At 67.9% G+C, this 54,769-nt stretch carries 55 protein-coding genes and 1 pseudogene (1 of these 56 cut by a window edge); 26 read left to right on the plus strand and 30 right to left on the minus strand.

The genetic code is table 11. The annotated features are described in order from the left end of the window. Window positions 1–452: 452 nt before the first annotated feature. From pgeF to lgt, 3 genes are read right to left on the minus strand one after another with little or no spacing between them, the layout of a single operon-like run. Window positions 453–1,220, minus strand: coding sequence for a peptidoglycan editing factor PgeF (gene pgeF, locus E4V01_RS12840; protein ID WP_060770293.1), 768 nt, complete (start codon window positions 1,218–1,220; stop codon window positions 453–455). Window positions 1,221–1,246: 26 nt separating this feature from the next. After that, window positions 1,247–2,350 (minus strand): class I SAM-dependent methyltransferase, encoded by a 1,104-nt coding sequence (locus E4V01_RS12845; protein ID WP_135298609.1) that lies wholly within the window; start codon window positions 2,348–2,350, stop codon window positions 1,247–1,249. Between the two features lie 2 nt (window positions 2,351–2,352). After that, window positions 2,353–3,243 carry a prolipoprotein diacylglyceryl transferase gene (gene lgt / locus E4V01_RS12850; protein WP_135298610.1) on the minus strand — a complete coding sequence of 297 codons (891 nt, stop codon included), beginning with the start codon at window positions 3,241–3,243 and terminating at the stop codon, window positions 2,353–2,355. A gap of 140 nt (window positions 3,244–3,383) precedes the next feature. Between lgt and E4V01_RS12855 the strand changes: the two genes are divergently transcribed. From E4V01_RS12855 to E4V01_RS12870, 4 genes are all read left to right on the plus strand, one after another. Beyond that, the gene (locus E4V01_RS12855; protein WP_060770296.1) at window positions 3,384–4,064 is read left to right on the plus strand and encodes an MgtC/SapB family protein; all 681 of its coding nucleotides are present in this window, start codon (window positions 3,384–3,386) and stop codon (window positions 4,062–4,064) included. Window positions 4,065–4,167: 103 nt separating this feature from the next. After that, window positions 4,168–5,799 (plus strand): alpha-D-glucose phosphate-specific phosphoglucomutase, encoded by a 1,632-nt coding sequence (locus tag E4V01_RS12860; RefSeq protein ID WP_060770297.1) that lies wholly within the window; start codon window positions 4,168–4,170, stop codon window positions 5,797–5,799. Next, the gene (locus E4V01_RS12865; RefSeq protein WP_135298611.1) at window positions 5,796–7,067 is read left to right on the plus strand and encodes a hypothetical protein; all 1,272 of its coding nucleotides are present in this window, start codon (window positions 5,796–5,798) and stop codon (window positions 7,065–7,067) included. The genes E4V01_RS12860 and E4V01_RS12865 overlap by 4 nt, the downstream gene beginning before the upstream one ends. Window positions 7,068–7,182: 115 nt before the next feature. After that, window positions 7,183–7,476: a hypothetical protein gene (locus tag E4V01_RS12870; RefSeq protein WP_135298612.1), complete on the plus strand. Its 294-nt coding sequence runs from the start codon at window positions 7,183–7,185 to the stop codon at window positions 7,474–7,476. Between the two features lie 43 nt (window positions 7,477–7,519). Here E4V01_RS12870 and E4V01_RS12875 read toward each other — a convergent pair whose 3' ends face one another. From E4V01_RS12875 to E4V01_RS12900, 6 genes are all read right to left on the minus strand, one after another. Then, a complete protein-coding gene (locus E4V01_RS12875; protein ID WP_135298613.1) occupies window positions 7,520–8,425 on the minus strand; it encodes a cell wall hydrolase in 906 nt (301 codons plus the stop codon). A gap of 106 nt (window positions 8,426–8,531) precedes the next feature. Continuing rightward, on the minus strand, window positions 8,532–8,789 hold the full coding sequence (locus E4V01_RS12880) for a hypothetical protein (protein ID WP_060770299.1): 258 nt from the start codon (window positions 8,787–8,789) through the stop codon (window positions 8,532–8,534). 188 nt (window positions 8,790–8,977) lie between these two features. Continuing rightward, window positions 8,978–11,644 carry a pyruvate, phosphate dikinase gene (gene ppdK, locus E4V01_RS12885; RefSeq protein ID WP_135298614.1) on the minus strand — a complete coding sequence of 889 codons (2,667 nt, stop codon included), beginning with the start codon at window positions 11,642–11,644 and terminating at the stop codon, window positions 8,978–8,980. Between the two features lie 189 nt (window positions 11,645–11,833). After that, complete coding sequence (locus E4V01_RS12890; RefSeq protein WP_083530849.1) at window positions 11,834–11,986, minus strand: DUF3096 domain-containing protein; 153 nt, start codon at window positions 11,984–11,986, stop codon at window positions 11,834–11,836. 144 nt (window positions 11,987–12,130) lie between these two features. Continuing rightward, window positions 12,131–12,781 (minus strand): hypothetical protein, encoded by a 651-nt coding sequence (locus tag E4V01_RS12895; protein WP_135298615.1) that lies wholly within the window; start codon window positions 12,779–12,781, stop codon window positions 12,131–12,133. Between the two features lie 79 nt (window positions 12,782–12,860). Further along, a complete protein-coding gene (locus E4V01_RS12900; protein ID WP_135298616.1) occupies window positions 12,861–13,541 on the minus strand; it encodes a L,D-transpeptidase in 681 nt (226 codons plus the stop codon). Window positions 13,542–13,727: 186 nt separating this feature from the next. On the opposite strand from E4V01_RS12900, the gene E4V01_RS12905 reads away from it, so the two are divergent. Together E4V01_RS12905 and E4V01_RS12910 are read left to right on the plus strand one after the other, a co-directional pair. Next, entirely contained in the window at window positions 13,728–14,171 is a 444-nt protein-coding gene (locus tag E4V01_RS12905; RefSeq protein ID WP_135298617.1) for a VOC family protein, read from the plus strand. Between the two features lie 71 nt (window positions 14,172–14,242). Further along, on the plus strand, window positions 14,243–14,515 hold the full coding sequence (locus E4V01_RS12910) for a hypothetical protein (protein ID WP_245517542.1): 273 nt from the start codon (window positions 14,243–14,245) through the stop codon (window positions 14,513–14,515). Between the two features lie 44 nt (window positions 14,516–14,559). On the opposite strand, the gene E4V01_RS12915 is transcribed toward E4V01_RS12910, so the two are convergent. Then, entirely contained in the window at window positions 14,560–15,009 is a 450-nt protein-coding gene (locus E4V01_RS12915) for a Crp/Fnr family transcriptional regulator (RefSeq protein ID WP_135298618.1), read from the minus strand. A gap of 596 nt (window positions 15,010–15,605) precedes the next feature. Here E4V01_RS12915 and E4V01_RS12925 point away from each other — a divergent pair. Beyond that, a complete protein-coding gene (locus E4V01_RS12925) occupies window positions 15,606–15,794 on the plus strand; it encodes a general stress protein (protein WP_012254235.1) in 189 nt (62 codons plus the stop codon). Window positions 15,795–15,917: 123 nt separating this feature from the next. Here the strand turns inward: E4V01_RS12925 and E4V01_RS12930 are convergent, their stop codons facing one another. Further along, complete coding sequence (locus E4V01_RS12930; protein ID WP_060770304.1) at window positions 15,918–16,391, minus strand: MarR family winged helix-turn-helix transcriptional regulator; 474 nt, start codon at window positions 16,389–16,391, stop codon at window positions 15,918–15,920. Between the two features lie 124 nt (window positions 16,392–16,515). Between E4V01_RS12930 and E4V01_RS12935 the strand changes: the two genes are divergently transcribed. Then, window positions 16,516–17,295, plus strand: coding sequence for a DUF1499 domain-containing protein (locus E4V01_RS12935; RefSeq protein ID WP_003599460.1), 780 nt, complete (start codon window positions 16,516–16,518; stop codon window positions 17,293–17,295). A gap of 19 nt (window positions 17,296–17,314) precedes the next feature. Here E4V01_RS12935 and E4V01_RS12940 read toward each other — a convergent pair whose 3' ends face one another. The 3 genes from E4V01_RS12940 to E4V01_RS26190 all read right to left on the minus strand — a co-directional run bounded on the left by E4V01_RS12940 (window position 17,315) and on the right by E4V01_RS26190 (window position 19,359). Then, on the minus strand, window positions 17,315–18,247 hold the full coding sequence (locus tag E4V01_RS12940; RefSeq protein WP_135298620.1) for an MBL fold metallo-hydrolase: 933 nt from the start codon (window positions 18,245–18,247) through the stop codon (window positions 17,315–17,317). 80 nt (window positions 18,248–18,327) lie between these two features. Then, a complete protein-coding gene (locus E4V01_RS26185) occupies window positions 18,328–19,002 on the minus strand; it encodes a DUF2865 domain-containing protein (RefSeq protein ID WP_256371254.1) in 675 nt (224 codons plus the stop codon). Between the two features lie 51 nt (window positions 19,003–19,053). Continuing rightward, entirely contained in the window at window positions 19,054–19,359 is a 306-nt protein-coding gene (locus E4V01_RS26190; RefSeq protein WP_245517544.1) for a hypothetical protein, read from the minus strand. 696 nt (window positions 19,360–20,055) lie between these two features. On the opposite strand from E4V01_RS26190, the gene E4V01_RS12950 reads away from it, so the two are divergent. After that, entirely contained in the window at window positions 20,056–20,232 is a 177-nt protein-coding gene (locus E4V01_RS12950; protein ID WP_003599466.1) for a DUF1328 domain-containing protein, read from the plus strand. A gap of 77 nt (window positions 20,233–20,309) precedes the next feature. Here the strand turns inward: E4V01_RS12950 and E4V01_RS12955 are convergent, their stop codons facing one another. Continuing rightward, window positions 20,310–20,531 carry a NepR family anti-sigma factor gene (locus E4V01_RS12955; RefSeq protein ID WP_060770308.1) on the minus strand — a complete coding sequence of 74 codons (222 nt, stop codon included), beginning with the start codon at window positions 20,529–20,531 and terminating at the stop codon, window positions 20,310–20,312. Between the two features lie 179 nt (window positions 20,532–20,710). Here E4V01_RS12955 and E4V01_RS12960 point away from each other — a divergent pair, with 179 nt between their 5' ends. Together E4V01_RS12960 and E4V01_RS12965 are read left to right on the plus strand one after the other, a co-directional pair. Continuing rightward, window positions 20,711–21,514: a response regulator gene (locus E4V01_RS12960; RefSeq protein ID WP_060770309.1), complete on the plus strand. Its 804-nt coding sequence runs from the start codon at window positions 20,711–20,713 to the stop codon at window positions 21,512–21,514. 464 nt (window positions 21,515–21,978) lie between these two features. After that, window positions 21,979–22,341 carry a hypothetical protein gene (locus tag E4V01_RS12965; RefSeq protein ID WP_135298621.1) on the plus strand — a complete coding sequence of 121 codons (363 nt, stop codon included), beginning with the start codon at window positions 21,979–21,981 and terminating at the stop codon, window positions 22,339–22,341. A gap of 56 nt (window positions 22,342–22,397) precedes the next feature. Here the strand turns inward: E4V01_RS12965 and E4V01_RS12970 are convergent, their stop codons facing one another. Next, window positions 22,398–22,937: a hypothetical protein gene (locus E4V01_RS12970; RefSeq protein WP_135298622.1), complete on the minus strand. Its 540-nt coding sequence runs from the start codon at window positions 22,935–22,937 to the stop codon at window positions 22,398–22,400. A gap of 122 nt (window positions 22,938–23,059) precedes the next feature. On the opposite strand from E4V01_RS12970, the gene E4V01_RS12975 reads away from it, so the two are divergent. The 3 genes from E4V01_RS12975 to E4V01_RS12985 all read left to right on the plus strand — a co-directional run bounded on the left by E4V01_RS12975 (window position 23,060) and on the right by E4V01_RS12985 (window position 25,951). Next, on the plus strand, window positions 23,060–24,451 hold the full coding sequence (locus E4V01_RS12975; RefSeq protein WP_135298623.1) for an aminotransferase: 1,392 nt from the start codon (window positions 23,060–23,062) through the stop codon (window positions 24,449–24,451). Window positions 24,452–24,783: 332 nt separating this feature from the next. Then, window positions 24,784–24,999, plus strand: a complete 216-nt coding sequence (locus tag E4V01_RS12980; RefSeq protein ID WP_060770313.1) for a hypothetical protein — start codon at window positions 24,784–24,786, stop codon at window positions 24,997–24,999. Between the two features lie 37 nt (window positions 25,000–25,036). Further along, window positions 25,037–25,951: a metallophosphoesterase gene (locus tag E4V01_RS12985; protein ID WP_135298624.1), complete on the plus strand. Its 915-nt coding sequence runs from the start codon at window positions 25,037–25,039 to the stop codon at window positions 25,949–25,951. A gap of 14 nt (window positions 25,952–25,965) precedes the next feature. Here the strand turns inward: E4V01_RS12985 and E4V01_RS12990 are convergent, their stop codons facing one another. From E4V01_RS12990 to E4V01_RS13015, 6 genes are all read right to left on the minus strand, one after another. Further along, window positions 25,966–26,184 (minus strand): hypothetical protein, encoded by a 219-nt coding sequence (locus E4V01_RS12990; protein WP_003599481.1) that lies wholly within the window; start codon window positions 26,182–26,184, stop codon window positions 25,966–25,968. Window positions 26,185–26,240: 56 nt separating this feature from the next. After that, window positions 26,241–26,678 carry a GNAT family N-acetyltransferase gene (locus tag E4V01_RS12995; RefSeq protein ID WP_135298625.1) on the minus strand — a complete coding sequence of 146 codons (438 nt, stop codon included), beginning with the start codon at window positions 26,676–26,678 and terminating at the stop codon, window positions 26,241–26,243. Further along, on the minus strand, window positions 26,675–27,601 hold the full coding sequence (locus E4V01_RS13000; protein ID WP_135298626.1) for a DNA-3-methyladenine glycosylase: 927 nt from the start codon (window positions 27,599–27,601) through the stop codon (window positions 26,675–26,677). Before E4V01_RS13000 ends, E4V01_RS12995 begins: the two co-directional genes overlap by 4 nt. A gap of 49 nt (window positions 27,602–27,650) precedes the next feature. Further along, window positions 27,651–27,938, minus strand: coding sequence for a hypothetical protein (locus tag E4V01_RS13005; RefSeq protein WP_060770317.1), 288 nt, complete (start codon window positions 27,936–27,938; stop codon window positions 27,651–27,653). Window positions 27,939–28,210: 272 nt separating this feature from the next. Next, on the minus strand, window positions 28,211–29,365 hold the full coding sequence (gene rnd / locus E4V01_RS13010; RefSeq protein WP_135298627.1) for a ribonuclease D: 1,155 nt from the start codon (window positions 29,363–29,365) through the stop codon (window positions 28,211–28,213). A gap of 95 nt (window positions 29,366–29,460) precedes the next feature. Continuing rightward, the gene (locus tag E4V01_RS13015; RefSeq protein WP_060770319.1) at window positions 29,461–29,850 is read right to left on the minus strand and encodes a hypothetical protein; all 390 of its coding nucleotides are present in this window, start codon (window positions 29,848–29,850) and stop codon (window positions 29,461–29,463) included. Window positions 29,851–30,019: 169 nt separating this feature from the next. Between E4V01_RS13015 and E4V01_RS13020 the strand changes: the two genes are divergently transcribed. Further along, window positions 30,020–31,276 (plus strand): D-alanyl-D-alanine carboxypeptidase family protein, encoded by a 1,257-nt coding sequence (locus E4V01_RS13020; RefSeq protein ID WP_060770320.1) that lies wholly within the window; start codon window positions 30,020–30,022, stop codon window positions 31,274–31,276. Window positions 31,277–31,317: 41 nt separating this feature from the next. Here the strand turns inward: E4V01_RS13020 and E4V01_RS13025 are convergent, their stop codons facing one another. Continuing rightward, on the minus strand, window positions 31,318–33,219 hold the full coding sequence (locus E4V01_RS13025; protein ID WP_135298628.1) for an AsmA family protein: 1,902 nt from the start codon (window positions 33,217–33,219) through the stop codon (window positions 31,318–31,320). Window positions 33,220–33,593: 374 nt separating this feature from the next. Here E4V01_RS13025 and E4V01_RS13030 point away from each other — a divergent pair, with 374 nt between their 5' ends. From E4V01_RS13030 to E4V01_RS13055, 6 genes are all read left to right on the plus strand, one after another. Beyond that, on the plus strand, window positions 33,594–34,331 hold the full coding sequence (locus E4V01_RS13030; RefSeq protein ID WP_060770322.1) for a CoA transferase subunit A: 738 nt from the start codon (window positions 33,594–33,596) through the stop codon (window positions 34,329–34,331). 107 nt (window positions 34,332–34,438) lie between these two features. Beyond that, complete coding sequence (locus tag E4V01_RS13035; RefSeq protein ID WP_060770323.1) at window positions 34,439–35,098, plus strand: 3-oxoacid CoA-transferase subunit B; 660 nt, start codon at window positions 34,439–34,441, stop codon at window positions 35,096–35,098. A gap of 173 nt (window positions 35,099–35,271) precedes the next feature. Next, the gene (locus tag E4V01_RS13040; protein WP_060770324.1) at window positions 35,272–35,679 is read left to right on the plus strand and encodes a hypothetical protein; all 408 of its coding nucleotides are present in this window, start codon (window positions 35,272–35,274) and stop codon (window positions 35,677–35,679) included. Window positions 35,680–35,858: 179 nt separating this feature from the next. After that, complete coding sequence (locus tag E4V01_RS13045; protein ID WP_135298629.1) at window positions 35,859–36,227, plus strand: hypothetical protein; 369 nt, start codon at window positions 35,859–35,861, stop codon at window positions 36,225–36,227. Window positions 36,228–36,266: 39 nt separating this feature from the next. Further along, a complete protein-coding gene (locus tag E4V01_RS13050) occupies window positions 36,267–37,649 on the plus strand; it encodes a PepSY domain-containing protein (protein ID WP_135298630.1) in 1,383 nt (460 codons plus the stop codon). A 60-nt stretch (window positions 37,650–37,709) separates the two neighbouring features. After that, window positions 37,710–40,040, plus strand: coding sequence for a TonB-dependent receptor domain-containing protein (locus tag E4V01_RS13055; RefSeq protein ID WP_135298631.1), 2,331 nt, complete (start codon window positions 37,710–37,712; stop codon window positions 40,038–40,040). An 81-nt stretch (window positions 40,041–40,121) separates the two neighbouring features. On the opposite strand, the gene E4V01_RS13060 is transcribed toward E4V01_RS13055, so the two are convergent. The 4 genes from E4V01_RS13060 to E4V01_RS13075 are packed head-to-tail and all read right to left on the minus strand — an operon-like array spanning window position 40,122 to window position 43,735. Then, window positions 40,122–41,078 carry a hypothetical protein gene (locus E4V01_RS13060; RefSeq protein ID WP_135298632.1) on the minus strand — a complete coding sequence of 319 codons (957 nt, stop codon included), beginning with the start codon at window positions 41,076–41,078 and terminating at the stop codon, window positions 40,122–40,124. Then, window positions 41,053–41,868: an ABC transporter ATP-binding protein gene (locus E4V01_RS13065; protein ID WP_135298633.1), complete on the minus strand. Its 816-nt coding sequence runs from the start codon at window positions 41,866–41,868 to the stop codon at window positions 41,053–41,055. The genes E4V01_RS13060 and E4V01_RS13065 overlap by 26 nt, the downstream gene beginning before the upstream one ends. After that, window positions 41,865–42,905: an iron ABC transporter permease gene (locus E4V01_RS13070; RefSeq protein ID WP_135298634.1), complete on the minus strand. Its 1,041-nt coding sequence runs from the start codon at window positions 42,903–42,905 to the stop codon at window positions 41,865–41,867. Before E4V01_RS13070 ends, E4V01_RS13065 begins: the two co-directional genes overlap by 4 nt. Beyond that, on the minus strand, window positions 42,902–43,735 hold the full coding sequence (locus E4V01_RS13075) for an ABC transporter substrate-binding protein (protein ID WP_135298635.1): 834 nt from the start codon (window positions 43,733–43,735) through the stop codon (window positions 42,902–42,904). Before E4V01_RS13075 ends, E4V01_RS13070 begins: the two co-directional genes overlap by 4 nt. Window positions 43,736–44,270: 535 nt before the next feature. On the opposite strand from E4V01_RS13075, the pseudogene E4V01_RS26195 reads away from it, so the two are divergent. Further along, window positions 44,271–44,585, plus strand: a pseudogene (locus E4V01_RS26195) (type II toxin-antitoxin system RelE/ParE family toxin). 894 nt (window positions 44,586–45,479) lie between these two features. Continuing rightward, on the plus strand, window positions 45,480–46,496 hold the full coding sequence (locus E4V01_RS13085) for a sensor histidine kinase (RefSeq protein WP_060771571.1): 1,017 nt from the start codon (window positions 45,480–45,482) through the stop codon (window positions 46,494–46,496). Window positions 46,497–47,108: 612 nt separating this feature from the next. Here E4V01_RS13085 and E4V01_RS13090 read toward each other — a convergent pair. After that, a complete protein-coding gene (locus tag E4V01_RS13090; RefSeq protein WP_245517545.1) occupies window positions 47,109–48,116 on the minus strand; it encodes a sensor histidine kinase in 1,008 nt (335 codons plus the stop codon). Between the two features lie 218 nt (window positions 48,117–48,334). Continuing rightward, entirely contained in the window at window positions 48,335–48,667 is a 333-nt protein-coding gene (locus E4V01_RS25695; protein WP_144440022.1) for a hypothetical protein, read from the minus strand. 555 nt (window positions 48,668–49,222) lie between these two features. Between E4V01_RS25695 and E4V01_RS13095 the strand changes: the two genes are divergently transcribed. Then, the gene (locus E4V01_RS13095; RefSeq protein ID WP_135298637.1) at window positions 49,223–49,954 is read left to right on the plus strand and encodes a PRC-barrel domain-containing protein; all 732 of its coding nucleotides are present in this window, start codon (window positions 49,223–49,225) and stop codon (window positions 49,952–49,954) included. Between the two features lie 188 nt (window positions 49,955–50,142). After that, window positions 50,143–52,779, plus strand: coding sequence for an EAL domain-containing protein (locus E4V01_RS25710; protein WP_135298638.1), 2,637 nt, complete (start codon window positions 50,143–50,145; stop codon window positions 52,777–52,779). 483 nt (window positions 52,780–53,262) lie between these two features. Here E4V01_RS25710 and E4V01_RS13105 read toward each other — a convergent pair whose 3' ends face one another. Further along, entirely contained in the window at window positions 53,263–54,195 is a 933-nt protein-coding gene (locus tag E4V01_RS13105) for a LysR family transcriptional regulator (protein WP_245517546.1), read from the minus strand. Window positions 54,196–54,272: 77 nt separating this feature from the next. Between E4V01_RS13105 and E4V01_RS13110 the strand changes: the two genes are divergently transcribed. After that, window positions 54,273–54,769, plus strand: partial view of an alpha/beta fold hydrolase gene (locus E4V01_RS13110; protein WP_245517548.1) — the 5' portion only. It continues 421 nt past the right edge of the window; 497 of the gene's 918 nt are visible here — the first part of the coding sequence; it begins with the start codon at window positions 54,273–54,275; its stop codon lies off the right edge, out of view.

A 54,769-nucleotide genomic window follows, 5' to 3' on the forward strand; every position in this document is an offset into this window, starting at 1 on the left:
AACCGGCGAAGGCGATGCCGGCGATGGCCGTGCCGGCGCGAAGGAAGGATTTCATTACTCTGGTCCTCTCTGACTGTACCGATGCTTCCGAAGAAGCGAGGCGGCACGGTGCCCCGTATCTATGCCAGCATCTCGAAAGATGCTGTTGCGGCTTGACCACGCCGACCGTCTCGAAGGCGGCCCCTTTGTGGCGGTGGTCTTCGTCCGCCGTCGTTCCAACCGGGAAACGCTGCCGAACGGCCAAGGTTCACATACGGCCGAGCTTTTTTTGGCTACGCTTCCAGACAGATTGTCGCAGGGATGCAACCACGGCGTTCCGCGACAGGGCGAGACTTACGATGGATGCAGTGCGGTATGCGAGTGCTTCAGCGCACAAAAGCTTGGCTACGGGCACCCTCCCGACCGGCGTTGCACGGATACAACGACTTTTGTGAGATCCCCGGGAAAAACCCTCACGGCGTCAACGCGATCGCCGAGATCAGGCGCCCGTAATCCGGCTCGTTCCGATGCGTGGTGCGACGGAAACTGTAGAACCGGTCGGGGTCGGCGTAGGTGCACAAGCCGAGCGAGGTCGCCTCGCCGATACCGGCTTGAGCCAACCGCCCGAGAATGAAACCCGGCAGATCGAACTGCGCGTGGCCCGGCCGCCCTTCCTCGAAGAAGGTCTCGCATTCGGGTACCTCGGCCCGGAAGCGTTCCATGAAGTCCAGGCCGACCTCGTAGGAGGCTTGCGCGATCGTCGGCCCGAGGACGGCGACGATGCTCCGGCGTTCGGCACCGAGCGCCTCCATGGCCGCAACCGTCGCCTCGACGACGCCGCCGAGCGCGCCCTTCCAGCCGGCATGGGCCGCGCCGACAACGCGATTCTCCGGATCGGCGAACAGGATCGGACCGCAATCGGCCGTGGCGATGCCGAGCGCGAGGCCGGGCACCCGCGTCACCATGGCGTCGGCCTTCGGACGCTCAGCCAGCGCGAAGGGCGCTTCGACGGTCACGACCTCGGCCGAATGCACTTGGTAGAGGCTGACGAGGTTCTCGCGCGGGAGCCCGAGCTGCGCACACATCCGCGCCCGGTTCTCGGCGATCCGTGCCGGATCGTCGTTCGAGCCGATTCCGCCGTTCAGCGAGGCATAGAGCCCTTCCGAAACGCCACCCTGCCGGGTGAAGAAGGCGTGCCGGACATAAGAGTGCGAGCTGAGCTCGGGCGCTTCGATGAACATGGTCTCGCAGGCTCTTTCAGGATGGCTCAGGCAGGAGAGTCGGGACGGGGCGGGAGCGCCGGAAGCGGTCCGAGCGCGGGGTGGCTGGCGCAGAGCACCTTGAACAGGGCGCCCATGCCGGGCGGGTCCGGCTCGGTCAGGCGGAGGGCGGCGGCGTCGATCGCCTGCGCCTGATCCGGCGTCGCGCGAGCCTTCAGCCGCTCGGCGCGCATCGCGAGGCCGAGCACCAGCAGGAAATCGCGCTGCGTCACGGGGCCGTGCAGGGCGGCGCCTTCCGCGGCCGCCGCGCGGGCCAGCGCGCCGAAATCGACATGCAGCGTCAGGTCGGCCTCGCCGGGCCGGGCGAGCGGGTCGGCGAAGCGGTGGCCGGCAACCGCCTGGAAGGTGTCGCCGAAGCCGGGCTGGTCATGCCCGTAATCGATCGCGAGGAGGGCGCCGCCCCGCACGACGAGACGGCGCCCGAGATCGCGCATCAAGGCGAGCCCCTGGCTCGGCAGGGTCAGCACCGCGCCCTCCGGCGCCTCCGCCGTGAGACGCGGATCGGGCCCCGGGTCGAGGCCATAGGCCAGGGTGTCGCCCTCCGGCGTAAGACCGACGCGGCGCTCGCACCAGCCAAGCTCCGTCCGGACGAACTGACGGGCGGGGAGGGCGTCGAAGAACTCGTTGGCGATGACGAGAAGCGGCGCGTCCGGCAGGCTCGCCACAGAGTCGTGGAAGGTCGGCGCGGCGTCGGCGAGCCGTTCCGCCTGGAGCCGGCGCAACACCGGGCTGGTCTCGACGAGGTGGAGATCGAAGTCGCTTCCGGCCGCGCGCAGGGCCCGCAACGCGTCGGCCATCAGCGTGCCGCGGCCGGGCCCGAGTTCGACGAGGCAGGGACGTGCGCCCGGAGCCGTCGCCGGCATCATCGCCAGCACCGCGGCGGCCCAGGCGCCGATCAGTTCGCCGAACATCTGGCTGATCTCCGGCGCGGTGACGAAATCGCCCCCCCGGCCGAAGGGATTGCGCGTGGCATAGTATCCGTGCAGCGGATGCCCGAGGCAGAGCGCCATGTAGCGGTCGAGGCCGAGCGGTCCGCTCGCGCGGATCTCCCGCGCCAGGATCGCCAGCAGCGGCGTCGCCTCGGGGCTCACGCTCAGATCTGTCCCGCTTCGGCCTGAATCTCCGGTCCCGTCTTCCGGGGCCGGGTCACCCCGCGGGCGGCGAGGACGATGTAGACGAGCCCGACCAGCGCCATCGGCACGCAGAGCAGCATCCCCATGGTCACGCCGCCGCCGAGCGCGTTGACGTCCTGCCCGAACAGGAAGCCGAGCTGCCGGTCCGGCTCGCGGAAGAACTCGCAGAAGGTCCGCGCCAGCGCGTAGCCGAGGACGAAGATGCCGCCGAGCAGTCCCGGCTTGCGGAAACCGAAGCGGCGCACGGCGAGCGCCATGACGACCAACAGCAGCAAGCCTTCCGTGGCGGCCTCGAAGAGCTGGCTCGGGTAGCGCGGCACGTCGCCCCCCGTGGGAAAGACGACGGCGTAGGGGAAGTCCGGCGCGGCGCGGCCCCACAATTCGCCGTTCACGAAATTGGCGATGCGCCCGAAGAAAAGCCCCACCGGCACCACCACCGCGGCGGTGTCGAGCATCGTGTACCCGTTGAGGCCGCGCGCGCGCGCGAACAGCAGCAGCGCCAGGATCGCCCCGAGGAACCCGCCGTGGAACGACATGCCGCCATTGCGGATCGCCAGGATCTCCATCGGGTGATCGAGATAGAGCGGCAGGTTGTAGAACAGCACGTAGCCGATCCGCCCGCCGAGCACGACGCCGAGCGCGACCCAGACGATCAGGTCGTCGATGTCGGCGAGCGTCGGGCGCCTGACCACGCCCCAGAGCGAATCCGCAGCGACCAGCCGGCGCGCATAGAACCAGCCGCCGACGAGCCCCGCGATGTAGGACAGGGCGTACCACTTGATCTCGACCGGTCCGATCGAGACCGCGACCGGATCGATGGCCGGGAAGGGGAGAGCGAGAAGCGGCGGCATCGACGGCCCACGAGCGGCTGACGGTTTTGGAACGCGCGCCGCATTGGACCCGCGCCGCAGGGGGCGTCAAGGCACGGCCCGCGTTGCACGCCGGGAGAACCGGACGCACTCTCGGCGGTCCACGCGAATCGGGAGGAGCGATGCTTGGCAACGCAGAGATGGTGGCGCGCCTCGTGCTCGCAGGAGCCATGGGCAGCGTGATCGGCTTCGAGCGGGAGCGGCTGCTCTGGGCGGCGGGCCTGCGCACGCACATGCTGGTCTGCGTCGGTGCCTGCCTCTTCATGATCGTCTCCGCCTTCGGCTTCTCCGACGTGCTCGGACAGAAGAACGTGACCCTCGACCCCTCGCGCATCGCCGCGCAGGTCGTCTCCGGCATCGGCTTTCTCGGCGCGGGCACGATCCTCTTGCGCGGCGAGGTGGTGAAGGGGCTCACCACCGCTGCGAGCCTCTGGGCGGTGGCGGCGATCGGCCTCGCGGTCGGCGGCGGCCTCTACGTGGCGGGCATCGCGGCGACGATCCTCGTCGTCGGCATCCTCGCAGGCGTGAAGCCGATCGAGGAGAGCTGGCGCGACCGGATGCGCACTCACACGCTCCAGCTCACGGTGAAGGCCGGCAGTCTCTCGATCGATACACTGCAGGACGCCACCGGCGAGCGCGCTTCTCGGGTGCGCCAGTTCGTGGTGCGCCCCGGCGCGGAGGAGGGGCTGGAGGAAGTGACGATCGCCTTCGTCCGGCTGTCGCAGACGAGCGTCGCGGCCATCGCCGAGCGCCTGCGGCAGAATCCGGCCGTGGTGACCGTCCGCCTCGGCTCCGACCGCTGATCGCCGCCTACGGCCATACCGAAATCGGCACCGCAACCCTATACGAACCGGCAAACCGCACTACGACGTGCGGAGTGTATCCTTCGCGAGAATCGAGCGAACCATGGCGTCGAAGCGGGTTCCCACCAGCCCCTACCCGGACCAGAAGCCCGGCACCTCGGGCCTACGCAAGAAGGTGCCCGTCTTCCGGCAGCCGCACTACGTCCAGAACTTCGTCCAGGCGATCATCGACTGCATCCCCGACCGGAAGGGCGCGACCCTGGTGATCGGCGGGGACGGGCGCTTCTTCAACGAGCAGGTGGTGCAGATCGCCCTCAAGATCGCCGCCGCCAACGGCTTCGGGCGGGTGCTGGTGGGGCAGAACGGCCTGCTCTCGACGCCGGCCGCCTCCTGCGTCATCCGCAAGCACGGCGCGGTCGGCGGCATCGTGCTGTCGGCGAGCCACAATCCGGGCGGACCGGAGGGCGATTTCGGTATCAAGTTCAACGGCAGCAACGGCGGTCCCGCGCCGGAAAGCGTCACCGCGGCGATCTTCGAGCGCACCAAGGCGATCGGCGATTACCGCATCTCGGACGCGCCCGATCTCGACCTCGGGCGGATCGGCACGAGCGCGATCGACGGGATGACGGTGGAGGTGATCGACCCGGTCGCCGACTACGCCGAGTTGATGCGCACGCTGTTCGACTTCGAGGCGCTCGGCAAGATGTTCGCCTCCGGCTTCCGGATGCGTTTCGACGCGCTCTCGGCGGTGACCGGCCCCTACGCCAAGGCGATCCTGGAAGGCGCCCTCGGCGCGGCGCCGGGCACGGTCGTCAACGGCGAGCCCAAGCCGGATTTCGGCGGACACCATCCCGATCCGAACCCGGTCCACGCCCACGAGCTGTTCGAGCTGATGCATGGGCCCGACGCACCGGATTTCGGGGCGGCGTCCGACGGTGACGGCGATCGCAACATGATCGTGGCGCCCGGCCTGTTCGTGACGCCGAGCGACAGCCTCGCCATCCTCGCCGCCCACGCCCACCGCGCACCGGGCTATGCCGCGGGGTTGGCGGGCGTCGCCCGCTCGATGCCGACGAGCCGCGCCGTCGATCGTGTCGCCGCCGCGCTCAAGATCGAGGCGTTCGAGACGCCGACCGGCTGGAAGTTCTTCGGCAACCTGCTGGATGCCGGCCGCATCACGCTCTGCGGCGAGGAGAGCGCCGGCACCGGCTCGAACCACGTGCGCGAGAAGGACGGGCTGTGGGCGGTGCTGCTCTGGCTCAACATCCTGGCCGCGACGGGTAAGCCGGCGCAGGAACTGGTGCGGGCGCACTGGGCCGAGTTCGGCCGCGACTACTACACTCGCCACGATTACGAGGAGATCGATTCCGGCGCCGCCAACCGGCTGATGGAAGGCCTGCGCGCCAAGATCGGATCGCTACCGGGCACCCGGATCGGCGGCCTCACCGTGAAGGCGGCGGACGATTTCCGCTACGTCGATCCGGTCGACGGCTCGGTGACGGAGGCGCAGGGCGTGCGCGTCACCTTCGCGGAGGATGCGCGCATCGTCTACCGCCTCTCGGGCACCGGCACGGCCGGGGCGACCCTGCGCGTCTATATCGAGCGCTACGAAGCCGCGACCGACCGGCTTGAGCTGCCGGTGGCCGAGATGCTCGGGCCCGTCGTCGCGGTAGCGCGGGAGCTGGCGGGCATCGAGGCGATCACCGGCCGCGCGGAGCCGAGCGTCGTGACGTGACGAGACGAGGCCGCGCTGGCGGGGCGGGGCTCGGCCTGGCCCTGCTGTTCGCGGCAGCTCTCCCCGCCCGCGGCGCCGAGGTGATCCTCGGGTCGTCTCGCTTCGAACTGCCGGCCGTGTTCGAGGGCTGGACCCGCCGGGAGGCCGGCGACGGTCTCGTGTTCGAGCGCGTCTTCGAGCCGACCACGCCGCGCGGGCGCAAGGGCGCGGCCCTCTTGATCGTCGCCAAGCCGAAGCCGGCCTCGGGCCGGTTCGACGAGACGTTCAGCGCCTTCGTTCGCAGCCTCAAGCAGATCCCGCACGGTGAGAAGCCGCTCACGGCGAAGGCCGGCGAAACCCTCGACGGGCACCGCATCCGCGTCGAGCAGCGTTGCTGTCGCACGACGGACGGCCTCCGCATGGCAGCCTGGCATATCGGGATCGCCACCAAGACGAGCGAGCATTTCCTGATGCTTCTCACCCTGCAGCTCGAACGCGAGCACCAGAACCCGATCCGCGAGGGGTTCGAGGCGCTGGTGGGCTCCTACCGCCCGGCCAGGGACGACCGCGGCCTCGTTCTGGCACCCGCCCGGGGTGATGGCGGCCTCGACGGGCTCTACACGCGCACCAAGACGCAGCTCCGCCCCAACGCCTTCGGCGGGATGGACTTCACCGCCGATCAGGACACGCTGCTGTTCGACAAGGGCGGCCTCTACACCACATCGCTTCCGCGCGACGGCGACATAGCGGCCCATTGCAGGGCCGAACCCGCCACCTGCGGCACCTACGCGCTAAAGGGCGGCTGGCTCTCGGCCAACCGCATCGAGCGGGTCGAGGTGGAGGACGGATTCGGCCGCGTCACGCGCTCCGCCGAAGCGTTCTCCCGCACCAAGGATGGGCTGACCATCGGTGGCGACACCTCTTTCGCAGTGCCGCCCTTCGCCGACGGGCACCGCTTCGACGGCACATGGAACCACACGTTCGGATCGAGCGGCGCGATGGGCTCGGTCGGCGGCACGCATACCCTCGCACTGACGCCCGACGGTCGCTTCACCCGCGAGGGCGGCGTCGGCTTCTCCTCGACCGGCGGTTCGATGGACGGCGGCACCGTGGTCGCCGGCCACAGCCGACGGCCAGTGCGCAGCGGCCGCTACACGGTCTCGGGTTACGGGCTGACTCTCACGGACGATGCTGGGACCAGCGAAACGCTCAGCCTGTTCGCGCCCGACCGGGGTTCGGACAAACTGCTGGTGATCGGCGGGGCGAATTACCTGAAGCAGGGCAAGTAAGCGGGGATTCCGAGCGGGAGCTTCGCCGGATCGAACTTGGCGAGTGGCTGTTGCAGAGTGCTCTCGGATGGCCGCAAGCCCTTGCGAGCATTCAAAATGCGACTGCCCTGTCCACATGAGCGAGCGGCGCAATCGTCAAAAAATGGCAGAAGCGCCACGGATGATCGAATATGATGGGTCGGAGATAGTCCTGACTCTACACAACGGCTTATCTTCAGTTCGCGTACTCATCGAGACCAAAAGCGCACTCGGGCTCTATCGATACTCAGTAGAGCGTTATTATGGTCCAGCAGATGAGGATGAAAGTCTATGGCCGGACGGGTTTTGGGCCCAAATTTCAGTATCCAGCCTCTTCCACTCGGCCGAAGATGCCGAGCGAGAAGCACAGGCCTTGCATTCGATCGACTGAAATTCTGTCTTGTGCTGTTCTTAGCGTGGACCCGACCTAGGCATCAGGTCTGGTTCGGCTTCAGCTGATAGAAAATATGCCGGCCGATCATGTCCTTGCGCTTGAGCCGGCGCGACCAGCCGGGGCGGACGTAATCGGCGTGATAGTGGGTCGCGCCGCCGACCTCGCTGACATAGGTGCGGCCGTCGATCACCGCGCTGGCGACGCGGGTCGCGCTGCGCCATGATTCCGCGTCGGTGATGCGCAGCGCCTTGCCCTCGCAAGCGAAGGAGAACTGGCAACCCATGAAGCGGTGGCGGTTCTGATAGACGACGCCGCAGACCGAGGACGGGTAGAGCCCGCTCTTGACGCGGTTCAGGATGACCTGCGCGACGGCGGCCTGCCCCTCCTCGGGCTCGCTGCGCGCCTCGAAGTAGACGGCTTCGGCGAGGCAGCGCTGCTCGCGGTCCATCGCATTCGGATCGATCAGGTCGGCATAGTGGGACTTGGCCTCCGGCGCCGTCATCTGCGGATCGAGGGTGGAGGGGCCGCGATCGAGACGGGCGGAGAAGCCGGGTAGGGCGAGGTTCGCCGCGGCGACCTCGATCGGGGTCGCGTCGGCGGGCGCAGGCGTGACCGAGGACAGGGCGACGGCGCGGGGGGTGGCGGGGGTGGCGCCATCGGAGTCGGCGAGCGCGGGGAAGCCGTCCTCGACAGGCTTGGACTCATGGGAGTCGCCGGGCGCCACGAGACCCGCATCGATGACGTCCGGGCTCCAGGCGGTGGACGCCACGAGCGCGCCGGTCGTCGTGACATCCCGCTCCGAGAGCTGAGCGGGTCGAAGCGTGGCATCGGTGCCCGCAGTGGCAGTGAAGGACACCAGCAAGCCGCTGGCCAGCATCCACGGCACCACGGCCGAGACGATCCAGCGGGGGCCGATCCCAAGGCCTCGAACGCGCCTCGTACGCAACGCCGACACTCCACACTCACGATCGGCCGGAGGCCTCAGCTTAGACGAAGCCGGGGCGACCGTTCCTCATGAGGAGAGTTTAATCGCGAACGTGGTTGCCGGACGGTTAAGGACTCGGACGGCCGTGACGCTGGGCCATGCCGTGGACGAGGAGCGCTGCGTAGCCGCTGGCATTCTGCGAGGCGACGATCATCCGGCCCGCCTCGCGGCCGTTTCGGTCGGCCTCGACGTAGACGAGCCCGGTGACCCCGACCGCTGTCGTCAATGTCGCGATGATCCAGAGATAGGCCGCCTGTATCGCCCGGTGACCGGGAGCGATCGCGCGATGATCGAGGAGGGCGGAGGGAGAGTCGGGATGCGACATGGCTGGAAGTCCCGCGGGTGCCCTGGTCGGAAGACCGATCGGCGCTCTCCGCGCTATGGACTCCCGCTAGCAGGTAACGTGCTCGCGCGACATGGGTTCGGCGGGCTGTCCGCAAAATTATTGCAAAGCTTGATCCGCCTCCCGGAAAGGCCCCGCGGGTCATGCCCGCGGGGTCGTCATGCGTCGTCTCAGGCGTCCTTGCCGAGGGCCGCTTGCGCCGCGGCGAGGCGGGCGATCGGCACGCGGAAGGGCGAGCAGGAGACGTAATCGAGCCCAACCTCCTGGCAGAAGGCGATCGAGGCGGGATCACCGCCGTGCTCGCCGCAGATGCCGAGCTTGAGCCCGGCGCGGGTCTTGCGACCGCGCTCGGCGCCGATCTTCACCAGTTCGCCCACGCCCTCCTGATCGATCGACACGAACGGATCGACCGAGAGGATACCCTTCTGGGTGTAGGGGCCGAGGAAGGTCGCCGCGTCGTCGCGGGAGATGCCGAGCGCGGTCTGGGTGAGATCGTTGGTGCCGAAGGAGAAGAACTCCGCCGTCTCGGCGATCTCGCCGGCCATCAGCGCCGCGCGCGGCAGCTCGATCATCGTGCCGACCTGATATTCGAGCTTCGCGCCGGTCTCCTCCGTCACGGCCTTGGCCATGGCGTCGATGCGAGCCTTGACGATGTCGAACTCCATCCGCGTGAACACCAGCGGCACCATCACCTCCGAGGTCACCGGGGCACCGGTATCCTTGGCGGCCTGCACCGCGGCCTCGAAGATCGCGCGGGCCTGCATCTCGGCGATTTCGGGGAAGGCGATGGCGAGGCGGCAACCGCGGAAGCCGAGCATCGGGTTGTGCTCGGAGAGTTCGCGGATGCGGTTGCGGATCTTGTCCTCGCTGATGCCGGTGGCCGACATCACCTCGCGGATTTCCTCGTCGGTGTGCGGCAGGAACTCATGCAGCGGCGGATCGAGCAGGCGGATCGTGACGGGCAGGCCCGACATGATCGTGAACAGCTCGATGAAGTCCTGACGCTGGTAGGGCAGGATCTTGGCGAGCGCCGCGCGACGGCCTTCGGTGTCGTCGGCGAGGATCATCTCGCGCACCGCCACGATCCGGTCGCCCTCGAAGAACATGTGCTCGGTCCGGCACAGGCCGATCCCCTCCGCACCGAACTTGCGGGCGGCGCGGGCGTCGGCCGGGGTGTCCGCGTTGGTGCGCACCTTCATGGTGCGGACCGCATCCGCCCACTCCATCAGGGCGGCGAAGTCGCCCGACAGCTCCGGCTGGAGCATCTTGACCTCGCCCTGGATCACCTGACCGGTCGAGCCGTCGACGGTGATGACGTCACCCGCCTTCAGGGTCACGCCGCCGACGGTCAGGGTCTTGGCCTTGTAATCGATCCGGATCGAGCCGACGCCGGAGACGCAGGGCTTGCCCATGCCGCGGGCGACCACCGCCGCGTGGCTGGTCATGCCGCCGCGCGTCGTGAGGATGCCCTCGGCGGCATGCATGCCGTGGATGTCCTCCGGGGAGGTCTCGATGCGCACGAGGATGCACTTGCGCTCGGCCTTCTTGGCGGCCTCCGCCTCCTCCGAGTTGAACACGATCTCGCCGACCGCCGCGCCCGGCGAGGCGGGCAGGCCGGTGGCGATCACCGTCCGCTCGGCATCCGGGTCGATGGTGGGGTGCAGGAGCTGATCGAGCGCGCCGGGCTCGATGCGCTTGATCGCCTCTTCCTTGGAAATCAGGCCTTCGCCCGCGAGTTCGACGGCGATGCGCAGGGCCGCCTTGGCGGTGCGCTTGCCGTTGCGGGTCTGGAGCATCCAGAGCTTACCCCGCTCGATGGTGAACTCCATGTCCTGCATGTCGCGGTAGTGCTTCTCGAGGATCCCGTAGATCCGCGTCAGCTCGGCGAAGCTCTCGGGCATCGCCTTTTCCATCGACGGCTTGTCGGATTTCGCCTCGATGCGGGCCTTCTCGGTGATGTCCTGCGGGGTGCGGATGCCCGCCACCACGTCCTCGCCCTGGGCGTTAATGAGGAACTCGCCGTAGAGCGCGCTCTCGCCGGTGGAAGGGTTGCGGGTGAAGGCGACGCCGGTGGCCGAGGTATCGCCCATGTTGCCGAACACCATGGCCTGGACGTTGACCGCCGTGCCCCAGCTCTCCGGGATCTGGTTCAGCTCGCGGTACTTCTTGGCTCGCGGGATCATCCAGGAATCGAACACCGCGCCGATCGCGCCCCAGAGCTGGTCCTCCGCGCCTTGCGGGAAGTCGAAGCCGTGCTCGTCGCGGACGATCTTTTTGTAGACGCCGATCAGGTGCTTCCAGTCGTCGGCCTTCAGGTCGGTGTCGAGGGTGAGGCCCTTCTGCTCCTTGTAGTGCTCCAGCGCCTCCTCGAAGGCGTGGTGCTCCACGCCGAGCACGACGTTCGAATACATCGTGATGAAGCGGCGGTAGGAATCGTAGGCGAAGCGTTCGTCGTCGGCATCCTTGGCCAGGGCCTCGACGGTGGCGTCGTTGAGGCCGAGATTGAGCACCGTATCCATCATGCCCGGCATCGAGGCCCGCGCGCCGGAGCGGACCGAGACGAGCAGCGGCTTTTCCGCATCGCCGAAGCGGCGGCCGGTGAGCGTGCCGACCTTCTCGAGGGCTTCCTTCACGGCGTCGGTGAGCTCGGCCGGGTAGGTCTCGCCATGCTGGTAATAGTAGGTGCAGACCTCAGTCGTGATGGTGAAGCCGGGGGGAACCGGAAGGCCGAGATTGGACATCTCGGCGAGGTTCGCGCCTTTGCCGCCGAGGAGGTTGCGCATCGCTGCCTCGCCTTCGGCCTTGCCGTCACCGAAGGAATAGACCCATTTCGTCATCAGGCTCTCCGCTGGACGGATTTGGCGACCCAAGCGCCGTTCACGCGGGCGTGGCGCATCTCATGTCGCAGTGCAAGGATTAGCTTCGCGTCGCTCCGCGGCGGGGAGTGACGATGTGCGGGCGCTGTCAGGAACTAAAGTACGCTCGCGAAAGGACAGAGACCCGGCGCCAGCGTTAAGGCGCGCGTTTCAGGAAAAATGACGCAGCACACCCAGGCCGATCAATCCGACGACGATCAGGTAGACCGCTACGATGTAGTTGAGCAGCCGCGGTGCGATCAGGATGAGGATGCCCGCCAGGATCGCGACGATCGGCTGCAGGTTCGACACGGCGATGGTCATGAGCAAACTCCACGGCCAAGCTCGACCGCACGATGAAGACGTTCCGGCTCCGGCTCTAGTTCCCTGCCCCAGAGATCGGGCCAGGCAATCCTCGACGACACGGACTCAGGCCGTTGCTGTCCTCCGGGCCGCACGTCTCGATCGTCAATCTCTGTATGCATGACGCTCGTAGAATCGAACGTCGTCCCTCAGGATATCGGTCAGTCGCGCCATCAACTGCGGGTCAGCGAGCATCTCCGATCGTTCGTCGGATCGCGGCGTGACATTGACCTGATGTCCAGGATCGATTGGCCGACCGGCCAGTGCTGAAAGAGATGTAAAGAACGCGTCACGCCGGTCATGCCGGCCTATTAGGTCGAAGCATGACATGTCGACACCCTCAAAATAAGTTCGTGACATGTGATGTGTATGGATCGGGATCCGAGCCATTTCTAATATGCTCATCTTGCTCTGCTTAATATATCGCAACAGCACTCCCCCGACATCATCAGGGAGTGATTTGAAGAAATAGTAAGTCGATATCAAGGCCTCGACAGGGTGACGAAGCATAACAAACCGCTTCGCTCCAGCAATATGGCGATATTTGTTGATATGAAGGTGCCCAAAGACACATTCGATGCCAGACGGGATAGTGAAAGTACGCGTGAAATAGTTGATAGGATCGAAGGTTGCAGGGGATTCGACAAGCGCAGGCGCTTCATCGTAATCGTTGAGCAAGCTCGTTCCGTAAGCAGCCTGCAGGGCGGCGGCAATCGATGAACCGCCAGCCTTGGGATAATGGACACCGATCAGCATTCCGCGAATCCATTGATAAGCGTGGATTTATAACAGGCCCCTCCTGAGGCAACCGGCAGCGATTGGGCCTGATACGGCGTCAAGTCCTATACTTGCTGCTGCGCTTCACCACCACACGGGCGCCGACGGGGACGCGCTCATAGAGATCGACGATGTCCTCGTTGAGCATGCGGACGCAGCCCGAGGACATCTGCTCGCCGATGCTCCACGGTTCGTTGGTGCCGTGGATGCGGAAGAGCGTGTCGCGGTTGCCGTTGTAGAGGTAGAGGGCCCGCGCGCCGAGCGGGTTGTCGATACCGCCCTTGCGCGAGCGCTCAATGCCCGGATTGAGCGAGACCATCGTCGTGGTCGGGCTCCAATCCGGCCAGACGCCCTTGCGGCCGATGCGGGCGTCACCCTTCCAGGAGAAGCCGGCCTTGCCGACGCCGACGCCGTATTGGAGGGCCATGCCGCCGTCCTGCACGAGGGCGAGATGACGCTTGTCGATATCGACGACGATCGTGCCCGGCGCCTCCGGACCGCTATAGGCCACTTCCTGACGGCGGTACTTCGGGTCGATGCGCGACCGGTCGACCAGCGGCACGTCGAACGGCTTGTCGGGCATCGTGCCGATGTACCAGGCCGCATCGTCGTCGCCTCCGGCCATCCGGCCCGGCTTCGAGGATTGGCAGGCCGCCAGCGGAATGAGGCAGAATGCGGCGAGCAGGACCCGGCGGGTGCTGCTGCGCGCCGTCCTATCGGCGGTTCGGGGGGCTGCCATGGCGGCTCCTGTCGCCGCCGTCGGGGGCGGGTTGGCATTGCGGATCATGCGCCATGACTACCCGTCCTTGAGCGGATCGGGTGTGACTTCGAGGCCGCATCGGCGGAGGAACGTTGCCGTGAGATCGTCTCGCCCCGGGCCCAGGGCGCCTTATCTCCCGCGCAAGATCGCGTGAGGAGGGGCACGATGCCCGAGACCGAGACCGAACTCGTTGCGGAAGCCGGCGTTGACGTCGCGACGCTCGCGCCAGCGATCCATCTCGACCATTGCGTCATCCACGTCTCCGACTGGGAGCGCTCGACGGTCTTCTACCGGGACGTGTTGCGGGCCGAGGTGATCCCGTTCGGCCGAGGCGCGGTTTTCCGGTTCGGCGGCGTGCAACTCAATGTGCATGGCCCCGGTCAAATCGGCACGCCGCGGGCGCGCGAGCCGGTGATGCCCGGCGGCAGCGACCTGTGTTTCCGCTGGTCGGGCTCGATCGAGAATGCGATGGCGCATCTGGCCGCCCACGGCGTCGCGGTCGAACTCGGGCCGGTGGAGCGCAACGGCGCGGCGGGGCAGGGCGTGAGCGTCTACTTCCGTGATCCGGACGGCTCGCTCATGGAGTTCATCACCTATCCGACATCGTGAATGCACCATGGGTGGCGCAACCGGCGATGAAGGCCAATCGTTGACCGGTCGTGAGGGGCGGAAGAGCGAGGATGGAGCGAGCCATGCGGCGCCTGACGATCACGACGCTGGCCCTGTCCGCGTCGATCCTCTCGGCCGGTCCGGGCTGGGCCTTCGGCCCCGGCGGCGGGTCATCGGGCGAGGGTGACGGCTATCTGCGGCAGGAACTCCAGAATCCCGGCTACATCGAACCGAGCCCCTATGCCTATCGCAAAGGGTACCGTCCGAACGATCCGGGTGCTGAATACGAGGCGCGCCGACGGGGCTACCCCATCTACGGCCAGTGGGGCTGGAAGTACCGCTGAACGTCCACGCCGCTCCGTCTCGAAAGCTCACGCCTTCGATTGCCTCAGGCGTTGCCGATGCGCTCGGCCAGCCGCTGATTGGTCTGCTCCAGTCGCAGGGCGAGTTCACGCATGACGGCGATGCTGATCTGCGGAAATTGCGCGAGCAACTCGATGAAGACGTCGCGGTCGATCCGCAAAGCCGTCGTCGCCATATCCGCTGTGACGGTCGCCGAGCGCGGCTGATCGGCGAGAATCCCCATCTCGCCGACGAGAGCGTTGGGGCCGAGCAGGGCAAGCCGAACCGGGCCGAACGGGCCGTCGATGGACACCGCAGCCGACCCTTCGAGGATCAGATAAGCCGCGTCCGCCGCCTCTCCGCGCGCGAAGAAGGCTTGCCCCGCCTCGAAATGGACCCGCTCGCTGGTGAAAGCGAGGAGCTTGAGGCGAGACGGTTCCACCTCGCGGAACAACGGCACCTGCCGTAGGGACATCACCTCGGTGTCGAGGGTCATGGACTCACTCCGATGCGCCCCCCTGGGCGGCAGGCGGATAGGGCCGCGGGTAGACGCACCTGCGAACGGTGTCAAAGTCGCGGTCCGCTCGCCCTCCTGACGTCCCTGAAAAAGAGATCCGGCGAGATTTCGTCATCGGCCCTGGCAACAGGCATCATAATGCCGCAGGCGACGATCAGCGCCGGGTGGCGAGACCGATTTTGCTGGAACCTGGCGCCTCACGCTTCGCGCTCGCACTGGGCTGCGGCGAGTCCACGGGCTCCTCATGCGTCGTTGGCGTCGGACTATCCTCCGGCGCTGGCATGGCCGGCATCGGCGTCCTGTTCGGCTCAGGGTAGCCCGCTCTCCCCGACGCCGCATCAGACTTGGCTACAAGCGAAGCCTTTACCATATATCGATTTGTCATCCGGGTTCCTCTCGGCTGTGGATGGCCTGTGGAAACGCGTTCACAACTCCGCGCAGTGCATTGGCGTGAGCACAGCTAACGTCTGGACGAAACAGGGGTTTCCCCGGAGCCGGCGGTCGATACAGCCAAGGAACAATCGAGAGGGATGATGGTTGAGAGGGGTGTGAAGAGTTGGCCTGAGGAGGCGCAGATGGCATCTGGTAATTCCACCTCGAAGCGAGGTTTCGCTTCCATGAATATCGAACGGCAGCGTGAGATCGCCAGTAAGGGCGGTCGTTCCGTCCCGGCGGACAAGCGGTCGTTCTCGCAAGATCGTGAACTGGCCTCGTCGGCCGGCCGCAAGGGTGGCCAATCGACCGGTCGCACGGGCGAGGCTTAACCCGGCTGAGGCGGTGACGGGCGCGGGGTCCGCGCCCGACCGCCCAGCCTTCTCCAAACAAGAAATATACTTCTATTCGACAGGCGCTGATGGCGTCTGTTTTTTTGAGCGGTGACCGGACATTCAGGACGCTTCGTCTGCGCGAGCCAACTCACGCCATTTGACGACGAGATCCTCGAATACGCGAAGATCGGCTTCGTCGAGCCGGCCCAAGGTGCGTGCGACATAGTCAGCCTGCGCCGCGATCCCGCGGGCAGCGACTCGCGCGCCGGCCTCGGTCAGGTGAAGGGCATGGGATCGGCGATCGCCGGGGATCGGGCGGCGCTCGACGAGACCGGCCTCGACGAGGCGGTCGATGAGGCCGGAGACGTTGCCCTTCGTGACGTAGAGCCGGGCAGCCAATTCCTGCTGCGTCAGCCCCTCACGTTCGCTCAAGGTCGACACCACGTCGAATTGCGGGATCGACAGGCCGAGTTCCCGCAACTCCGCAGCGACCGCGGCGGTGACTCGCCGACTGAGGCGGATGAACCGAAACCAGACCCGAAGCGGATCGACGGGGTCGGCGTTCGATGCGGGGCGATCTTGACGCTCGGACATGTCCGTCCAGCTTGTAGCAGAGGGATGCACCCCGGACAGCCGAGTGGCGCGCCCCACCCCCAGCCTGTAGACTGCGCGACAGGTTATCCTCGTCTTCTTCTTCCCCTCATTCATCTCCGGGGCCATGCGCCGTCAGCTTCTCGATGAACCGGTGACCCGGGCCGGCCGCTACGCGCGAACGCTCGCCCTGTTCTCCCTGATCGTTACCGGCATGGCGGTACTGATCGTGCGCAGCCCTTCGGCGGAGCCGTCAGCGGCCCTTGCCGTGCTGGGAAGCGGGGTCGCGCTCTCCGTCATCGCGGTGGCGCTGGCGCTGTTCGCGATGGCGCGGGTCTGGCGGGAAGGTGCGGGTGGTCTCGGCGCTGCCGTCGGCGGCCTGTTCGTGGCGAGCCTCGTCCTGGCCTATCCCGCCTATGCCGCGCTCAAAGGGGTACGCCTGCCGGCGCTCACCGATGTGACGACGGATACCGAGCGTCCGCCCGCCTTCTCACGCTCGCGCCTTGCCTTCGCCGCCCGCGAGGGCCGCTACCCGACGGAACCCGGACCGGCGGCCCGAGAGGCGCAGCGGGCGGCCTATCCGCAGATCGCGCCCCTCACTCTCGACGTGGAGGCCGACGAAGCCTTCGAACTCGCCCGCAAGGCGGCGGTGAATCGCAAGTGGCAGATCGTCGAGGCGATCCGGCCCGGCGGGCGGATCGGGAACGGCCGCATCGAGGCGGTGGCCCGAACCCGGATTCTGAACCTGCCCGCCGACATCACCGTGCGGGTGCACCCGCGGGCCGACGGCGCGCGCATCGACGTGCGTTCGGCCTCCCGGATCGGCGACCGCGATTTCGGCGACAATGCCGACCGCATCCGCTCCTATCTCGACGAGGTCGCCAACCTCGCCATCGCGCTGAAGTAGCGGTTCTATAAATCGGAACTCAGGCGGGGCGGTACGCGCCGTCGAGCAGGGGCGGGCCGTCGGTGACCGCAAAGCCCCGCTCCACCAGATCCTCGAGATGGGCGAAGACCGAGAGGGCGGCGGCACCCCGCAGGTGCGGTGCGAGACCCTGGTAGACAGTGCCAACGATCGTTGCGATGTCGCGATCGCCCGCGGCCAGCCGAGCGCGGATCGCGGCCTCGCGCTGGCGTCGGTGGGCGGCAAGTCCGCGCACGAAGCGGCGCGGATCGCGCACGGGTCCGCCGTGACCCGGCCAGTACAACGTCTCGTCCCGCTCCCGCAGCCGCTCCAGCGATTCCATGTAGGCCCGCATCGACCCATCGGGCGGTGCGACGATCGAGGTCGACCACGCCATGACGTGATCGCCGGAGAACAGCACATTCTCTTCGGGCAGGGCGAAAGCGAGGTGGTTCATGGTGTGGCCGGGCGTCGCGACGGCGGTCAGCGTCCAGCCCTCGCCGGTCAGGCTCTCCCCATCCGCCAATTCCCGGTCGGGCCGATGCTCGCGGTCGGCGCTGGCATCGAGGATGGGCAGCTCGTTCTCGGCGAGCTGCCGCGCGGCCCGGTGCGGACCGCAGCCGACGATCGGTGCGCCCGTCCGCGCCTGCAGGAGGCGCGCACCCGGGGAGTGATCGCGGTGGGTGTGGGTGACGACAATGGCCGACACCGCCTCGCCGTCGAGCGAGGCGAGCAAGCCCTCGACATGCCCGGCATCCGCCGGCCCTGGATCGATCACGGCGACCCGGCCGCGCCCGACGATGTAGCTACAGGTTCCGCTCGCGGTGAACGGACCGCCATTGGGGCAGATCCGCCGCCGCACGAGGGGGCTCAGCGATTCCGTCCTGCCAGAGACGGGCAACGCGCTTTCGAAACCGGGGGAGGGGGCCAGCGCGTCCGCGGACGATTCACTCATAGACGACGGCTTCGATGCGACGAGGGTGCCGCCCGCCTACGACAGCCCGGCGCTTTCGCCAACTCGTCGGGCTTGAGCGATCAATGCCCGAACGGTGACGGTGACACCATGCGGACCGCTGCGAATCCTTCGCCGCGCGAAACGACCGGTGCGAAACCGGCGGAAGCCCCGACGGTCGGAAGCGTTGGGATTTGCGCTTCGGCGACCTGCAGGCGTCGGGCGCCACTCCCCTTCGCCTGCAAAGCCTCACGGAACGCCGCTTTCGCCGCATCGCGGCGCAGGGCACCGACGCGATCCTCGATGGCGTTGCGGTGGGGCCGGCTCAAAGCAGCGATGCGGTAATCGACGAGCGCCGGCCCTGTGCGGGAAAGGCCAGCGACGAGATCCGCCCCCTCCTCCGACGCGACGACATCGCCGGGGCGAAGCGTCCGGTCGTCGGCCAGCGGCATCAACAGGGCCGCGGCACCCGAGGGCTGACAGGAGCAGTTCTCGACGCGGGTGCGGCGATAGAGGTTGGCTGTGGCGGCACGCAGATAGGGACGGCCGTCGAGGGCAACGGACTGCTCGAGTTCGGCCCGCCCCGGCGCCAGGGTGAACACTTCGGTCGGCGCATTGGGACAGGCCGCGGCGCAGGCCGCCGCATGAACGGGAAGGTCGGCGCGCGCATGCAGACGGCCGAGGGGAAAGACGTATCCGTCGCAACGGCGCATGCAGACGGTCCGCGTCCCTGCCGCGAAGGAGGCCGGGGACGCCACCCTCGCTCGTGCGCGACCGGGTGTCGAACGCGCCTCCAGGCGCGGCGTTCGCTACACGAACCGAGGCCCGGCAATGCGTCGCGTGTCAGGGAGCGAGGCGTAGCGCCGGGGTGCCTTCGGTCCCGGCTTTGCGATCGTCGCGGGCGGGGGGCTTGCCGCTCCGAAGATCGTCTCGAACAACTCGTTGAGCAAACCGCGCTCCGAGGCACGCACCATCGTGGTCGCGCTGATCGTCCCAAAGCCGATCAGCAGACCCACCAGTGCGGTGGCGACAAGTCGGTGGCGCGGCCGCACTCGCGCCGCACCGGCATCGCTCTTCGCCACCCACGCGCCGGGCTTACGCTTGCCGAATCCCATCGTTGCCCCCGTCGATCTGGCGCGTTCGCCATGGAGACGAGACCGGCCGGACATTTCGCCCGGGATTCAGCTAGTCGGCCGTTTGCGTGGAGGACAATGTCGGCAAACCACGCAGGCGCGGCCGTATCTGCCGACTGAAAACCGGCCAGAGCGCAAAGCCTTGCCGCGCCACTCTCTTTCGATCCGTATGACGGACGACGCCGCGCACCGGCAGGCCCGCCTCTGTGGACAGCTCGATGCCATGAAAAAAGCGCCGCCCGGTGGGACGGCGCTTGGAATGGATGCATTCGGATCGAATGAAAGCCGGCCGCTTCAGCGGCGGTGAACAGACTTCACGCGAACGGGAATGGGCTGAAGAACCGGTTGCGGTGAGAGCGCCGAAACGAGCCGTGCAGCGGCCTCCAGAACGGCTTTCGCTTGAGCGATACCGGGGACGAAGATCTTTTTCTGTGCGGGCACGCCGGAGGCCTCCTTCACATCGTCAAGTCTGAGTGTCGTATGATCGTCTGGGAATGAGATGGTGACGAACGGCCGAATTTGCCAGTCGGTTCCAGAGGCGTAGCACGGTCGCAGGCACACCGTAACAAAGTGTTCACAGCCTTGGAAACGGAAAAGGAACCTGCGGCGAAAACTTGGCGTTATTGCTTCCATGAGGCTGCGGCACGGGCCGCGCCAGTTCTTGGAAGGAAGTTCGACATGCTCGGTTGGGCTGTAACATTCCTGGTGGTTGCCCTCGTCGCGGCCCTGCTGGGCTTCGGCGGCATCGCCGGCACGGCCATGGAGGCCGCAAAGCTCGTCTTCTTCGTTGCGATCGTCCTGTTCGCGATCTCGGCCGTGATCGGCCTGATGCGCGGTCGTTCGCCGACCCTGTAGCCGTTCGCTACCATGACAAACGAGCCGCACCCGGCAGCGGGGGCGGCTCGCGCCACGACGAAAAGACAGATGACGGATCAGGCGCTCGCCGGATCGTCCGGATTGGGGGAATCGTCCTCAAGCCGCGCAATCAGATCTCGAAAGCGATCCGGGATCGGCTGCTGAACCACGGAATCGTAGAGTGTGCGCAGATGGGTTCCGATGCGCCTCTGCGCCTGGTCATTCAAACCATTCTCGCCACGCCCTCGAGTGGGCCGGTCCCTGGAGGGGAACGCGCCGGCCGGCTCGTTCTCGTTCATGCGTTCAAGATCCCCTTGGCGCCACGTCTGCCGCGATTGTCTTGCAGCTTGACATGAGTCATGGCTTCAGCAGCAACGCCGACATGCGGCTAGGGTTCCGCATGGGCCAGGAACGGACGTCCAGCCCCCGCGTTAGGGGCGCAGCGACAAACGAAGAGCGAAGAGGCTCAGGGGAACTCATGTCCACAGCACAACTGGTCGTGCAGCATCTTCCGTATCTGCGCCGTTATGCGCGCGCGCTCACGGGCAGTCAGGTGGCGGGCGACGCCTACGTCGCGGCCACCCTCGAGACGCTGGTCAACGAGCCCGAGACCCTCGGCCGCAGCACGAACGTCAAGGCCGACCTGTTCCGCGTCTTCACGCGGATCTGGAACTCGCTGTCCGTGAACGGCCACAGCGATCAGGTGCAGCACGACCTGCCGGCCGAAGTTCGGCTCGGCCAGATCACGCCGCTTCCCCGGCAGGCGTTCCTGCTGTCCTGCCTCGAAGGCTTTTCGGAGGAGGATGCGGGCGTGATCCTCGACGTGGACGTCTCCAAGGTGCGCGATCTCGTCGACGAAGCGGGCCGCGAGCTCGCCGCCGACATGGCCACGGAGATTCTCATCATCGAGGACGAGCCGCTGATCGCCATGGATCTGGAAGCCCTGGTCGAAGGCCTCGGCCACAACGTCATCGGCGTGGCGCGCACCCGCACCGAGGCGGTCAAGATCGCCTCCGAGAGCAAGCGCCCCGGCCTGATCCTCGCCGACATCCAGCTCGCCGATGGCTCGTCGGGGCTGGATGCCGTCAACGACTTGCTGAAGACCTTCGAGGTGCCGGTGATCTTCATCACGGCCTATCCCGAGCGCTTCCTTACCGGCGAGCGCCCCGAGCCGGCCTTCCTCATCGCCAAGCCGTTCCAGCCCGCCAACGTGTCGGCCGTCATCAGCCAGGCTTTGTTCTTCCAGCAAAGCGCGCGCCGCCGCGAGGCGCACAGCGCCTGAACCTCAGCTTCAGGGCAGCAAACGAGGGCGCCGGCCAGGAAGGTCGGCGCCTTTTTTCGTGCGCGATGAGGCCAACGCGAAGAGCACCACCCGCGGAGCAGCCTACCCGAGCGGAATGTGCACGAAAAAACGGGCCGGACCATTGTCCGACCCGTGAAGAGGTTCCGGCCGATGCACAAGGGGAATGCGGGGAGGACCAGAGTGGCCGGGTGACTCTCTAACGAATGACCATCGGCCGGGTTCCGGATTCGGCGCCTGACCCCGCAGATTTTTCATCCACAGGGACTTTTTTACCACGACCTTGCCGCGCTCGCCCTGTCCACCCACTCGCCGCGTTGCGGGAGCGGGCACGCCGATTCAGACGAAAATACTGATTTGTACCGAAGCGAGACAGTGAAGGAACCGAAGATCTGAAAGCAGCGTTGTGATGACAACCTGTCAAGCTCCCATCGGAGATCGCAAAGATGCTTCGGACCGGCTTCGCCCTCGGTGTGAGTGTTCCCGCTGCGATCATGACCCTGCTGCTTCTGCCGGTCGTCCGGCAGGAAGCCGATGCGATGGGGGCCCCGACGGCCCCGCGCGTCGCCTACGAGGCGCCTGCCACGCCGCTGCCGGGCATGCGTCCCTATTCCACCGCTCTCACCCCGATCCATGTGGCGACCGCGCCCCGCCCGTCCACGCGTTCGGAGTCGATCCCGACCCGCTCCGCTCAGGAAGAGTTGCCGGCCAAGCCCCGTCGCCTGACGCGGGAGGGCTGCGAAGCGCCGCTCAGCTCGCTCGTCGGGCCGGAGGCGCGCCGCATGGTTCCCGGCCGCTGCATGACCTGAAGCCGGCATCGAAATTTGGGGCGCTGGAAGATCGCACGCTCGAGCGATGGGCCGCCTCAAGCCGGCCGCGAAACTTTCTCCACGTCGGCGGTCATCCCGGCCGGGCTCATCCGCTCGCGGCCGACCAACCGGTCGCCGGGCCCGAATGTGCCGAGGGATACATCCCGATCCGGCAGGACGACCGTCGTCATCCTGTTGACGTGAACGAGGACGTAGCGCTGCAGCGGCAGCGAGGCCGCAGCCCAGCGCCGCAATTGGTCGTGATACGGCGCGCGCTTCCACGCTCCCACCTGACCGGGATCGACCTGCACACTGAGGAAGCGGGTCACGGGGTCGAGGCTGAGCACCATCTTGGCCCGGTCCGGACGCCATTCCGGACCGATCCAGGTTTCCGTCATCCAGAGGCAGTGGAAGGCCCGGCAATGGTCGGGCCGCTCGGCATGGATGCCGCAGCCGCCGCCGGAGCGGACATGCCGGCACCACCGCCCTGCCGGGCTCTCGACCGCGGGCACGTCGTAGACCTTGCAGCACAAGGTGCAGGGGCCGCAGGCGCGGCCCGGAGCGGGCACGGCGACGATGGTGGCCGGATCGAGCATCGCGAGCGGGTCGGTTGTGTCAATCGATGAGGCGAACGGCGCCTTCCTGAGGGAGATTGCGGCCGTTAGTGTGGCGAGGTTGCCGGCGCGCCCAGTCGGCGAAGACTTCCGGCTGCCGCATCATGCTGTCGAACATCGCCGCCCGCGACGTCGAGACCCTGATCCATCCCTATACCAATCTCGCCACCTTCCGGGAGACGGGCCCGCTGGTGCTGGAGCGAGGCCACGGCGTCTGGGTCTACGACACGGATGGGCGCCCCTATCTCGAGGGCATGGCCGGGCTGTGGTGCACGGCCCTGGGCTACGGCAACGAGGAATTGGTCGAAGCCGCCGCCGAGCAGATGGGCCGGCTCCCCTTCGCCCACCTGTTCTCGGGCCGCAGCCACGATCCGGCGATCGAGCTGGCCGAGACGCTCAAGGAGCTGATGCCGGTCCCGACCTCGAAGATCTTCTTCACGTCCTCGGGCTCCGAGGCCAACGACGCGCAGGTCAAGCTTCTCTGGTACATGAACAATGCGCTGGGACGCCCGCGCAAGAAGAAGATCATCGCCCGCAGGAAGGGCTACCACGGCGTCACTGTGGCGACCGCCTCGCTCACCGGCCTTCCCGCCAACCACGCCGACTGGGACCTGCCGATCAACGGCTTCCTCCACACCGCCTGCCCGCACCATTACCGCGGCGCTGAAGCGGGCGAGACCGAGGAAGCCTATTCGCAGCGTCTCGCGGCGGAACTCGAAGCGCAGATCCTCGCCGAGGATCCCGACACTGTGGCGGCCTTCTTCGCCGAGCCGGTGATGGGGGCGGGCGGGGCCATCGTGCCGCCGGCCGGTTACTTCGCGGCGATCCAGGCGGTGCTCGATCGCTACGACGTGCGCCTCGTCGCCGACGAGGTGATCTGCGGCTTCGGCCGGCTCGGCACGTGGTTCGGCAGCGAGGCGCTCGGCATGCGCCCGAACACCCTCTCGTTCGCCAAGGCTCTGACCTCCGGCTACCTCCCGCTCGGCGGCATCAGCATCGACGAGCCGCTCTACCGGGCGATGCTCGACGAGAGCGTCAAGCTCGGCGGCTTCGGCCACGGCACCACCTATTCCGGGCATCCCGTCGCCTGCGCCGTGGCCAACCGGGCGCTGCATATCTACCGGCGCGACCGTATCGTCGAGCGGGCCGGGGAGCGTGCGCCGCATTTCCAGGCCGCCCTGGCGCGGCTGGCCGATCATCCCCTCGTCGGCGAGGCGCGGGGCATGGGGCTGATCGGCGGCATCGAGATCGTGGCCGACAAACCCTCGAAGCGGCAGTTCGAGCCGAAGGCGGCGGTGGCGGCGCGCTGCGTCGCCTTCGCGCAGGACGAAGGGCTCATCGTGCGCTTTTTAGCCGGCGACCGCATCGCCGTCTGCCCGCCGCTGGTGATCGAACCTGACGAAATCGATACCTTGTTCGAGCGCTTGGCCCGTGCCCTGGATCGCACCTCAGCCTGGATCGCGCAGGAGGGACTGGAACCAATGCCGGCCCCATGAGCCGCGCATCGGAACGGCGGATCAAGTCGCGGGCTCTTCCGGTGTAGATCCACGGAGGGCGTTGCAAGATGGGCCGCGTTGCAATGCACTATCGCGTGGCCGAAATGCGACCATTGGCCATGCCCGATTTCTCGCCTTGTGCGAAATTCAGGCCGATCCGAAGTCTTAAGCTTCCGTTCATGTAATCGGGTCGATCAAAGGGAGGACGGCATCTTCGCAATCTCGCCACGAGAGGGGTGTCGAAGAGTCGTCCTCGCGATGTTCGCGAGACCAACGATCGAGCCGACGCGGTCGCCAACCGGCCGTTCCGACGCGCTAACAGGACAGGATCCATGTACGCCCCCAGCCGAACCCCGACCTTCGCGGCCGAGCCGGGCATCGCCTCCCCGGTAACCGTGGCCGGGGATCGCGAGAATTTCCGCCCCGTCGCTCTGCCGGCGCTGGCCGCCGCGGTCCATGTCAGCAGCGCTGCCATGAAAGCGGCCCGCACCAAGGCTGAGGCCCGGAACACCGTCCGCTTCGTTCACGAGGACGAGCCCGTCGATTGAGGCTTGACGCTGCCGCCACTCCATCGGCTCTGGCGGCATGCTCATTCTCCCGACTCGCAGGCAGGTTCTCGGCGGATTCGGCGCCTCGGCGCTGACCCTCGGCTCCGGGGGCGCCTACGCCTTCATCGTCGAACCGCGGTTCCGGCTCGCGCTGACCCGCTACAGTCTGACGCCGCCGGGTTGGGACCCTGGGCACCGGCTGCGCATCGCGGTGCTCGCCGACATCCATGTCTGCGAGCCCTACATGCCGCTCGACCGGGTGGCGGAGATCGTGGCGGCGACGAACGCGCTCGCCCCCGACCTGATCCTCCTGCTCGGCGATTATCCCGCCGGTCGAAAGGTGACGTGGCACCGGGTGCCGTTGTCCGATTTCGCGCGGCTGGCCGAGGGTCTGCGCGCGCCGCTCGGCACCTACGCCGTCCTTGGCAACCACGACTGGTGGGACGATTCAGAGGCGATGCGTGCGGGCAAGGGCCCCGTCGAGATCCGGCGGCTGCTCGAAGCGCGCGGCATTCCGGTGTTGGAGAACGACGCGGTTCGTCTGACGCATGACGGCCGGCCGTTCTGGATCGCCGGGCTCGCGGATCAGGAGCCGTTCCGCCCGCTCGGCAGTCTTCGGAGCCTCGCCGACCTTCCGGCCACGCTGGCGCAGGTGACGGATGCGGCGCCGGTGATCCTGATGGCGCACGAGCCCGATATCTTCGTGAAGGTGCCCCCCCGCGTCTCCCTCACGCTCTCGGGCCATACCCATGGCGGCCAGATCCGCGTGCTGGGCTACTCGCCGGTGCTGCCCTCCCGCTACGGCCAGCGCTTCGCTTACGGCCATGTGCTCGAGGACGGGCGCCACCTCATCATCTCCGGCGGCCTCGGCGTCAGCGGGGTCGGCATCCGCTTCGGGGTGCCGCCGGAAATCGTCCTGATAGAACTCGGCGGTGAACCGCCCACGGCCTGAGGCCCTCGCGCCCCTCAGCCCTTCCGGCGCGGCGCCGCGCCGACATGCAGGAAGCTGCGCTCGCCGGTCGCGGCTTCCGCAACGTGCTGGATGGTGTCGAGAAGCTGGGCGATCGGCCGCGGCCCGGCATGGGGCGCCAGGGCGTCCGGAGCAACCCGGCGGGCGACGGTGCGCCCGGCCACGAGCTGCGCCTCGCTGAGGACATCGAAAGTACGGCCGACTCGTCGGTTCATCGCTCTCTCCGCTGAGCCCAACCGTGACGCCATCATGGTAAACGCCGCGTTAACGCTTACAGGACGAGGCGGTAGCGGCAGAAGTCGTCGGCAGCGACAAAGCGCTCATAGAGTCGCCGGGCCTGCGCGTTCTCGGCCCGCGTGTGCCAGTAGAGCCGCGACCAGCCCAATGCCTTGCCCCGATCGATAAGGTCGGCGATCAGTGCCCGGCCGATGCCGCCGCCGCGCGCCTCGGGCGCGACGAACAGATCCTCCAGGTAGCAGACCGGTGCCGTACTCCACGTCCCCTCGTGAAGGACGTTGACCGTCATTCCGAGCAACAATCCGTCCCGCTCCGCCAGCCGTGCGAAGACCGGCGAGGCCGGATCGAGAATGCGCGCCCAGGTCGCGGCGGTGACCGCCTCAGGCAGAGTCTCACCGTAGAAGGCGAGGTAGCCGGCCCAGAGCCGGCGCCATCTGGCCTCGTCGGCGGCGGCGGGATCACGGATCGTCATGGCATCCTCCGCGCGGCATCCTCGGCCCAGAGATGGATCGCCGCATAGGCCCGCCAGGGCCGCCAGGCCGCCGCGCGCTCGAGAAGCGCAGGCCGGCTCGGCCGCCCGCTGCCGGTATCGAGAGCACGCATCAGCCCCACATCCCCCACCGGGAAGGCATCAGCTTGAGCCAGCGCGCGCATGGCGACGTAATGCGCGGTCCAATCCCCGATGCCGGGCAGGGCCTTCAGACGGGCGACCGTCGCGTCGAGTTCGCCGCCGGGCGCGAAAAGATCCGGCGTGGCGAGCATCGCCGCGGCAAGCCCCTGTATCGCCCGGCCGCGGGCGCGGGGCATGTTCAGCACGAGCGAAATCTCCGCGTCCACGAGCTGTTCCGGCGTCGGAAACAGGTGGGTGAGACCCGGCTCGTTCCCGCAGGCCTCCCCATCGAGGGGCGTGCCGAAAGCCGCGACGAGGCGGCCGGCAAGGCGCGTCGCGGCCGCGACCGAGACCTGCTGGCCGAGGATCGCCCGGACCGCCAGTTCGAACCCGTCGAAAGCGCCCGGCAGCCGCAGACCCGGCCGGCGCCCCACGAGGGCCGCCGTGAACGGATCGCGGCCGAGTCCGGCGGCGATCATCCGCGGGTCGGCGTCGAGATCGAACATCGCCCGCACCCGCGCGAGGATGTTTTCGTGGTCGTCATCTGAACCGAGGCTGCGGATACGGACAGACAGAGCGCTCGCTTCGGCCGCCACGGAGACGGTGCCAAAGTGCCCGTCGAGGGCGAAGGTGCGGGCATAGCGGCCGGCCGTCACGGTTTCGACGCCGGGGCTCGCATGGTCGGCGAAGAATCGTTCGAGATGTGCCCAATCGTAGGGCTGGCGGCAGGCCAGCGTGAAACGGGCGCCGTCCTCTCGGGCCGCAGGCGAAGGGGTCTGCGTCATGAACCGGTGGGGAGCGTGGCAGGAGGTCGGCCCCACTGTTGGGCCGGCGTCAGCTCGGCGCAACCGGTTCGGTGCTCTCGAACTCCGCAGTATCGCCTACGAGGTCGGTGAGGGACACGGCCAAGCGCCGGGAATCTTTCAGGTGAAGCGTCGCATCGGGCGTGATCCAGAGCGGGTGCAGCGCCGCGTGCCGGCCGGTGAGGCTGCCATGGGCGAGGACGATGCCGTCACGGCGCTCGATGACGACCTTGTAGCGGACCGCGACCGGCTCGATCCCCTGAGCGGACACGGCGCCGCGACCGCTCAAGACCTGCAGGACTTCGTTCGGCTCGAACATGGGGAGGGGCCAGCAGCCGGGAATGAGAGGCAAAAGGATTTGCCACTTAATCCCGAACTACGGCACCCGCGTTCCAACGCCAAGATGCTGCGATGACAGTTCCCCGCTTCCCCCCAGGCTGCGTCGGGAAATGGGGGCGGGTTCGGGGCGGGGAGGGTCCGTCTCTCATGCGAGCCGCACACGAAGGCCGACCGAGCGACCGTCATCGTCCGTGGCCGGATTGTTGCGGCTGCCCGGGCCATGAGGTCGCCGCCCGCCGCGACGGCGAACGGCTACGGCAGTTCGCGCACGGTGACCCGGCCGCGCTCGACCGCGAGCGCCATGCGTCCGTGCTTGAGCGCCAGCGCCTTGTCCCCGAACAGGGAGCGGCGCCAGCCCTGGAGCACGGCCACATCCGCCGCGTCGTCCTCGGCGAGTGCTTCGAGATCATCGACGGTGGCGATGATCTTGGGCGCCACGCCCTCTGCCTCGGCCACCGCCTTGAGCAGCACCTTCAGCAGATCGACCAGGGCGCCGCTGCCGCCCCCGCGGGAGCGGCTGCGCTCGGGTACGGCGATCTGCGAAGGATCGCGGGCAAAACCCCGCTCGACCGCGGCGAGGATCTCGGTGCCGGTGCGCGAGCGCTCGAATCCGGCAGGGATGGTGCGCAGGCGTCCCAGGGCCTCGACGCTGCGGGGCCCGGCGGTGGCGATGTCGATCACCGCCTCGTCCTTGAGGATGCGCCCGCGCGGGACGTTCCGGCTCTGGGCTTCCGCCTCGCGCCACGCGGCCACTTCCATCAGCACGGCGATCTCGCGCGGCTTGCGCATCCGCCCCGAGAGCCGGCGCCACGCCTGGGCGGGCTCGGCCTGATAGGTCTCGGGCGAGGTGAGGACCGCCATCTCCTCGTCGAGCCAGAGGCCGCGGTCGGTGCTCAGCAGCTCGGCCGCGAGCACCTGATAGATCGTCACGAGATGGGTGACGTCCGACAGGGCGTAGGCGAGTTGCGCCTCGGACAGGGGGCGCCGCGACCAATCCGTGAAACGGGAGGACTTGTCGATGCGCGCCTTGGCGACATCGTTGACCAGTTGCTCGTAGGACACCGAGTCGCCGTAGCCGCAGACCATGGCCGCGACCTGCGTGTCGAAGAACGGCTGCGGCAGAAGCCCGCCGAGCAGCCAGATGATCTCCAGGTCCTGCCGGGCCGAATGGAACACCTTCACGGTGCTCTCATCGGCCATCAGATCGAAGAACGGCTTGAGATCGAGGTCTTTCGCGAGCGGATCGACGAGGCAGGCGAATCCGTCGGGCCCGGCCATCTGAATCAGGCAGAGCTTCGGATAATAGGTCGTCTCGCGCATGAACTCCGTATCGACGGTCACGAACGGCTGCGCGGCGAGTTGGGTGCAGGCGTCGGACAGAGCCTGCGTTGCGGAGATCAGTTCCATAGAACCGGCTATACCGAAGGACGTGCGTCACCGCGAGCCGACGAGGGGCCTCTTGTCCCCACGCGATTGCGCTTCGAGACGAAAACTTCGCTCCTTCACGCCGCCCGGCGGGGGATGCGCGCGCTCCGAGCCTTCCGCTGCGCCTCGGCGTGGACGAGCAGCCAATCCAGGATACCGGTTTCGATCCGCGTGCCCGAGGCGGGCTCGGTGAGCCGTCGGATGCGGTCGGCGCGCAGGCCGCGATAGAGCCCGTGCGCCCGGTCGATGCCGCCGAGCAGAGTGCGGCCGGGCCCGAGCCTCAGCTCGCGCGCGTCGAGCGTGCGGGTCGTCCAGGCGCCGCGGGCGTCCTCGTAGACCACCTCGAAGCGGCCTTCGAGAGGCAGCGTGCGCCACACGCTCCGTACCCCACCGTCGGACGCCGGCGCAGGCGCGCGACGGGAGCGGGAGGAAGGCCCGTCGCCGGGGTGAAAGCGTCGAAATCCCATGGACTTGATATGGTGTTTGCCCTGGTTTTCCACAAGCAAACGCATGGCCCTTCGGCGCGGTCATGCCGCGCTGCGGGATCAAACTTTGCCTTCGAAATCGCATTGCATCCGGGCTAAGGTCACGCTTGATCTGGGGCGGGCGGCGAACGGGATCGTGGGAGAGGCCGGGATGAGTGAGAGACGGTTCCGAGCGGCGCGCTGGGCGCTCGCGGGAATGCTGGCCGCGATTGTCAGCGCTTTCCTCCATCCGGCGTCATCGCGCGCCCAGACGTTCCAGACGGCGGCCGCGCACGCGATCCTGATCGATGCCGATTCCGGCTCGGTGCTGTTCGAGAAGGCGGCCGACGAGCCGTTCTCCCCGGCGAGCATGGCCAAGCTGATGACCGCGGAAATCGTGTTCCGCGCCATCAAGGAGGGGCGCCTCTCCATGGACACCGAGTTCACGGTGACCGAGGACGCGTGGCGCCGCGGCGGGGCCGGGGGCGGCGGTTCCTCGATGTTCGCGCAGGTCAACAGCCGCATCAAGCTCTCCGACCTGCTGCGCGGCCTGATCGTGCAGTCGGGCAACGACGCGGCGATCACCATCGCCGAGAACATGGCGGGCACCGAAGAGGCGTTCGCCGGGATGATGAACCAGCGCGCCAAGGAGATCGGGCTGACGCGCTCGACCTTCCGCAACGCGACCGGCTACTCGGCCCCCGACCAGAAGGTGACCGCCCGCGACATGGCGCGGATCGCCCAATACCTCATCGACACCTACCCCGAGTTCTACAAGATCTATTCCGAGCGTGAATTCACCTGGAACAAGATCAAGCAGCAGAACCGCAACCCGCTCCTGACCCTCGATATCGGCGCCGACGGCCTGAAGACCGGCTACCTCGAAGAGTCGGGCTACGCGCTCACCGGCTCGGCGGTGCAGAACGGCCAGCGGCTGATCATGGTGGTCTCCGGCCTGAAGACCGCGCGTGACCGCGCGGCGGAAGCCCGCAAGATGATGGAATGGGGGTTCCGCGCCTTCGAGCCGCGGCAGGTCTTCGCCGCAAGCGAAACGGTTGCCGAGGTCTCGGTCTTCGGCGGCGAGAAGGGCTCCGTGCCGGTGGTGGCCAACAAGCCGGTACGCCTGCTGCTGCCGCGCGGCACCTCGGACCGGGTGACCGCCAAGGTGGTCTACCAGGGGCCGCTCATCGCGCCCGTAGCGCAGGGCCGCGAGGTCGGCCGCCTGCGCGTCACCCGCGGCGACACCCTCGCCCTTGAGCAGCCGGTTTATGCCGGGGAGACGGTGGAGGCCGGCACCCTGTCGCAGCGGGCGCTCGACGCGGCGCTGGAAGTCGGCACCGACCTCGTCCGCCGCGCCTTCGAGAAGGCCAAGGGCGGCAACGGCTCCGGCAGCACGTCCACGGCCGGCACGGCCAGCGGCAACTCCTGAAGATCGTCTTTCTCCCTGATCGGACCTCGCTGGTCCGGATTTCAGGGGGCGGTGTTCGCAGGCACGTAGGCGCGGATGCCGAGCGGCAGATCGGCGCCGGGCCGCTGAAAGGAACCGGGGTCGGCACGCTGGCGTGCCTCGTCCCCGGCGGGGCGCGGCCCAGCGCTGGCCCGGACGCTCATGGCATCCCAGGGACCGGCGATCTCGAACAGCGTGGCGGCGGGTGACGCCCCGTCGGCGGAGGCGGTGGCCCGCGACAGGATCTCGGCCCGGGCCTGGAAACGGCGGTCGGCCAGGGCGACGCGCCCGTTCAGGGACGCGCCGAGGGTGCGGGAGGCGAGCCGGCCCTCGACGATCTCGCCGATGCCATCGGCGAACAGCAGGGTCACGGCCGCATGCTCGAACGGCGTCCGGCCGTTGCGCCGGGCCAACGCCCCCGGCGCGACCGCGCCGCCGCGATGGACCACGTCGGCGAGGTCGAGCCCGGATAGGGCGCCGTCCGCGCTCTCCAGCGCGACCCGGCCCGATACGGAACGGGCCAGGGCATCGACATCGTGGCCGGCGCCCTCCAGGGCGAGACTGCCCCGCGTCGCCCCGAGCACCCAGCGGGACTGGCCGAGATCGTCCAGCAGGGCACCGAGATCGAGCCCGTCGAAACTGCCCTGTGCCTTCACGCGGGTGGGGGCCGCTTCGCCCCTGTCGGCGGCGAGGGAAACCCGGCCCTTGACCATACCGCCCCGCACGTTGGCACGGCCGAGCGACGCCTCGATGCCATCCTCGCGCACGAGAACGCTGGAGGCGAGATCCGTCAGTTGCACCGGCCCGATCCGGGCGTTGCCGGCGGAGATCCGCAGATCGAGGTCGCCCCCGGTGAAGGGACGCAGGTCGAGGGACTGGCTGTGCCTGGCCGCGTCGTCGGCAGCACGATCGAAGCCCGTCAGGCGCAGGAGGCCGGCGAGCAGCGGCGAAAAGTTGAGGTTTTCGGCCGCGAGCGTAGCCTGCACCGCGCTTCGCTGCGGGCCGAAGGTGGCCGAGCCCGCCCCCTCCAGCACGTTCCCGTCGCTGCGCACGGTGACGCTCGGAAACTGGATCTGACCGGAGGCCGCCTCGAAGCTGCCCTCGACCGCGAAATCCTCGACGAAGGGCGACAGGGCGAGCCCCCCGCCGGTCAGGGCCAGCGTCTTGTGCAGGGATCGGGTCTGGAGGCTGCCGGTGCCCGAGGCCTTGAGGCCGTCGCGCAGACTGCCGTTGCCTTGGGCGTTCAGTGAACCCGTCGGCCATGTCAGGGCGGCGGTGAACGGGCTCTCGCCGCCGGCCAAGAGCGCGTAGGGCCGCAGACCCGTCAGCGTGATCCGGGCGCTGCCGTCGTTCCAGCGCAATCCCCCGTTCACCGCCAGATTCTCGCTCCAGGCCGGCCAGGAGATCGTGAGATCGACGTCGCGGGCCGTTTGCACCGTCCCGTCCCGCGGGTCGCGGCCCGTAAGCACGCAGCGGGCGAGAATGATCCGCCGGGGCCGGTCACCGTCCTGGCCGGCGATGCTATGGGTCAGGCGCTCGGTCGAGGCGGACCAGCGGGGATCCCCCGCTTCCTGCGGCAGCACCAGCTCTGACCCGTCGAGCGTCAGGGAATCGACCTCGACCCGGCCGGTGAGCAGCGCGGCGAGACCGAGCTGAAGCGACAGGTTCCCGCCCGCGGCCAGCACCGGCCCGGCGGCATCGCCCTCGGTCAGGCGGATATCCTCGAACACGATCCGGGGGAGGGGCAGCAGCACGACCTCCGTGCGTCCCCGGGCAGCCAAAGCCACGCCCCAGTCCTGCTGCAGGCCGCGGCTGACGAAGCGGGCGGCGCCGGGAGCCTCGATCGACCACGGCAGGCAGGCAGCCACCAAACCCACGGCGACAAGTCCGAGGGCGAGGGCGGAAAGGGTGCGGCGCAGCGACATTGCACTCCGTAGGCGGGTGACGCGGATCGGGTTCGGCCGAACCGCGTCGGCGTTGCGAGCCGTGCGATCCGACTCCTTAGCCGGTTCCCTTTCTCCTGTCCCGCGAACGGGGCCAGACCGGCCCGCAATGCAGTGGATGGGGTGGGCCGGGCTTCGATGAGGACGGCCGCAGCCCCGCCCACCGGGCAAGCGGTTACGGCGCGGGGTTTTTGCATTGCGTACAAATGCGTCGCCGGTTTGACGGGACCCGCTTCGCGTTGCACACCCGATCGCCATCGATCGGGAGCGCGGCCGGCCGCCGAATCTCGGACATTGTATCGTGGCCAACGGATCATGGCCCGCCCTGGCGGAAGACGAAGGAAGGGACGCTGTCGATGAAGAAGGTCTACCCGGATCCGAAGGCGGCGCTCGCCGGCCTCCTGCGCGACGGCATGACGATCATGGCCGGCGGCTTCGGCCTGTGCGGCATCCCCGACGAGCTGATCGACGCGATCCAGGCCGCGGGCGTGAAGGACCTCACCATCATCTCCAACAATGCCGGCATCGACGGCGTCGGCCTGGGCAAGCTGCTCGACACCCGTCAGGTGAAGAAGATGATCTCGTCCTATGTCGGCGAGAACAAGGAATTCGCCCGCCAGTATCTCGGCGGCGAACTCGAGATCGAGTTCAACCCGCAGGGGACGCTGGCCGAGCGCATCCGCGCAGGCGGCGCGGGCATCCCCGCCTTCTTCACCAAGACCGGCGTCGGCACCAAGGTCGCCGAGGGCAAGGAAGTGCGCGAGTTCGACGGCGAGAGCTACGTGATGGAGCGCGGGCTGTTCGCGGATCTGGCCATCGTCCACGCCTGGAAGGGCGATACCGAGGGCAACCTCGTCTACCGGAAGACGGCGCGCAACTTCAATCCGATGATGGCCACCGCGGCGGACGTGACGGTCGCGCAGGTCGAACATCTCGTCGAGCCGGGTGAGATCGACCCCGACCACATCCACACGCCGGGCATCTTCATCGGCCGCATCCTCCACGTGCCGGTGCGCGAGAAGCGCATCGAGCAGCGCACCGTGCGCAAGCGCAAGGAGCCGGAAGCGGCAGCGGCCGGCGGCGGCCAGATCTGATTCGAATATCGGCCGAGAGGCTATGAGCGCGACGGCGCGTCGCCGCCCCAGCGGTGGACGGCGCATCGTCGCTCCGAGGATGCGCCAAACGAGGGAACGTCAAGACCATGGCCTGGACCCGTGAGCAGATGGCGGAGCGCGCCGCCCGGGAGCTGGAAGACGGCTTCTACGTGAATCTCGGCATCGGCATTCCGACGCTGGTGTCGAACTACATCCCCGAGGGCATGTCGGTGCAATTGCAATCCGAGAACGGCATGCTCGGCATGGGGCCGTTCCCCTACGAGGGCGAGGAGGATCCCGACCTCATCAACGCCGGCAAGCAGACCATCACCGCGCTGCCGACCACGAGCTACTTCTCCTCGGCCGACTCGTTCGGAATGATCCGCGGCGGGCATATCGACCTGTCGATCCTCGGCGCGATGCAGGTGGCGCAGAACGGCGACCTCGCCAACTGGATGATCCCCGGCAAGATGGTGAAGGGGATGGGCGGGGCGATGGACCTCGTCGCCGGCGTCAAGAAGGTCGTCGTGGTGATGGAGCACGTCGCCAAGGGCAAGGACGGCTCGGAGGCGCCCAAGCTCCTGAAGGCCTGCGACCTGCCGCTGACCGGCACCGCCGTGGTCGACATGGTCATCACCGATCTGGGCGTCTTCACCATCGACAAGAAGGGCGATGGCGGCATGACCCTGGTCGAGCTCGCCGATGGCGTCACCGAGGACGAGATCCGCGCCAAGACCGAAGGGGACTTCACCGTCGCCCTGAACTGAGTCGCGAGGGCCGACAGGGGGGAGGCGGCCCGTTTCGGGACGCCTTCCGCGTCCCTCGGCCGGGCATGGCTAAGCAGGCATTAATCGGGATCGTCGAAAGCTTCGCATCGACCGGACGGCGCCGTGAGAGCGCGCCGGTCGGGGAGCTTTCCGCGATACGAAGGTACCTGTGTATGCGTAGCGTTCCGGGAACGGACAACGTCATCCCCTTCCGTCGGCCTGCGGCCGCACGGCAGGGCGCCATCAATGCGGCATTCGGAGCGGGCGAGCCTCCCCGCAGTCGGTCGAGAAGCGACCAGCGCAACCTGATGGATGCGGTCTATGCCACGGGCAGCCTGCGGGTTCCGGCGGGCGACCGCGAGACCAAGCTCATCGCCTCGCGCCTGCAGGTCTACGGCTTCCTGACGATCGAGGAGATGGACGAGGACGGCACACTGCGCCGCTTGCGGCCGTCCGAGGCGATCCGCGCCCGCGCCGAGCGACCGTGGCGCCTGTCGAAGGCGAGCTACGGCGCGAGCCTCGCGGTGACGATCCCTTCCGTCGATGACTTCCTGTTCGAGCCGGCCGGCATGCCGGCCTGATTCCGCCGCCGCAGGACGCGCGTCATCCGCGCGTGTCCACGTTGACCGGGCGCGGCGGCACCGCCCAGAGCATCGTGCCGGATATCGGATCCGGCACGATGCACCGGGCTCTTGTTTTGCATCATCTTCTTCTGAAAGCCGGTAGCCACCTTTCGGGGTGATGCTCTAGAAGCATGGCCATGCGCGAGCGCCCGCACCGATCCGTGCACGGCCGCGCGATCATCGGGGTGATCGCGCTCTACGCGCTTGTCTTCCAGGCTTTCCTCGCGGCTCTCGCGCCCGCCCTGCCGCGCCTCGACGGCGGCATTCTCTGCGCGGAGCATCTTACCGCCTCCGGCACGCCGGCCGACGACGAGCAGCCCTGCGGCCATCACGCCTGCTGCACGCAAGTCCAGGCAGCCCATTTCCTCCCGCCGGCGCAGGCCGCCTCCGCAACCGCCATCTGGCCGCCCCGCGCCGCCCCCCTGCCGTGGCGCGCCGCGGCGACGATCCGCGCCCGCGCACCGCCCGATCAGGGCACCAGCCCCCGAGGTCCGCCCGCCGCCTGAGACGATCGCTCCGATCCCTCAGACGCGGATTTCGAACCCATGCCTCCCACCCTGTCGGGCACCGCCGGTTTCACCGCCGCGGCGGCTTTGCGCGTCTCGCGCGATGCGGTCTATCGTGCCGTATGGCGCTGGCATTTCTATGCCGGCCTGCTCTGCCTGCCCTTCCTGATCCTGCTCTCGGCCACCGGCGCGCTCTACCTGTTCAAGGCGGAGATCAACGCGACCGTGTTCGCCCACCGCACCGTGGTCGCATCCTCGGGCCGATCCCCGCTCGAGCCCGACCGCCTGATCTTCAACGCCATGCAGGCGGTGCCGGAGGGCAACCCGCTCTCCTACACCGAGCCCGCCGGCCCCACGGCTTCGGCCCTCGTCACCCTCGCCGAGGGCAACGCCAAGATCCTCGTCTACCTCGACCCCTATACCGGCGACGTGCTCGATCGTGTCGCCGCGGATCGCGAGTTCTTCGGGATCGTGCGCGGCCTGCACAGCCTCACCCTGTTCGGGACGGCGGCAAACGCCCTGATCGAGATCGTGGCCGGGTTCGCGATCATCCTCGTCGTGACCGGCGCCTATCTGTGGTGGCCGCAAGGGGAGGGGCAGCGCCGGGGACGTGCCGTGAGCCTGCGCGAGACGCCGCGACGTCGCGTCTGGTGGCGCGATCTTCACGCCGCCACCGGCCTGTTCGCCGGGGCGGGCCTGCTGTTTCTCGCGCTCACCGGTCTGCCCTGGTCAGTCTGGTGGGGGCAGGAATTGCGGGCGTGGTCGAACCGGGCCGGGCTCGGCCAACCGACCCAGCTCTGGGCCGGCAAGGCCGTCTCCACCGTGCCGATGGGCGCGCACCTGGAAAGCGCCGGCTGGGCGCTCGAAGATGCCTTGATGCCGCAATCGGCCCCCTCCGGAGCGCCGTCCCTCGGCATCGACCGCGCGGTCGCGACCCTTCGCGACATGGCTCTGCCCGGGGGCTTCGAACTGGCGCTGCCGCTGGGCGAGACCGGCGTCTACGCCGCCTCCGCCTATCCGCGCGACGTCACGGGTCAGCGCATGGTCTCCCTGGACCGCTACAGCGGCCAGCCGATCATCGACGTGCACTTTTCCGATCTCGGTCCCGTGGCGCGGGCGATCCAGTACGGCATCGGCCTCCACAAGGGTGAGTTCTGGGGGCGGGCGAACCAGCTTGCCATGCTCGCCTTCTGCCTCGGCACGATCCTGCTCTCGGTCACCGCTGCGGTGATGTGGTGGAAGCGCCGCCCGGCCGGACGCCTCGGCACGCCGCCCTGGCCGCGGGATCGGCGCGTCGTCGCCACCGTCACCGGCCTGATGCTCGGCCTCGGCGCCCTGTTCCCGCTGACCGGCCTCGCGATCCTGGTTTTGCTCGGCCTCGACCTTGCGACCCAAGGTCTGCGCCTCGCTGCGCGCCCCTGACGCCTGCCATTCGCGGGCCCCTGCGGCCCGCCCCGATCTCACACCGCCACGAGCCGTCCCATGCGTTCCCACCCCGCCGCGCGCCGTGCCGCCTGGCTCCTCGCCGCTTCGCCGCTGGCCCTGTCGGGTTTGGCCGCGGCCCAGACCGCCGGTGAGTCCGTCACCCTGGAGGAACTCGCCGTCACCGGCGAGGGCACGCCGCAAAGCCAAGCGGCAGCCGGGTCCGGTGCGCCGGGCTTCGGGGTCTCCGGCCCGCCGGGCGCGGCCGCCCTCGGCATCGAGCGCCCGACCGGGCAGGTCGTCACTGCGGTCGGGCGCGAGGGGACGATCGCCAACCGCCCCGCCACCTCCATCGGCACGGTGCTGCTCGACAGCCCGGGCGTGACCCTGCGCCAGGGCAATGGCGGGCGCGACGTGGTGATCTCGATCCGCGGCAACAACGCCCGCGCCACCGGCGTCACCCGCAACATGGTGGTGCTGGAGGATGGCTTCCCCGTCACCCAGCCCGACGGCGCCTCGCGCTTCGATCTGGTCGATCCCCGCGCCTATTCGCGCATCGACGTGTTCCGCGGGCCGCAATCGGCCCTGTTCGGCAATTTCGCCACCGGCGGCGCTCTGGCCTTTCGCACCCGCACCGGCCGCGAGATCGACGGCTACGAGATCGGCGTCGATGCCGGGAGCTTCGGCTATCTCAGCAACTACTTCAGCGTCGGCGGCGTGAGCGGTCCGTTCGAGATCAGCCTGTTTGCCAGCGACGTGCGCGCCAACGGCTATCAGGACCATTCCTCCTACGACACCCAGACGATCAACCTGCTCGCGAGCTACACGCCGAGCCCCGACAACCGCTTCACCCTCAAGGTCATCAACAACGAGGTCACGGCCAACATCCCCGCCCGGTCCTCGCTCGACCAGTTCCGCATCAACCCGTACCAGCGCGGCTGCGACGCGGCGGCGACGGCAGCCCCCGGCTGCACCACCTTCGGCCTCCTGGCGAACGGCGCCTTCGGCCCGCGGGTGCCGGTGACGGCGAGCGAAGGGGCGTTCCGCCGTAACGACCGGCGCACGATCATCGCAGGCCGCTGGGAGCACGACATCGATGCGCAGACCGCGTGGCGGGTGCAGGTCGGCTTCGACGAGCGCAACTACAACCAGCCGTTCTACACGACCTCGGGACGCGGCAGCCTGCCCTCCTATTTCGTGCAGACCGACCTGACGCGCCGCGGCGAACTGTTCGGCCTGCCGGCCGTCGGCAGCATGACGCTCGCCTACAGCGCGGTCGATATCGCGGCGTCCGTCTATAACCGCGCGCCCTATGGCGGCGCCCGCCTCGGCACGCTGATCGGGTTGCAGGAGGCGCTGCAATCGAATCTTGGCGGCCGGGCCCGACTCGAACTCGAACTCGCGCCGCAATGGACAGCCGTGGCTGGCCTCGGCGCGGAGGAATCGAGCATCATCGGGCGCAACCGCACCTTCGCGACGACGGCCGCCGGCACCGGATCGACCCTGGCGCAGGCCGACCGCCGCTTCCTCAACGTGGCGCCCGAACTTGCCCTGGTCTACCGGCCGGATCCGGACTGGGCCCTGCGCGGCCGGGTGGCCACCGGCTACGCGACGCCGTCCTTTTCCAGCATGTTCGTGAACGCCACCGGCCTGCCCGGCAATAACACCGACCTGAAGACGCAGGAGAATCTCGGCTTCGATCTCGGCACCGATTTCATGCCCCTGCCGGGACTACGGCTCAGCCTCACCGGCTTCTACGAGTTCTTCCACAACGAGTTCGTCACGCAGTCGCCGGGGGCGGGCCTGCTGAACTACACCTTCAACGCGCCGGCTTCCGAGCATCGCGGCATCGAGGTTGGGGCGGATTGGACCTTCGCTCCGGGCTGGCGCGGGGTGCTGGCCTACACGTTCGACGATCAGGTCTACACCGACTACGTCGAGCAGCTCAGTGCCGCCGCGCTCACCGCCCGCTTCGACCGGGCCGGCAACCGCGTTCCCGGCGTACCGGCGCATCAGCTCCTGGCACGGGTCGGCTACGACGTGCCGGCCGGCGCCTTGGCCGGACTCGGCGGCTTCGCCGAAGTGGTGGCGCAGGACGGCTACTTCATCGACAACGCCAACTTCTTGAAGGTGCCGGGCTTCGCGATCCTGAACCTCAACATCCACTACGCGGCCCTGCTGCCGAACGGCTACGCCCGGCGGATCGACCTGTACGGTGAGGTCCGCAACGTCCTCGACACGACCTATGTCGGCTCAGCCAACCCGCTGGCGAACACGCTCAATGCGGCAACCGGCGCCCAGAACGGCCGCGCCGCGCTCGCCGGCACCACGGGCTCGATCTTTGCCGGGCCCCCGCGCACGTTCGTAGCGGGGATGAAGCTGTCGTTCTGACGGTCCGCCGGCCGGCGCGGGACCGCCCCGGCGCGGGCTTCTCCCGCGCCCCGCCTTCGGGTGCCTGAAGCGAGGGCCGGGTCAGACCTGTGCGTCGGCCCCCTGGTCCTCGTCGCCCGCCCGCGCCTCGGCATCCTCACCGCGAAGGAAGCGTGCCTGGAGATCGGCGACGCGGCGGACCGATTGCGCGTGTTTGGGCGAGACGGGTTCCAGCGGAGCCAGCCCCCGCTTGATCGCCAGGAGGTCAGGGTCGCCCCAGCGTTCGAGCAGCGCCTGGAAGGCGGCGTGGCGGGCGGGGTCGAAGGCGATGCGGCGGCCCATCCCGTCCTTGTAGGGGTGGGGTGGGTGAAGCCCGCCGCAGGGCACGAAGCCGCCGGGGATCGGCGTCGTCGCCGCATGGGTGCGCCCGGCCCGCAGGAGCTTGGGCAGAACGTGCGTGTGCGGTCCTTCGGGGCTGGTACCGCCGGGGCCGGGGATCGGCGCATAGACCTCGATCCGCCCGATGCGGGCGCGGAAGATCCGGTGCGGGCTCATCGCTGCGAGGCGCGGGCCGATCGGATTGTCGGTGGCGAAGACCGGCTTCCCGACCCCCGCGCGCAGGCAGGCGATGGTGTCCGGATCGCTCGCGCGCACACAGGCATCGACGGCCCGCAGCCCGAGCCCGAGATCGAACAGGATCGCCGCACGGTCCTGCTCCCGCGCCGCCTCCAGGTCGGGACCGAGTTCGGTGACGACCGTTCGCCCGCTCATGGCGCAGGCCGAATCGGGCAGGCACAACGCCACGGCGTGGTTGTAGCCGCCGGAGAATCCGGTCTCGTAGGCGACGGGCCTGAGACCGGGGCTGAGCGTCAGCGCGACGGCACCGCGATCAGTGGCGAGGCCCATTCGCGCGTCCGGCAAGGGTCGCACCGGCTCGTCGTCGTCGCGCATGAACTCGGCGATGGCGCCGAAGCTGCCGAGACTCCAGGCGGTGCCGGCATCGTGGAGCGCAGCGTGCAGCAGGCCTTCGACCTCAGAGGGTACGGGGGTCGGCGGCATCTCTCGTCTCCTTTGCTGTCACGCGGGCCCAGGGCAGGATGTAGGGCGTGCCGTCGGGTGCCTGTCCGCGCCGGACCGTGACGCCGAAGGTCGCGGCCAGCCGCGCATCGGTGAGCGCGTCCTCGGGCCGCCCGTCGGCGACGATGCGCCCGGCCTCCATCACCACGATCCGGTCGCAGCAGCGAGCGGCCAGCGTGAGATCGTGCAGCACCGCCACCACGCCCGTCCCGCCCCGGGCGATATCGCGGAGCAGGGCCATGGCGTCGAGCTGGTGGGCCGGATCGAGGGCGGTGATCGGCTCATCGACGAGCAACCACGCAGCCTCCACCGCGAGCGCGCGGGCGAGCAGCACCCGCATCCGCTCACCGGAGGAGAGCGTCGGCTCAAAGCGCTCGGCGAGGTCGGCGATACTCGTCGCTGCCATGGCACGGACAATGGCGGCCACATCGGCGCCCGAGAGGCCGGCGAAGGCACGGCGGTGGGGCAGGCGGCCGAGCGCCACGATCTCGCGGACCCGCATCGGCCAGCCGACGCCCGCCCCCTGGAACAGGACGGCGATCCGGCGGGCACGGGCCTCGCGGGAGAGGCGGTCGAGCGGCGCACCGTCGAGGGCCACGCCCCCCTTCGTCGGGCGAAGGAGGCCGGCGAGAACCCGTAACAGCGTCGTCTTGCCGGCCCCGTTCGGCCCGACGAGGCCGACGAGGCGGCCGGGTTCGAGGGCGAGGCCGATGCCGGACAGGAGGGCGCGGCCGTCGATGGTGACATCGACGGCGTGGGCGAAAAGGCTCATTCGGGCCGCCCCCGGTTCCGCAGCAGCAGGACGATCAGGAACGGCGCACCGACGAGGGCGGTGACCACGCCGAGCTTCAGCTCGGGCCGGGTGGCGAAGAGCCGGACGCCGAGATCGGCCGCGAGCACCAGCACGGCTCCGGCAAAGCCGCTCGGCCACAGGCTCGCCCCCGGCCGGCCGCCGACGAGCGGCCGGACGAGGTGCGGCACCACGAGCCCGACGAAACCGATGGCGCCACTGACCGCCACACCGCTGCCGACGGCGAGCGCCGCCCCCGCGATCATCCGCAACCGGACCGAGGTGAGATCGAAGCCGAGGCTCGCGGCGGTGTCCTCGCCGAGCGCTAGGGCGTCGAGCGCGGAGGCCGTCGAGAGCATCAGAGCCCAGCCCAGCGCCATCAGCGGCAAGCAGAGCAGGACGTGATCGAGGCTGCGGTCGGCCAGCGATCCCATCAGCCAGAAGACGATTTCCAGGGCCGCATAGGGGTTCGGCGACAGGTTGAGGGCGAGCGCGGTGAGCGCGCCCGCGAAGCTGGAAAGCCCCACGCCCGCGAGGATCAGGCCGAGCGTGCCGCTGCCGCGGGCGGCGAGGCCGATCAGCAGCAGTGCGGCACAGGCCGCCCCGGCAATGCCGCCGAGGGGCAGGGCGAGGCCCATGCTACCGGCAAGGCCGCCATAGAACACGATCACCGCGCCGAGGGCCGCCGCCGAGGAGATGCCGAGGATGCCGGGATCGGCCAGCGGATTGCGCAGGAAGCCCTGCATCACCGCCCCGGTCAGGCCGAGGCTGAAGCCCACGAATCCGCCGAGCAGGGCGCGGGGAAGTCGCAGCTCCCACAGCACCAAAGCGGCCAGGGTCTCCCGGCCGGCGATCCGATCGGCCGCCGCCGCGACGAGATCGAAGGTCGCATAGCCGACCGCCACCGAGGCGAGCGTGAGCAGTACCGAGGCGAGCGCGAGGGCAAGCGTGAGCGGGGCCGGCCGCGCCGCGCGAAACCAACGCGTCGGGCGCTCGGTGCGGAGAAGGGGGGCGTTCACGGCTGCTCCGCCCTCTGCCGGGCCGCTTCGGCGAGGCGCGCCAACACCTCTGCGACCTGCGGGCCGGGGCAGGTCCACAACCGGTTCGGGATCGAGACAAGGCGGCCCCGTTGCCGGAGCGCGGCGAGAACCGGATGGTGCAGCAGCGTGTCGGCGAGCGAGGGAGTGCCGGGCTCGGCTTGGTCCATGACGATGACATCCGCGTTCGCCAAGGCTGCGGCCTCCAACGGCACCTGCCCGAACCGGTCGCGGCCGATCTCGGCGGCGACGTTGACGAGCCCGGCGGCGCGGATCAGCGCGTCGCCGAGACTGCCGGGTGCCACGGTGAAGGCATTCGGGCGCATCACCAGGGCGCGCAGCGGCTTTTCCGACGGCGTGACCGCGGCGAGGCGCGCATCGAGATCAGCGGCCATCGCCTCGCCGCGCTCCGCATGGCCCAGAGCGGCGGCCACGGTGCGGATCTGCCCGCGCACGCCGTCGAGATCGGCCGGCACGCCGAGTTCGAGCACGGGAAAACCGGTGCGCTTGAGCATGGCCACGGTGGCCCGCGTCGTGAACGCACCCGCCACGACGAGGTTGGGGCGCAAAGCCAAGATCTCCTCCGAGAGGCCGCGGATCACCGGCAATCCCTCGGCCCTGTCCGCCACCAGCGAGCCACGGGGATCGCGGGCGAACCCGGTGACGCCCGCCACCTGCGCCCGGTCGGCGAGGCGCAGGACCAGCTCGTCCGCGCACAGGTTCATCGAGACGACGCGCGTTGGCATCGCCGCGGCGAAAGATGCCTTCGGCAGGAGGGTCAGCAGCAGGGCGAGGGCGTGGCGCAGCCGCATCACGGGCTCAGAACGAGATCAATCGAGCCCCGCCATAGACCGCGAGCCCCGGCCCGAGGAAGGGGGATGGAGAACCAGATGGCGGCCCGGACAACGAGCAGCATCGATCCGGCCCAGGCGACAACCCGCGCAAAGAGAGAGGAGTGGGGCGCGGGAAGGAGCCTCGGGCGACGGCGGCGGCGGGGAGGCTCACCGCAAAGTGTCTCTCACGAAACTTCCACCGCGCTGTCATCGCCAGAACGAGAGACGTCGGGGACCGGGGGTTTTATGAGGCACTCCAATTGCGTGGGCAGCCACGGCATGGGGCGCGAAAACCGGCGCTGCGTTCCCCTCTGGTCCCCGAAGGAAACCGTCGGCTCCAAGCGGAGCGAGGGATCCGGCGGCGGGTCGACATCCGCCTCGCGTGGTCGGACACAAGGAGAGAGGCTTCTTCTTGTGATCGATCGGGTACGCTGCCGGCTCAGGACACGGGCAAAGCCGGATAAGCTGCATACGCACCGACTTGATCTTCGTAGTTCAAAGACCACAATCCCCTATACTGACGATCCGCCGTACGCGTGTTTTTCCAGACTTGGATCGACAATTTGCGCGACGTTCGTGCCGTCGCGCGCATCGCCAAGCACATCGATCGGTTGGCACTCGGCAATCCGGGCGATGTCAAATCGGCTGGAGACGGTGGCAGCGAAATGCGGATTGATCACGGCCCCGGCCACGGGATCGACTTCACCCCCAAGGCAAACAGATCGTCATTTTGCTTTGCGGCGGAGACACGAGTTCACAGGAGCGGGACATCCGAGCTGCGAAAGCGCTCGCGAAGGCGCTGAGGTCCAAACTCAATCAGCTTAGATAGGGCAAGGGCTGCTAAGGGTGGCAACCGGACCCTAACCTTGCGCCCCGAAGCGGACGTTCCACATCCGACCCGACATGGTCATCCCGTTTGTTCCATCGAGTGCTCGAAAGCGGACGTGAGACTCTATTTCTGCGAACGGCAAAGCAAGGTGCAGCACCGACGGTCATTATTGGGTCGGGGGCCTAAGGCGCACGCAGCCGTTGGCGATGCGGTCCGAGAGGGTTGGTTGCGACTCTCGGTAGGCGTCTGCGCAAGGACGGGCGCCTTGGAGATCGCTGAACAGCCATAGGCGTTGACGGTCAGCAGAGGCGGTCACAAGCCGGCCCTCGCGGCGTTCTCGGCCAGACGCTCATGGATCCTGTCCAGGGTGACCGGCATCCAATCCCAGCAGTCGACACCGACATCAGGCCCGCCGCCGTCCCCGGCAGGGCTGCCATGCGAATGCCCGTAAAGGTGGATGGCACTACGGAAGCTGTTCGGCCAAACCACGTGTGCGCAATGCCTCAGCCATATGCGGACGGGCCCCGACGCCTCGTCCAGCACCTCGATGCGGGCGACGTCGCGTATGCGACCGCCCCGTCGACGGGAGGCCCATCGCCACCGACCGTCTTCGCATCGCCGCCGGAAAGTGCCGTGGCGGTCGGCAAGGGAGGCTCGGACATCGATGGCTTATCAGGCTGCGGATGTGGCGGGAAGCATCGCGGAAGATGCCCCCCAGGACCGGGCTCGGCATCCGGCCATGACGGCAGCGTAACAGCAAATGGCGTCGGCCAGCCGTTCATCCCTCCGAGGGAATGCGCGTGCGCGTCCTTGTACGTCCGCGCCGAAGCGATGTACGTCTTCGGACGAAGCGCTTCCGGCATGGCGGGGGTCCGAGGGGGTGCGGCGGGTTCGATGGGAAAGGTCGCGGCGACACCGGCACCCGACAGCGCTCCCTCCTGGACCGCCCGGCACCTGCGGCTGGCCATCGAGGCTGCCGAAGTCGCGCTGTGGTCCTGGAACGTCGACGACGACACCTTCGCCATGGACGCCCGTGGCTTCGGGCTCTGGGGACTTCCGCCCAAACCCCACGTGAGCTTCGAGGACCTGTCCTCGCGCATCCATCCGGCCGACCGCGACCGTGTCAGGGCGGCCTTCTCGGCGACGCGCGCCATCCTCGGACCCTACGAGACCGATTTTCGGATCATGGATGGCAACGAGGTCCGCTGGATCTCGGCGCGGGGGCAGGGCGACGACCAGGGGATCATCGGAGCGGTGATGTTCGGCGTCTTCCTCGATGCGACGGGACGCAAGCAGGCCGAGGAGGGCCACGAGCTTCTCGCGGGCGAGATGAGCCACCGGGTCAAGAACCTGCTGGCCATCGCCACGGCCCTGACCGCCATCACCTCCCGATCGACCACCACCACGGTCGACATGGCGCGCGAGCTGACCCAGCGGCTCACCGCCCTCGGGCGAGCCCACGACCTCGTCCGGCCACTCCCCGGTGGGGACGGGAAGGCCGCACTCCTCGGCGACCTTCTTGCCATCCTGCTCGCGCCCTATGACGACATGGGCGCCTTCAGCGGCCGCATCCGTGTCTCAGTCCCGAGGATGGGCGTCGGCGAGGCGGCCGCGACGACGTTGGCCCTCGTGGTGCACGAGCTCGCCACGAACTCCCTCAAGTACGGCGCCCTCTCGGTCCCGACCGGCACGCTCGACGTATCGTCTCCCGTTCACGAGGACGCGGTGGTGATCACCTGGACGGAACGCGGCGGTCCGCCCGTGACCGCGCCGACCGGCCCTGGGGGTTACGGGAGCAAATTGCTCAAGCGCGCGATGACCCAGCAGTTGGACGGGTCCATCGAGCGCGAGTGGGACGCGGCCGGCGTCGTCGTCATGCTTCGAATGAACAAGGCATACCTCGTGGCGTAATGGCTCGAGCCATCGGCCCGCCCGGGAACGCCGTCCCTTGCAAGGTCCGGCCCCGGTGCTTGGACGCGATTGATCCGGCCCTGCCTCCGCCGATGCCGTTTCCTCGCATCGTCCCGCGACCGGGCGTAGGGTCATCCCAACGGGAGAACCGGCAAGCCGGAGCAGCGAGCCCTGCTTCGCCTGATCGGGACGCTGGTCGACGTTCCCCCGTATGCCAGCCGGACCGACGGCCCGGAGCCGACGGCGATGGGACCATCTCCGGCCGGGTCGGGCAGGCGAGCCGCCGACCCCTCGTAGACCGAACGGATGGGCCGCGTGCGCCGTGACGTGCCAAGACCGCCTGGGGATCGTTGACCTTTCCGTTGGGTCTCTTCGACCCTCACAGGGAGAACGCCCAACCGGCGCCGCCGCCCCCTGTCTCGTCGCCGAGGGGCAAGTCCGGATGGGGTTCCGGCCCCCACGCCTGCCGCAAGGTCGCCTTGGCCCTCCGCGCCCACCCGTTCCAAGGACTTTGCCGCCCCATCATGGGACTCGTTGCGGCGAGGTGCCCGGCGGCGCACCCCGGGCCGCTCTCGCCAGGTTTGTGAGACGTCCTGCGCCCATGCATGCGCCTCAAGGGGGTTCGAGCGGAATGTCCAGGGTGCAAACGAGGCCGTCCGACTCGAACAAGATGCGCACCTCTCCCCCAAGCTCGTTAGCCACGCCCCTCTCGATCATCCGGCTGCCGAAGCCTCGCCGGGTCGGGGGTAGCACCGGTGGGCCACCCGCCTCCTGCCAGCGCAGCTTGATGCGTTGCATAGCTTCGGGTGAAGCACCGACGTCATCGAACGCCGCCCAAGATATCGTCACGGTGCCCGTCTCGTTCGACAGGGCCCCGTACTTGGTCGCGTTCGTCGTGAGCTCATGCAGCATCATCGACAGCGCCAGCGCGCACCGCGGCACCACGCGTACAGGCTCGCCGTCCCAGCGGCAGCGTTGCGCAAGGGCATTGTGGAGGCTCAGCGCGTCCTGCACCAACCGGCCGAGGTCGGCGCTTTCCCACTTCTCGGCAGTGAGCACGTCGTGCGCCTTGGCCAGGGCGATGAGGCGCGCCGTGATGGTATCCCGTGCCTCCTGCAGGGAGACCGCCGACCGCAGCGTCTGCGTCGTGAAGGCCTGAACCGTGGCGAGCGTGTTCTTCACCCGATGGTTGAGCTCGTGGATGAGGATCTGCTGGTGCTCGCTGGCAAGCTGCGCTTCGGTAAGGTCCCGTAGGATCTTCAGGAAGCCCGTGAGGCCGCCTGCGTCGTCGCGCATCGGCATCATGAGGCCGTTGGCCCAGAACCGTCCGCCGTCCTTGCGCAAGTGCCAGCGGTCGTCGTCGGCCCGGCCCTCCGTGACGGCCAGCCTCATCTCCTCCTCGGCGATGGCGTCTTCATTGTCCTCGGGCGTGAAGATGACGTTCACCGGCTGGCCGATGGCCTCCCCCTCGTCCCACCCGAGCAGGTTCTCCGCTCCGCTGTTCCAGCCGGTGATGCGCCCGGAGAGATCCAAGGTGAAGATGGCGTAGTCCCTGGCGCTCTCGACGGCGAGGCGATAGCGGGCCTCGCTCAGCCCTAGCGATGCGAGGCGTGCCGTCATGTCGACGAGGGATCGCTCGCATTCGGCCAGGCGTGTCTCCGCAAGCGCCAGGGCAGCCCTACCCTCCGAAATCTCACGCTCCTGCTCCATGACGGACCCAGGCGACCCTGCGCCCCCGCGCCGGACAGATTCGTCGAGGGCACGCCTCAGGCGAGCGATCTCCGCTTCGAGCGCGGCGTTCCGGCCTTGGAGTGAAGGCTCCGAACCCTCGGCCCCCTTCAAGCCGGGGCTCCCGTCGATGCGAGAAGGAGGGATGGATCCTGCATCATGCATACCGGCGAAGCCGCATCGAAGTGCGACGATGGCACGGCGTCCACGTTCGTGGACTCGGGCCCCCCTCCCACGAAGGAAAGACCCCTCGTCGTCCTCATTGAGGCTTTGGAGTAATCCCGTACGACGATGGTCGGTTCGGTCGCGATGTCAACGAGAGCTAGCTCTACACAGGTCGGCAGGTGAGAGCGTCGGACATCCCCACGCTCGGCGGAGAGGCCGGTGCCCTCGACCGAACCCTGGACGATGGTAAGCCGCTCGTCGTGCGTATCGAAGGTCATGCGTGCCATGTCGCTCCCCGCGTGGATCAGGCGGGAGCACATCGAACTCTCAGGCGCCGACGCCCAAAAGTAGTGGCCAGCGATTGAGTCAATATAAGCCCTAATCTGCGTAAAACAATGACTGAGATTGGATTTATGCCCGAAGGACATCCATTCCTAAAATAAAGTTCGTATTTACGAATTGGTATCGGAACTTCTCGGAACTTGAGATCTTAACCTTGACCGTAGCAGGGCTCCGCTCGATTTACGGTAGCGAGGCAAATCGTGGCCATACTGGATCCCATTACCGGAAGACGAGTCTCAATCGAGAGCATGACGTCGGCGCATTCGCGCGACGGACGACAGGCGACGCCCAGGCATCGCGTCGAGGAACAGACGTCAATCAGGTCCAAGGGCGAGGCCAGGGACAATCGAACGCTCTGCTTAGGCAGCTATAATCCCGCCGTTGAAGCCGGACCTTCAGCGCCGAGCCTTTTCACATTCAATAAGTTCCTCTAATAAAAAAGGCTATGTAATATTGTTTTGCTTCGGCGATATTATAAAACCAGGATCTCGATGACCCCCTTTCAATTCGTTATAGCCGCCTCATTCTTTTGCACGCTTGGGGGCGGTGCTGCCCTTGCCCAGTGTCAGATTGCGGATGCCAAGCTTGAGGAGGCCATCCTGCAACGGCCCGACCTTCACGGGCCCGCCAATCGGCAGACCGTAAAGGATCTTCGGAGCCTACGGGATGCGGCGTTCACGCTTTGGTCCTACGGTCGCCATGCGGATTGCGAGCGTCTGATGGCCAACATCCGAGAACTGATCGCGGGGCCTGCGATGACCAGCCTGGGCGACAACGACGAGGATGCGGCCGAGGAGCAGATGGCGGCGCGGGAGCCGAAGGTTCGTCGGGGGGCGACGGAAGGCCGGCGCAACCAAAAGGGCGCCTTGCCGCTCGTCGATGTCGACGGTCTCGTCCTCGGGTTGAGGGCGGACCAGATCATCGGTGCGGAGGTTCGCAGCTCCGACGACCGGATCGTCGGAGAGGTCAGGAACGTCATCTTCGGGAGCAAGGACGGCCGGGACTACGCCATCGTTGCATCGGGTGGCTTCTTCACCCCCGGCAAGGACAGCATCGTTGTGCCGATCCGTTCCCTCAAGGTGACGGAGGAGCGGGATAGCTTCTTCCTCCCCTTTCCGGATGCAGAACTCAAAAGCATTCCCCGCATGCCGGACCAGTATTACCAGTGGCTCTCCGACGAGGCATGGCGCAATCGAAACGACGCCCTGTTCGTGAGACGATGACACCGTGAACGGCCGGAAGCGGGAAGTCGTGCGCCGCCGCGGGATCGTCCGTTCGCGACGTCGGGTGCAAATCGGTCTGCCGCGCGTGGGGACGTCCGTTCCCGGCCTACGATCTTCGAGAACGAGCCCGGAGTTTCAAGGATCGGTTAACTCGCCATCGGCGAGACATCACGATTAGTTTTTCGAAGATGGTGGATCGCCCGATCCTGGAGTTCACGCCGAGGGACATCGCTTTGTTGCGCCCCGCCAACGAAACCGAGCGCCTTGCCGCCCTGCGCGACCTGAACATCCTTGATACCGCACCCGAGACACAGTTCGACGCGATCTGCCGAACGGCTCAGGTCCTGTTCGATACGCCAATCGCACTGGTCTCCCTCCTCGACGAGGACCGGCAGTGGTTCAAGGCGCGCTGCGGGCTGAACGACGACGGGACGTCCCGTGACGTCGCGTTCTGCAATCATACCATCCTCGCCGACGAGGTTCTCGTCGTCGAGGATGCGGGGGAGGATGCGCGGTTCGGGATGAACCCCCTGGTCACGGGGGAGCCGCGCATCCGGTTCTATGCCGGCGCACCGCTGATCCTGAGGTCCGGCATCCGGGTCGGATCGCTCTGCATCATCGATACCAAGCCAAGACGCTTCTCGACCGAGCAGGCCAACCAACTTCGCGACTTGGCCGAGGTCGTGACCGCGAACCTGCGCGTCTACCAGGATCGGAGCGAGCATCGTCGCGTGGCGGCGACGCTGGAGGATACCGATGATGCCCTGCGCGACGCAAATACCCGCTACGCCTCGCTTGCCGATGCCCTGCCGCAGATGGTGTGGACCGTCTCGCCCGAAAAACGCGTCACCGCCTACAGGAACGCAAGTTTCCGTACCTACTACGGCGAGACCGAAAGGTCGGGCGGGCGAACTCACAGCCGCAACCATCCGGGCGACGTCGAGCGCATGTCGAGCGCCTGGGAGGCCGCGGTTTCAAGCAAGCAGGCTTTCGAGCTCGAAGGTCGCCTCAGGCGCCATGACGGGGATTACCGCTGGCACCGCATCGTCATGATCCCCCTGCAGCGCAGCGGAGAGGTGATCGAGTGGCTCGGTACGGCGCTCGATATCGACCACATCATCGCGGCACAGAACGCGCTGAAGGCGACCGGAGACCTCCTGCGTCTCGCCCAGGAGGCGGCCGAGGCGGGCATCTGGGAGTGGGACATGCGCGACGACGTCGTCCGGCTCTCGCCGATGAGTGCCCGCATGCACAACCTTCCGCTTCCGGTCGGTCGGGACGCTATGGAGATCCCGCTGGCCGATTGGAAGGCGCAAGTCCATCCCGACGACCTTCCCGGGGTCTGGGACGAGGTCAAGCGAGCCATCGCGGACCGGTCGACGTACAGCTGCGAGTTCCGCATCGCCAACCCTGCCGTCCCGGCCGAGCCACGATGGATGCAGTCCTTCGGACGCATGCTCGACGACGAGACCGGTGAGCCCGCTCGCTGCGTCGGCCTCCAGATCGACATCACGGATCGAAAGGTCTCCGAGGCGCGCATCGCCCACGTCGCGAGCCATGACAACCTCACCGACCTGCCCAATCGTGCGGTCTTCCATGCAACCCTTGAAAAGTGCCTCGCGGATATCGGAAACGCTCCAGCCGCGTTGCTTTGCCTGGATCTCGACCGCTTCAAGACGGTCAACGACACCCTCGGACACCATGCCGGGGATGGGCTTCTGCGGGTCGTCGCCGACCGGTTGAGGGAGTCCATCGGGAATGACGGCGTTATCGCCCGCCTCGGCGGGGACGAGTTCGCGATCATTTTGCCGGGGACCAGGCTTGAGGACGCCCAAGCTTTCGCGCGGACCGTCATCGACGCCATCGGCCAACCTATTCATCTCGGCAGCCAGGTCGTGACCATCGGCGCGAGCGTTGGGATCGCGCACGCACCGGAGCATGGACTGGAAGTGGACCTCCTGCATCGCCACGCCGACCTGGCCCTCTACCGGGCCAAGGCCGCTGGACGGAACAGCTTCCAAGTTTACACCAAGGGAATGGACGAAGCGCTGGAGGACCGGAACAAGCTTGAGTTCGATATGCACCTGGCCCATCGAAAGGGGGAGTTCCGGCTGAATTACCAGCCCATCGTCGGGCTGGCGGATGGGCAGATCCGTGGCTTCGAGGCCCTGATGCGCTGGCCGCATCCGACCCGCGGGATGGTCTCGCCGGCCGAGTTCATCCCAATCGCCGAGGAGACCGGCCTGGTGGTTCCCCTCGGAGCCTGGGCCCTGGAGGAGGCCTGCCGCTTCGCCGCGTCGTGGCCGATCCAGGCGCGCATCGCCGTCAACGTCTCGGCGGTCCAGTTCCAGCGGCCCGGCCTCGAAGCGGCTGTCGCGAACGCCCTTGCTGTCTCCGGTCTGGCGGCCGACAGGCTCGAACTGGAGATCACGGAAAGCCTGATGATCCAGGACGGCGACGCGGTCATCGCCTGCCTGCACAGGCTGAGATCCATCGGCGTGCGTATCGCGCTGGACGATTTCGGGACGGGGTACTCCAGCCTGAGTTACCTGCGGCGCTTCCCGTTCGACAAGATCAAGATCGACCGATCGTTCGTACGCGAGATCGACGACCTCGACGCGCAGGCCATCGTCCGCGCCGTCGTCAGCATCGGCGAGCGTCTGGGGACCGCGATCACCGCCGAGGGGGTCGAGACTGAGGATCAGCTCGCCCTCGTGACCCAAACGGGATGCACGGAGGTTCAGGGTTTCCTTTTCGGCAAGCCGATGACGCCGGAGCAGGCCCTGGCTTTTATGAGAGAGCAATCCCCTCGGAAGGCGGCGTGAAGCAGCCGTCAGGCTACAACCGCAAGATCAATGTCTGCTTGAGGACCGGACACGTCTGAAAGCAGCCAGACTGTTTCCCACCCAACCCGGTCGTTGCCCTCTACCTCAGCATCCTTGGAGCGGACATTCCGAGGGCCTGCAACGGGTCGTGAACGGGCGCGGCGACCATGTCCGCTCTCATGAATTGTCGCTCGGAAGCGGACCGGCGAAAATCCACCCACCCCGGTCGTCTGACGCTGCTGATCGTCGAGCCCGAGAGCAGACGCTCCCAGGGACTGCAACGGGTGGGTAGCAGAAGTCAGCCTCTAGCCTCGAAGCGGACGTTTCGCATCCGACCCAACCCAGCCGCCGGAAGCACTATCGGCGTTCCCCCAAAACGGCCGTTCGCCAACCGCCTAGCAACCTCGGCTCAAGGTGATTTGCGGACGTTCGCGCATTGGCCGAGACCAGACGCTGCAACATTACCGACGCAGTTGGTCTACGTCAGTGATTCCGCTCGATTCCATCGACCTCTCGTAGCGCCGGCACGGCGAAGTCGAGGAAGGCTCGAACGACGGGTCTGAGGCGCTGAGTGGCCCGGTAACTGACGAACAGGTCGGACGGGCGGATTTCCCAGTGCGGGAGCACGCGGACCAACTGGCCGTTTGCGATATCGCGATCGACCAGAAGAAGCTGTGCCGTCCCGACGCCGCGCCCGGCCCGGATGGCTTCGAGCAGCACGCTCGCGCTGTTCGTGCTAAGCGTGGGTGTGATCGTGACTACCAAGTCTTCGCCATTCCGTCGCAGTGTCAGGGTGCTGTTCTCCGAGAGCGATGCGTCCGTGACGATGAGGTCGTGTGCTGCAAGCCCGGCTGGCGTCTCGATCGGCGAATGGGCGGCGACATAGGACGGCGAGGCCACGAGGTAACGTCGAACGATCCCGATGCGCGACTGCACGACCTCTTGCGCATTCGCCCGGGTGTGTCCGAACGCGAGGTCGATGTCGCCGGTGCGAAGATCGGCCGGCATGTTGTCGAGCCTCAGATCCACCGCGACCCTTGGATGGAGCTGCCTGAACCTATGCGCGATATCGTGGAGATGCCGTTCGCCGAGACAGGCCAACGCCTGCAGCTTCAGCGTTCCGCCGATGGCGCCTGCCTCCCCCTTCGCAGCGCCGATCGCCGCGTCGATGGTCGATAGCGTATCGCCGAGACGCTCTCGTAAGCGTGCGCCCTGATCAGTGGGCCGGGCGCCGGTCGGTCCGCGCGCGAGCAACTTTGCCCCGACATGGCTCTCAAGATTGCGGATCAGCTTGCTGACGGCCGGCTGGGACAGCCCGAGGTCGCGAGCTGCGGTGGTCATCGACCCGCGTTCAAGCACTTGCACAAAGGCGCGCAGCGAATTTGCGAGATCCATCGGGCCATAACCGTTCAGCATGGGGCACTTTCCGGCGCGGGGAATAGCGTCCGCGCCGTCCCCTGCCAAACATGGAAGCCAACAGCAGGGGATCACACATGGACATCGAACGCCGCACAGTCCTCAAGAGCCTCGCGGGCACCGCCCTCGCCGTGTCAGCCGCCTCGCAGGCTCGCGCGCGCTCGGTCCAGATTGAAACCCGGTCCGCCCGCCTGAACGGCTGCGACATCCATTATCGCGTCGCGGGTTCCGGTCCTACGATCCTGCTGCTGCACGGCTGGCCGCAAACGTCCTTCGCATGGCTGGGTGTCATGCACAGGCTAGCCGACCGATATCGCCTGATTGCGCCCGATCTCAGAGGCACCGGCCTCTCAGAGAAGACGGTGTCTGGATACGACAAGCGCACCATTGCCGAGGACATCCGGCAGCTGATCACGCGGGAGGCGGATGGCCGGGCACATCTCGTCGGTCACGACATGGGGGGCAAGGCGGCCCTCGTGCAGGCCCTGGTGGCGCCGGAGTCCATCTCGAAGTTGGTGCTCGTCGATTGCTCGGTACCTGGCACCGAGAATATGGACACTTGGCGCGGCGGCCT

This window comes from Methylorubrum sp. Q1 (assembly GCF_004683995.1).
In the GTDB taxonomy this organism is placed as follows: Bacteria; Pseudomonadota; Alphaproteobacteria; order Rhizobiales; family Beijerinckiaceae; genus Methylobacterium.

What these genes read in the sequence shown, in the direction of transcription:
- pgeF (WP_060770293.1), bottom strand. Translation starts at nt 1,220, where the DNA reads ATGTTCATCGAAGCGCCCGAGCTCAGCTCGCACTCTTATGTCCGGCAC.
- lgt (WP_135298610.1), bottom strand. Translation starts at nt 3,243, where the DNA reads ATGCCGCCGCTTCTCGCTCTCCCCTTCCCGGCCATCGATCCGGTCGCG.
- E4V01_RS12855 (WP_060770296.1), top strand. Translation starts at nt 3,384, where the DNA reads ATGCTTGGCAACGCAGAGATGGTGGCGCGCCTCGTGCTCGCAGGAGCC.
- E4V01_RS12860 (WP_060770297.1), top strand. Translation starts at nt 4,168, where the DNA reads ATGGCGTCGAAGCGGGTTCCCACCAGCCCCTACCCGGACCAGAAGCCC.
- E4V01_RS12870 (WP_135298612.1), top strand. Translation starts at nt 7,183, where the DNA reads ATGAGCGAGCGGCGCAATCGTCAAAAAATGGCAGAAGCGCCACGGATG.
- E4V01_RS12880 (WP_060770299.1), bottom strand. Translation starts at nt 8,789, where the DNA reads ATGTCGCATCCCGACTCTCCCTCCGCCCTCCTCGATCATCGCGCGATC.
- ppdK (WP_135298614.1), bottom strand. Translation starts at nt 11,644, where the DNA reads ATGACGAAATGGGTCTATTCCTTCGGTGACGGCAAGGCCGAAGGCGAG.
- E4V01_RS12890 (WP_083530849.1), bottom strand. Translation starts at nt 11,986, where the DNA reads ATGACCATCGCCGTGTCGAACCTGCAGCCGATCGTCGCGATCCTGGCG.
- E4V01_RS12895 (WP_135298615.1), bottom strand. Translation starts at nt 12,781, where the DNA reads ATGCTGATCGGTGTCCATTATCCCAAGGCTGGCGGTTCATCGATTGCC.
- E4V01_RS12900 (WP_135298616.1), bottom strand. Translation starts at nt 13,541, where the DNA reads ATGGCAGCCCCCCGAACCGCCGATAGGACGGCGCGCAGCAGCACCCGC.
- E4V01_RS12905 (WP_135298617.1), top strand. Translation starts at nt 13,728, where the DNA reads ATGCCCGAGACCGAGACCGAACTCGTTGCGGAAGCCGGCGTTGACGTC.
- E4V01_RS12910 (WP_245517542.1), top strand. Translation starts at nt 14,243, where the DNA reads ATGGAGCGAGCCATGCGGCGCCTGACGATCACGACGCTGGCCCTGTCC.
- E4V01_RS12915 (WP_135298618.1), bottom strand. Translation starts at nt 15,009, where the DNA reads ATGACCCTCGACACCGAGGTGATGTCCCTACGGCAGGTGCCGTTGTTC.
- E4V01_RS12925 (WP_012254235.1), top strand. Translation starts at nt 15,606, where the DNA reads ATGGCATCTGGTAATTCCACCTCGAAGCGAGGTTTCGCTTCCATGAAT.
- E4V01_RS12930 (WP_060770304.1), bottom strand. Translation starts at nt 16,391, where the DNA reads ATGTCCGAGCGTCAAGATCGCCCCGCATCGAACGCCGACCCCGTCGAT.
- E4V01_RS12935 (WP_003599460.1), top strand. Translation starts at nt 16,516, where the DNA reads ATGCGCCGTCAGCTTCTCGATGAACCGGTGACCCGGGCCGGCCGCTAC.
- E4V01_RS12940 (WP_135298620.1), bottom strand. Translation starts at nt 18,247, where the DNA reads ATGAGTGAATCGTCCGCGGACGCGCTGGCCCCCTCCCCCGGTTTCGAA.
- E4V01_RS26190 (WP_245517544.1), bottom strand. Translation starts at nt 19,359, where the DNA reads ATGGGATTCGGCAAGCGTAAGCCCGGCGCGTGGGTGGCGAAGAGCGAT.
- E4V01_RS12950 (WP_003599466.1), top strand. Translation starts at nt 20,056, where the DNA reads ATGCTCGGTTGGGCTGTAACATTCCTGGTGGTTGCCCTCGTCGCGGCC.
- E4V01_RS12955 (WP_060770308.1), bottom strand. Translation starts at nt 20,531, where the DNA reads ATGAACGAGAACGAGCCGGCCGGCGCGTTCCCCTCCAGGGACCGGCCC.
- E4V01_RS12960 (WP_060770309.1), top strand. Translation starts at nt 20,711, where the DNA reads ATGTCCACAGCACAACTGGTCGTGCAGCATCTTCCGTATCTGCGCCGT.
- E4V01_RS12965 (WP_135298621.1), top strand. Translation starts at nt 21,979, where the DNA reads ATGCTTCGGACCGGCTTCGCCCTCGGTGTGAGTGTTCCCGCTGCGATC.
- E4V01_RS12970 (WP_135298622.1), bottom strand. Translation starts at nt 22,937, where the DNA reads ATGCTCGATCCGGCCACCATCGTCGCCGTGCCCGCTCCGGGCCGCGCC.
- E4V01_RS12975 (WP_135298623.1), top strand. Translation starts at nt 23,060, where the DNA reads ATGCTGTCGAACATCGCCGCCCGCGACGTCGAGACCCTGATCCATCCC.
- E4V01_RS12980 (WP_060770313.1), top strand. Translation starts at nt 24,784, where the DNA reads ATGTACGCCCCCAGCCGAACCCCGACCTTCGCGGCCGAGCCGGGCATC.
- E4V01_RS12985 (WP_135298624.1), top strand. Translation starts at nt 25,037, where the DNA reads ATGCTCATTCTCCCGACTCGCAGGCAGGTTCTCGGCGGATTCGGCGCC.
- E4V01_RS12990 (WP_003599481.1), bottom strand. Translation starts at nt 26,184, where the DNA reads ATGAACCGACGAGTCGGCCGTACTTTCGATGTCCTCAGCGAGGCGCAG.
- E4V01_RS12995 (WP_135298625.1), bottom strand. Translation starts at nt 26,678, where the DNA reads ATGACGATCCGTGATCCCGCCGCCGCCGACGAGGCCAGATGGCGCCGG.
- E4V01_RS13000 (WP_135298626.1), bottom strand. Translation starts at nt 27,601, where the DNA reads ATGACGCAGACCCCTTCGCCTGCGGCCCGAGAGGACGGCGCCCGTTTC.
- E4V01_RS13005 (WP_060770317.1), bottom strand. Translation starts at nt 27,938, where the DNA reads ATGTTCGAGCCGAACGAAGTCCTGCAGGTCTTGAGCGGTCGCGGCGCC.
- rnd (WP_135298627.1), bottom strand. Translation starts at nt 29,365, where the DNA reads ATGGAACTGATCTCCGCAACGCAGGCTCTGTCCGACGCCTGCACCCAA.
- E4V01_RS13015 (WP_060770319.1), bottom strand. Translation starts at nt 29,850, where the DNA reads ATGGGATTTCGACGCTTTCACCCCGGCGACGGGCCTTCCTCCCGCTCC.
- E4V01_RS13020 (WP_060770320.1), top strand. Translation starts at nt 30,020, where the DNA reads ATGAGTGAGAGACGGTTCCGAGCGGCGCGCTGGGCGCTCGCGGGAATG.
- E4V01_RS13025 (WP_135298628.1), bottom strand. Translation starts at nt 33,219, where the DNA reads ATGTCGCTGCGCCGCACCCTTTCCGCCCTCGCCCTCGGACTTGTCGCC.
- E4V01_RS13030 (WP_060770322.1), top strand. Translation starts at nt 33,594, where the DNA reads ATGAAGAAGGTCTACCCGGATCCGAAGGCGGCGCTCGCCGGCCTCCTG.
- E4V01_RS13035 (WP_060770323.1), top strand. Translation starts at nt 34,439, where the DNA reads ATGGCCTGGACCCGTGAGCAGATGGCGGAGCGCGCCGCCCGGGAGCTG.
- E4V01_RS13040 (WP_060770324.1), top strand. Translation starts at nt 35,272, where the DNA reads ATGCGTAGCGTTCCGGGAACGGACAACGTCATCCCCTTCCGTCGGCCT.
- E4V01_RS13045 (WP_135298629.1), top strand. Translation starts at nt 35,859, where the DNA reads ATGCGCGAGCGCCCGCACCGATCCGTGCACGGCCGCGCGATCATCGGG.
- E4V01_RS13050 (WP_135298630.1), top strand. Translation starts at nt 36,267, where the DNA reads ATGCCTCCCACCCTGTCGGGCACCGCCGGTTTCACCGCCGCGGCGGCT.
- E4V01_RS13055 (WP_135298631.1), top strand. Translation starts at nt 37,710, where the DNA reads ATGCGTTCCCACCCCGCCGCGCGCCGTGCCGCCTGGCTCCTCGCCGCT.
- E4V01_RS13060 (WP_135298632.1), bottom strand. Translation starts at nt 41,078, where the DNA reads ATGCCGCCGACCCCCGTACCCTCTGAGGTCGAAGGCCTGCTGCACGCT.
- E4V01_RS13065 (WP_135298633.1), bottom strand. Translation starts at nt 41,868, where the DNA reads ATGAGCCTTTTCGCCCACGCCGTCGATGTCACCATCGACGGCCGCGCC.
- E4V01_RS13075 (WP_135298635.1), bottom strand. Translation starts at nt 43,735, where the DNA reads ATGCGGCTGCGCCACGCCCTCGCCCTGCTGCTGACCCTCCTGCCGAAG.
- E4V01_RS13085 (WP_060771571.1), top strand. Translation starts at nt 45,480, where the DNA reads ATGGGAAAGGTCGCGGCGACACCGGCACCCGACAGCGCTCCCTCCTGG.
- E4V01_RS13090 (WP_245517545.1), bottom strand. Translation starts at nt 48,116, where the DNA reads ATGACGGCACGCCTCGCATCGCTAGGGCTGAGCGAGGCCCGCTATCGC.
- E4V01_RS25695 (WP_144440022.1), bottom strand. Translation starts at nt 48,667, where the DNA reads ATGACCTTCGATACGCACGACGAGCGGCTTACCATCGTCCAGGGTTCG.
- E4V01_RS13095 (WP_135298637.1), top strand. Translation starts at nt 49,223, where the DNA reads ATGACCCCCTTTCAATTCGTTATAGCCGCCTCATTCTTTTGCACGCTT.
- E4V01_RS25710 (WP_135298638.1), top strand. Translation starts at nt 50,143, where the DNA reads ATGGTGGATCGCCCGATCCTGGAGTTCACGCCGAGGGACATCGCTTTG.
- E4V01_RS13105 (WP_245517546.1), bottom strand. Translation starts at nt 54,195, where the DNA reads ATGCTGAACGGTTATGGCCCGATGGATCTCGCAAATTCGCTGCGCGCC.